This window comes from Streptomyces sp. NPDC041068, assembly GCF_040647455.1.
Lineage (GTDB): Bacteria > Actinomycetota > Actinomycetes > Streptomycetales > Streptomycetaceae > Streptomyces.
In genome coordinates, this window is record NZ_JBEZCG010000033.1 from 1 (window position 1) to 55,198 (window position 55,198).

Consider the following 55,198-nt stretch of genomic DNA (forward strand, 5'->3'; position numbering starts at 1 on the left):
TGCGGCTGGGGTTGGCGTTGTGCTCGGTGCTCCGTGCGCACATACCCCCGCGTCCCCTCGCGTCGGCTTGGCGCCTGCGGGTGGGTGGGGGTGCGACCTCCACCGGTCGCGGGTGGGTGGGGGTGCGCCTTCCACCGGTCGCGGGTGGGTGGGGGTGCGACCTCCACCGGCTGCGGGTGGGTGGGGGCGCGCCTTCCACCGGTCGCGGGTGGGTGGGGGTGCGACCTCCACCGGCTGCGGGTGGGTGGGGGTGCGCCTTCCACCGGTTGCGGGTGGGTGGGCGACCTCCACCGGTTGCGGGGCGGCTTCCAGCGGCTGCGGGGGAGGGGATCCCCCCGGGGCGGCGATGAGTCCCCGTCACGCCCCCAGCAGGCTTTGGCCGCACACTCGGATCGTTTGGGCGTTCATGCCGCCCTGGGCCAGCCAGGACGTCGCCTCCGCCACGTCCACGGGGAGGCCTCCCTGGGCGAGGGAGTTCATGCGGCGGCCCGCCTCGCGGATGAGGGGCGGGACCGCTGCCGTCATCCTCGTCTCGATGAAGCCCGGCGCCACCGCGTTCACCGTCACGCCGTGCTCCGCGAGGGCGCGCGGGGCGAGGGAGTGGACCATGCCGATGATGCCCGCCTTGCCGGCCGCGTAGTTCGTCTGGCCCGCGTTGCCCGCGATCCCGGCGATCGAGGCCGTGGCGACGATGCGGCCGCCGGGGCGGATCGTGCCGGTCTTGAGCAGCGTGTCCGTGGTGGTCAGGACCGCCGCGAGGTTGACGTCGAGGACCGAACTCCAGCGCGCCGCATCCATGTTGGCCAGCTTGCGGTCACGTGTGATGCCCGCGTTGTGGACGAGGATGTCCAGGCCGTGCTCGGGCAGCGCCGCCGTGATGCGTTCACCGGCGTCGGGCGCCGTGATGTCGAGGGGGAGTGCCGTGCCGCCGAGGCGGGCCGCCACGCGGGCCAAGTCCTGTTGGGCGGACGGGATGTCGAGGACCGTCACCTTGGCTCCGTCCCGGGTCAGGATTTCCGCGACCGCCTCGCCTATGCCCCGTGCCGCGCCCGTCACCAGGGCCGTGCGGCCGGCCAGGGGGCGGCTCCAGTCGGTGGGTGCCGCCACCGCCTCCGCGGGGCCCGTCTCGATCACCTGGCCTGTCACGTAGGCCGACTTGGGGGAGAGGAGGAAGCGGAGAGTCGACTCGGCCGTGCCGATCGGGCCGGGGACGCGGACCAGGCACGCGGTGCGGCCCCGGCCCAGCTCCTTCGCGAGGGAACGTACGAAGCCTTCGAGCGCCTGCTGCACCGCCGACTGATGGTGGTCCGCCGGGTTCAAGGGGGCGCCGAGGACGACGATCCGGCCGTTGTCCTTCACCTTTCGTACCACCGGGTGCAGCTTCGCGTGCACCTCGGCGAGGGCGTCCGTGGTGGCGACTGTCGTTGCGTCCAGGACAACTGCCGTGGGAGCGAGGGGTGTTGTTGTGGTGGGCTTGTTGCCCATTGATTCGAGGAGTGTCAGGAGGTCCTGCGCGTACGGGGAATCCGACGTCGTCAGCAGCAGCGACTCGCCGCCCAGCCCTGGGCTGTCGGGCGACCAGCGGCGTAGTCGCGTCGGCTGCGGCAGGCCCAGGCGGCGGGTCAGGAAGCGGCCGGGGGCTGTCGCGGTGAGGGTCAGGTAGCGGTCGGCCATTGTCCAACTCCCGGCTCGGTCGTAAATTTACTTCTGAGTAAGGTTACTCAAGGGTCAGGAGATGGTCGAGGCATGAGTCTTCCCTCTTTGCGCCGGGTCGCCGTCATCGGTGGCACTCGCATTCCGTTTGCGCGTTCTGACGGGCCCTACGCCACCGCGTCGAATCAGGACATGCTGACTGCCGCTGTCGATGGGCTTGTTGAGCGGTACGGGTTGGAAGGGGGCGCGAGCGTGGGGGAGTTCGTCGCCGGTGCCGTGCTCAAGCACAGCCGCGACTTCAACCTCGCCCGTGAGGTCGTCCTTGGGTCGCGGATCGATTCCCGTACGCCTGCCTATGACCTTCAGCAGGCCTGCGGCACCGGACTCCAGGCCGTCGTCGCCGTCGCCAACAAAGTCATGCTCGGGCAGATCGAGTCCGGCGTCGCGGGCGGCTCCGACACCGCGAGCGACGCACCGCTCGGCGTCAACGACGAGCTGCGCAAGACGCTGCTCGCCGCCCGGCGCGCCAAGAGCGTCGGCGGGCGGCTGCGGGCCCTCGCGCGGGTGCGGCCGGGGCATCTCGTGCCGGACGTCCCGCGCAACGCCGAGCCGCGGACCGGGCTCTCCATGGGTGAGCACGCCGCCGTGACCGCGTGCGAGTGGGGCATCACGCGCGCCGCCCAGGACGAGCTCGCCGCGCTCAGCCATCAGCGGCTCGCGGCCGCGTACGAACGAGGGTTTCTCGATGATCTCGTCGTGCCGTTCAGGGGACTTGAGCGGGACCAGAATCTTCGGCCGGGGACGAGTGTCGGGCAACTCGCCCGCCTCAAGCCGGTTTTCGGGGTTGCGGCCGGCGGGGCGACCATGACCGCCGGGAATTCCACCCCGTTGACCGACGGCGCCGCCGTCGCCCTGCTCGGCAGCGACGAGTGGGCCGCCGAGCGCGGCCTGGAGCCGCTCGCCCATCTCGTCGCCTGCGAGAGTGCCGCGGTCGACTTCGTCCACGGCGATGTCGCCGGAGGTGAGGACGGGTTGCTGATGGCGCCCGCGTACGCCGTGCCGAGGATGCTGGAGCGGGCCGGGCTCGGGCTCGGGGACTTCGACTTCGTGGAGGTGCACGAGGCCTTCGCCTCGCAGGTGCTCGCCACGCTCGCCGCCTGGGAGAAGCGGGGGCTCGGGGCGGTGGACCGCGAGCGGCTCAACGTCGCCGGGTCCTCGCTCGCCACCGGTCATCCCTTCGCCGCCACCGGGGCGAGGATCGTGGCCACCCTCGCCAAGCTCCTCGCCGAGCGGGGGCGTCCCGGACGCGGGCTGATCTCCATCTGCGCGGCGGGCGGGCAGGGCGTCACCGCGATCCTGGAGAGGGAGTGAGCGCGGAGAGTGACGTGCGTGTGCGGAGAGTGACCTGGTGTGAACGGGCGCGGGGTGTGGCCCGCGCTTAGGGTGAGCGGGGGGCACACCCTGGGAGGTTGCCGTGCGCGGAGCCTGTGCAGTCGCCGGCGTCACCGTACTGGTCGTCGTGGGAGCGGGCGCGCCGGGTCTTGCCTCGGCCGCCGCCGCTGACGGCGAGGGAAGCCGACGGCCCGATCTGTCGCGGTTCTACACGCAGAAGATCAAGTGGTCCGCCTGCAGGGGCGACACCGAGGCCGCGGCGGAGGCCACAGGCCACGCCAAGGACGTCCGCTGCGGTCACGTGACCGTCCCCCTCGACTACGCGAAGCCCGCGGCGGGGACCGTCGACGTCGCGATGATCCGGATGAAGTCCAGCGCGAGCGGCAAACCGCGAGGGTCCTTGCTGTTGAACTTCGGCGGGCCCGGCGGCGCCGGTGTCTCCGCGCTCGCCGGGTCCCAGAAGGAGTTCGGCTTCCTCAGCAAGGGCTACGACGTCGTCTCCTTCGACCCGCGCGGCGTCGGCCTGAGCGAACCGGTCAGCTGCGGCGACGCCGAGGAGGACGCCGACCCCACGGCCGAGGGAGGGGAAGCGGACGACGCGGCCGCCGTCCTGGAGCAGTTGCGCAAGGTCGCCGAGGAGTGCGCGGCCAAGTCCGGGCCCGTCCTTCCGTACGTGGGGACCGTCAACGTCTCCCGGGACATGGACGTCATGCGGCAGGCACTCGGCGACAAGAAGCTGAATTACCTCGGCTTCTCCTACGGGACGCGGCTCGGCGCCGTCTACGCCGCCCAGTTCCCCAAGAAGGTCGGGCGGATGGTGCTCGACGGCGTGGACACCCTGACCGAGCCCGTCGCCGAGCAGTCCCTCGCGACCGCCGAGGGACGCCAGACCGCCCTCGACAACTTCCTCGCCTGGTGCACCGGGAACGCCGGGTGCGTCTTCGGCACGGACGCGCGAGCCGCGCGGCACGGCATGGTCAAACTCATCCAGGACATGGACGAGATGCCTCTGCGGTCCATGGACGGCCAGGAGTTCACCGGGCAGGACGTCGTCGGCGTACTCAGTCAGGCCCTCTACAGCCGCCAGGCCTGGCCCGCGCTCTCGCAGGCCCTGGGGGCGCTGCTCGCCGACGGTGATCCCCGCGCGCTGATCCGGATGAGCGGTGGGCTCGCGAACGGGGTGCGGGGCGCTGGTGCCGACGACGTGCCCGCCGACAACATGGCCGCCGCCCTCATGGCCGTCAACTGCGCCGACGACCCCGACCGGCCCGACGCCGCCCGCATCGAGAAGGAAGTCGGCAGACTCCAGGAGGAGTTCGAGGAGGCGTCGCCCGTCTTCGGCAGGTCGATGCTGATGCCGGTGCTGCTCTGCTTCGGACGGCCCGCGGGCACCAGCTACATCCGTGACGACGTACGTGATGTGAAGACGCCGAAGCTGCTGCTCGTCGGCACGCGCGGCGACCCCGCCACGCCCTACCGGTGGACCGAGGAGACCGCGCGGCGGCTCGGGTCGCAGGCCGTCGTCCTGGACAACAAGGGCGACGGGCACACCGGGTACCTCGGGTCCAAGTGCGTGCAGGACAAGGTGGACGGGTTCCTGCTGTACGGGGAGACGCCCAGGAGCGGGAGTTCCTGCGCCGCCGAGTGAGCCGTGGCCCCGCCGGTCAGTCCGTCAGGTTCAGCATCGCCTTCTCGTCCGGGGTGTCCTGCGGGGCCTGGTAGACCACCATGCGCTGGCCGCCCGTCCTCGCCAGCTTCATCACCTCGTACGTGAGGGTCATCGCGCCCACCTTCGGGTGGTCGAAGGACTTGACACCGCCGCCGCGCTCGCACACGTCGTACTGCTCCCAGATGCGGGCGAAGTCCGGGGATTTCAGGAGGAGTTCGCCGACCAGGGTCGTCAGCTGGGGCGAGTCCGTGTCGGTGCCGGATATCGCGCGCAGGTGTGACACCGACTTGGCGACCGTCTCCTCCCAGGGGCGGTACAGCACGCGGCCCACGGGGTGCAGGAAGAGGTAGCGCAGGACGTTGCGCTTCTCGGCCGGCCAGTCCCACAGGCCCGGGAGCAGTGCCTTGCCGGGGGCGTTGGCGGCCAGCATGTGGCTGTGCCTGCTCACCACGTACGCGGGCAGCGGGGCCAGCGCGTCCAGCATCCGCAGGGTGGAGTCGCGGACCGTGTGGTCGGCGGTGGGGTGCGGCTCGGTGAGGCGGCCCGATGCCAGCTCGGCGAGCTCGTGCAGGCGGTCGTGGGCATCGCCCGTGAGGCGCAGGGCGCGGGCCAGGGCGTCGATGACACCGGGCGACGGGTTGGTCTCGCGGCCGCGCTCCAGGCGCGTGTAGTAGTCGACGCTCACCCCGGCGAGGGTCGCGAGCTCCTCGCGGCGCAGGCCCGGCGTGCGGCGGAACCCGGTACCCGCGGGGAGGCCCGCGTCGGCGGGGGTGACGCGGGCCCGGCGGGCGCGGAGGTAGCGGCCGAGTTCCGTGCCGTGGGCGGCGGCCTTGGGGGCCGGGCTCGTCGTGCGTTCCGTCATGGGGGCATTGTCCCTGGTCGGAGGTGGATGTGGGGGGCCGTGTCAGGGCCAGGAACGGGGCGGTCTCCCACTGGGGAGGGCTTCGGCGGATCGTGAGCGAGGCGTTGATCTTGCGCTGCCCGGCCTTGCCGCCCCGCGGCGCTTTCCCCGCCACCCGCCCGTCACCCCGCGATCCCTCCCACCGTAGGAGCCCTCTTGTCCGCCGTCCTCGCCCCGAGCCGTGAGCAGCGTCCCCTCGCCTCACCTCCCTCCCGGTCCTCCGCCACCCTCGCCCTCCTCGCCGCCCTCCTCGGCTTCACCGTCATCACCATCGACGTCACCGCCGTGAACATCGCCCTGCCCGACATCCGCGCCTCCCTGCACGGCGGCATGGCGGGGCTGCAGTGGGTCGTGGACGCGTACACGTTGATGTTCGCCGCGCTGATGCTGTCCGCCGGCGCGCTCGCCGACCGGGCGGGGGCGAGACGGGCGTACGCCTGGGGCGTGGGGCTCTTCACCGCCGCCTCGCTGGCCTGCGCCCTCGCGCCCGGCATCGGCACCCTGATCGCGGCCCGCGTCGCCCAGGGCGCGGGCGCCGCCGTCGTGATGCCCGCCTCGCTCGCGCTGATCCGGCAGGCCTACGACGACCCGCGCCGCCGCGCCCGCGCCATCGCGCTGTGGACGGTGGGCGGTTCGGCGGCCGTCGCGGTCGGCCCCGTGCTCGGCGGCGTCCTCACGGAGACTGCGGGGTGGCGCTCCGTCTTCCTTCTCAACCTCCCCGTGGGCGCGCTGATCCTCGCCCTCCTCTCCCGCGCCGACCGCTCGCCCCGCCGCCCCGCGCCGCTGGACCTCGCGGGCCAGGCGACGGCCGTACTGACCCTCGCGGGCCTCGCCTTCGCCGTCATCGAGGGCGGGCACCTGGGGTGGCTGAGCGCACCCGTCCTCGCGGCCTTCGCCGTGGCTCTCGCCTCCGGATACGCCTTCTACGCCGCCGAGAAGCGGCACCGCGCGCCCATGGTCCCGCTGTCCCTGCTGCGGCAGCGCCAGGTCGGCGTCGCCCTCGCGGTCGGCTTCGCGGTGAACGCCGGGTTCTACGGCGTGACCTTCCTCCTCGGCCTCTACTACCAGCAGTTGCGCGGCATGTCGGGCATCGAGGCGGGCCTCATGTTCGTGCCGCTCGCCGCGTTCATCACCGGCACCAACCTCGTCTCGCCGCGCGCCGCCGAGCGGTTCGGGCGGCGCAAGGTCATCGTCATCGGGCAGGCGATCCTCGCCCTCGCCATGTTCGCGCTCGTCCCGCTGACCGCCGACACGCCGCTGTGGCTCGTCCTTCTGCTGCTCGTACCGACCGGGCTCGGCGGCGCGTTCGCCGTGCCCGCGCTCACCGCGCAGCTCATGGACAGCGTGCCCGGCGAGCGCGCGGGCACGGCCTCCGGTCTCCTCAACTCCCTTCGCCAGACGGGCGGTGCGATGTCCGTGGCGTTGTTCGGGGCGTTGCTCGCGGGCGGTGGCAGCGGCGGGGGCGGTGGCACGGGCTCCGGCTTCTCGGTGCCGGGGATGCACACGGGGCTGGTGGTCGTGGGGCTGACGCTGTGCGCGACGACCGCGCTGGCGGCTCGGCTGCTGCCGAGGGACTGAAACCGCCTTCCAACACGGTCCTCACAGGTCCCTGACATGCGGCTGCCAGCGTGGTTCCGGTACGGGATGCGACGGCGGGAGCGGGACTGCACATGGCGGCACGGAGTCACAGGAGAGGGGCCTTCGGCGGACGGGGCCGCAGGGCGGGGCTCGCGGCGGGGGCCGCCACGGTCGCGCTGGGGACGGCGGCGGCCGTCCCCACCCTCGCTTCGGGCAGCGAGCCGGTGCCGGTGTCCCTCGCGCAGCCGGTCGGCCGGGTCACGTACGACCTGGGCGACCAGGCCTTCGTGCCCGGGGCGCCGTACGAGGGGAAGTCCGAACTCGCCGCGGTGGTGCACTATCCCACGGCCTCCGGTACTCAGAAGATCGCGCCCGGCAGGCACCCGCTGATCGTCGTGCAGCACGGGCTGTGGGCGACCTGCGCGGACCGCCCCGCCCAGAGCGGACTGAAGAAGGCGGAGAAGGCGCGGGCCGCCGCGGAGAAGGCCGGTGACAAGGCCGAGGAAGCCCGGCAGCAGAAGATCGTCGAGAAGATGAACGCCCGCCTGTGGGCCTGGCCCTGCCGCCCCGGTGTCGCCCCGCTGCCCAGCGCCTCCGGCTACGACTACCTCGCGAAGAAGCTGGCCCGGCAGGGCTTCGTCGTGGTCTCCATGGGCGCCAACGGAATCAACGCGACCAGCGGCGGCCAGGCCCCGGCGGTGTACGAGGCGCGCGCCCGCCTCATCGACAGGCACCTGGGCATGTGGAGCCAACTGGCGGCGGACAAGGGCCCCTTGAAGAGCAAGCTCAAGGACGCGCGCACGGGCAGGCCGAGCAACGTCTCGTTCGCGGGCCGCGTGGACCTCGACCGCGTCGGCACCCTCGGTCACTCCATGGGCGGCGGAGGCGTGATGCAGCACGTCTCCGACAAGCGCCACGGCCACTGGCCCAAGGGCGTGCGAGTGAGGGCGGCCCTCGGCCTCGCGCCCACCGCCACCTGGGACAACGAGCCGGTCACCAAGGTCCCGCTGGCGGTCCTGTGGGGGACGTGCGACCAGGTCAACACCGGTGAGTACGTCAAGTGGAACAAGGGCAGGAACAAGGCGCCGCTCCATGGCATCACCCTCACCGGCGGCAACCACAACTACTTCAACACCCAGTGGTCGCCCAGCAGTCGGCAGGTGGCCGGTGCGGACGACGCGGTCTCCGGCAAGCGGCGCGGGCACTGCGTCTCGCAGGACGGCAGGAACGAGGAGCACCGCGCCCTGGACGAGACCGCCGAGCGGCGGATCGCCGCCGGGTACACGGTCGCCTTCTTCCGCCGCTATGTGAGGGGGGACGCGTCGCAGGACGCGCTCCTGCGCGGCGAGAAGGAGCTGCCTGGGGTGGAACGGGGCGTGGTGGACGTGGAGTTCGTCAAGCCGCAGTGATGGGGGCGCCGGTCGCGCTACGTTCGGAGCGTCGGCTGTAGGCGTACGTGCGGAATCGGGGTGGCGGTCATGTCCGGGACCCGGCGGGCCGTGATGTGGACCGTCGCCGTGGTGGGCGCGTTGGTCGCGGTCGGGCTGACGCTGGTGGCGGTCCTGGTGGACCTGGACACCGCCGACCGGGCGGCGAGCGTCGTGGGGGCGGTCACGGGTCTGGTCGCACTGGGCTTCTCCGCCTATGCGTTGGCGAAGCCAGGTGGTGGCCATGAGGTTCATGTCGTACGGGCCCGGGGGCGGGGCGCGGTGGCGGCGCGCGGGGACGTGTCGGGGAACGCGTTCGGGGAGAGGAGCAGGGCGGTCGGCGGCCCGCAGCCGCCGTCGGGCCGACGCTCACCCGGTGGCACCGTCTCCGCCCGCGGCGACGGAGCCGTGGCGTCCGACGGCAGCGTACGCGGGAACGCGTTCGGTGACGGAAGCGAGGCCGAGACGCGGTGAGTTCGGCGGCAGATGGTGACGGCGCGGGGGACGCTCGTCAGGCCCGACGGCAGCGAGTCGACGTACGCGGTGACGGGGCGATCGGCGCCGGAGGTGCCGTCACCGGCAACGCCATCGGCCCGTACAGCAGCGTCACGCACACGCACATGCACACGCACGTCGAGCGGCAATTCATCGTGCAGCAGGCCGAGCCGCCACCCGCCCGACCGCCCCAGGCCTCCCCCGAAGAGGTCGACGCCGCGCTGGCGCAGTACGCCACCCGTGTCCGCGAGTGCTACGGCCGCCTCGACCTGGAGGTCCTGATCCCCACGGAGGAGGGCGATCACCCGCCGGTTGAGCTGAGCGCGGTGTTCGTGCCGCCGCTCGTGCGGGCCGACCCGCCGCCGGTCGAGCTGCCGCGCGACATCGTCAACCGCCTCATGGAGTCGGGGGAATGGCCCGCGGATCTGCTGCCACCTGGCCTTGAGCTCGACCCGCAGACGCTGGAGCGCGCCCGGCGGGCCTACATGGAACGCCCCGTGCGGGAGGTCCTCGACGTCCTCGCCGCCCCCGACGCGGACCGGACGGTCCTGCTCGGCGACCCCGGCGCGGGCAAGTCGACGCTGGCGCACCACGTGGCGCTGGCGCTCACGGGAGGCGTACCGCCGGGGCCTCTCGGCCTGCTGGAGGGCCGCGTCCCACTGGTGGTGGCGCTGCGGGAGTACGCCGCGGAGCCCTGGCGCGACCGTACCTTCGAGGACTTCTTCGACCACCTGCACACGACCAAGGGGCTCGCGCCGCCCCGCGCGGTGCTCGGCCAACTCCTTGCCGAGGGGCGGGTGGTGGCCGTCTTCGACGGGCTCGACGAGCTCTTCGACCCCGCCGCGCGCGAGCAGGTCAGCCACCGCATCGCCGACTTCGCGAGCCGCCACCGGACGGCCGGGGTGCGGGTGATCGTGACCTCGCGCGTCATCGGCTACCGGCGCGGCGTCCTGGAGCGCGCCGACTTCGCGCACCACATGATCCAGGACCTGAGCGTCGCGCAGATCGGCCGCTTCGCCCGCCAGTGGTACGCGACCGCGTGCCCGCACGACGTCGAGCGCGCCGAGCGGCTGTGCCGACGACTCAGGGAGGCGGTCGACCACTCGCGCCCCGTACGCGAACTCGCCGGCAACCCCCTCCTGTTGACGATCCTGGCCATCATCGGCCGCCGCAGGGAGCTGCCCCGCGACCGGCAGGGCGTCTACCGGCACGCGGTCGCCGTCCTCGTCGCCCACTGGGACGAGCACGCCAAGCACCTGCGGGTGCCGGCCGACGCCGAGGCCCTGTCGTACCTCGGCGACGAGGACCGGCACGAGCTGCTCCGCCTCGTCGCGCGCCGCATGCAGGACGGCAGGGGCGGCATCGCGGGCAACCACATCCACACGGACGAACTCCTCGTCGCGTTCAAGGAGTACCTGTGCCAGCAGTACGAACTGCCCGTACCGCAGGCGGTGTCGGCGGCGCGGACCATGGTCCGGCAGTTCAGGGAGCGGAACTTCATCCTGAGCCACTACGGGGGCGGGGTGTACGGGTTCGTGCACCGGGCGTTCCTGGAGTACCTGGCGGCGGAGGACATCGACCGGCGGTACACGCGCTACCGCGAGTGGGGGCAGGGGGAGTTCGTCGAGGAGATCTTCGCGCGGCACGCCGACGACCCGGCATGGCACGAGGTGCTGCTGCTCCTGGTCGGGCAGATCGGGGAGCCGGAGGCCGCGGCGGCGATCGACAGGCTCCTTGACCTGCACCGGCACCGGAGCGGCTGGCACGACATGCGGTGCCTCGTCCTTGCCGTCCGGGCACTGGCGGAGGTGCGGCGGATCGGGCCGCTCGCGGCGCAGAGCCGGGCGGTCGTCGACACGGTGATCGCGGAGCTGGAGGCGGTGGAGCCCGACAGCCACCGCCTGCCCGAACTGGCCGATGCCATCGCCGCGTTCGGTTCCTTCGCGCCCCACTGGAGCGGGCGGCCGCGTCTCCTGCGGTGGTTCCATCTGCGGGGGCAGTACGCGCGCGCAGCGGAGCTGTCCGTACGCATCGCCTGCGCGCTGTACGCGGGAGACGCGCCGCACCGGGTCATGGCAGTGCACGGCCACACCCCGGAGGTGCAGGTCGAGGCCATGGAGCAGTTGGCGAGGCGGTGGGGCGGCGAGGCCACCACCTGGGAGATGATCCGCGGGCGGGCCGTCGCCGACCGAGCCTCAGAGAGCCGGAAGTCCGCTCTGCAGCTCCTGATCAAGCACCGCTGGGACGAGGCCGCCACGCGCGATCTTGTGAGGGAGCGGGCGGTCGCCGACCCGAGCGAGTGGGTGCGCGAGGCCACGCTGTCGGCGCTCGCGGCCGACCTGTCGTACGACGAGGCCGAGACGGTCGCCCTGATCCGGGACCGCGCGACGGGCGACCCCCATCGGCTGGTCCGCGCGGATGCGCTGCGGTCACTGGCCCGGTTGCGGGCCGAGGGCGAGGAGACCCTGCGGCTGGTCCGCTACGAGGCCGCGTCCGCGTCGGAGCCGGGGGTGCGGTCCGCCGCTCTGGAGGCGCTGTATCTGCAGTGGGAGTCGGATCCTGCCACGCGCGCGCTGATCGCCGACGCGGCCGTCCACGACTCCGCGTCCCACGTCCGGCGCACCGCGCTGCTCCTGCTGCACCGGGGCTGGGGCGAGGAGCCCGCCACCGTGGCGATGCTGTACGACCGTGCCGTCTCCGACCCCGCCGAGTTCGTCCGGGGAGGGGTGCTGGACTTCATGCTGGCCGACTGGCGCAGCGACTCCCGGGCCCGCGAGTTGGCGTACGACCGCTTGCGCCACGACTCTTCCGTGTACGTACGCCTGAGTGTGCTGCGGGTGTGGAGCACGGGCTTCGGCGAGGGCGACCCCGCGTGGGAAGAGCTGCGCCATTGCGCGCTTCACGACGAGGACGCGGGGCTGCGCAGACTCGCGCTGCTCGTCGTGGGCCATCAGGCCGGGTTCGACGCCGCCGCGCGGGAACTGTTGCGCGACCGCGTGCTCAACGAACCCGACGACAGCCCCCGGGCCCTCGCCCTGCGCATGTTCACGCGGCTCTGCCACGCCGAGGAGAGCACCTGGGAGTTGACCCGGGAACTCGCGGTCGAGGCGCCCGACTGTGCCACCCGCGAGGAGGCCTTGGACCAGCTGGCCCGGTTCCGGGTCGCGGACCCCGCCACGTGGCGGCTGATCAAGGAGCGCGCCGTCGAGGACCCGGACCAGGTGGTCCGGGCGGAAGCCGCGTGGCTGCTGGCCGGTCGGGACGATGCGGGGGAGTTCCTCCGCACCCGCGCCGTCGAGGACCCGGCCGCCCCGGTCCGGCGCGCGGCTCTGGAGGCGTTCGGCTGCCTCCCCGAGTCGGCGGTCGGCGGATGGGAGACCATCGCCGGTCTCGCGACCGCGGATCCCGACGAGGGCGTACGCCGTCTCGCCCTCACCCTGCTCGGTGCCCGGCGCGGTGCGGACCCCGGCACACGCGACCTCCTGCGCGACCGCGCCCTCACCGACGCCGAGCCCAAGATCCGCCGCTCGGCGCTGCGTTGGCTGGCGGTGGTCGACCCGGACGACACCACCGCCGAAGCGGCACGCGACCGGGCCGTGGCCGACCCCTCGGCCGACGTCCGTATCGCCGGGCTCCGTGTGCTGGCCTTCGGCTGGCCCACGCACCCGGCGACGCTGCCCCTGCTCCACGAGCGGACCGGGGCCGACGCCGACCCGGAGGTCCGCGAAGAGGCCGTCCGCGCCCTCGCCGCGGCGGAGGCGATGGTGCCGCTTCAGGGTCGGCTCACGTGAGGATCTGTGGCTCAGCCCGAGGTGTTGGTCGCCCAGATCGGCTTTCCGGTGGAGTCGTAGATGACGATGTTGCCGTCGTCCTGCACGGAGAGCGTCGCGCCGAAGTTCCCTGCGGTGTCGGAGTTCCAGATCCGCTTGCCGGTGGCGTTGTAGACGGCGAGCACGCCGTCCGTCTCGAAGGCGGCGGTGTCGCCGTTCGGGTAGACGCCCTCGGCCTGCCAGGCCGCCTTGCCGTTGCGGTAGACGACGAAGTTGCCGTCCTCCTGAAGCCGCAGCAGGGTGTCGCCGTCACCGGAAGTCCAGGCCTGGTTGCGCCTGATCGCCGTCCTGGGCTGGAAGTCCGCGTTCGCCATGTCGTACCCCCTCGCTACGGCCTCGGGGCGGCTCCCCGGGCCACCAGCCACGTTAGTTCTGCGGGCCTCGGGGCCCGCAGGGCCGATAACGCCGACTGATTCGCTCTCGCTGCGAGGTGGCGGGGGTACGGGGGAGGCTGCGGTGCCGAAGTGGTGGTGCGAACGAGCCCGGAGGGACCGCGCGACCGTCTCGCCTCGGTCAGCAACTCCCTTGCTGTGCAGGTGAATCTGGCGCGTGCGGGGTGTTGTGGGCGTACGTGAGGAAGTGCGTCCAGGAGGTGGGCGTGACGGAGAAGGTGGGGCCGTCGGGGTTCTTGGAGTCGCGGATGTGGATGGCGTGGGGGCGGGTCGATAGCTCTATGCATGTGCCGCCCTCGCCGCCGCTGTGGCTGGACTTCCGCCAGGGGTACGCGACTTCGAGGCACTCGCCTCCCTCGCCCGTGCTGTAGCTGCTCTTGAACCAGCCGAGTTCCGTGTTGTTCATGGTTCTCCCAGCATCTTCTCGATCAGTGCCAGCGACTCGTAAGGCGTGAGAGCCTGAGCCCGGATGATCCCATAGCGTTCGCTGAAGATGCGGACTTCCTCTGGATCAGTGATCAGCCGGGGGTGCCCATAGATTTCTGTGTACGCCACCTGCTGCCGCCCCTTGGGGTTCATCAAGGTGAACGTACCGTCCAAGGCCGGGTGTTCTGGTCGGTCAGTCGGCATTACCTGGATCTCTACGTTCCTCATGCGGCCCACGCTGAGCAGCCTCCGCAACTGTTCTTGCTGGACTGGCCATCCACCAGTGGGGCGTTGCAGCACGGTCTCTTCCAGAACGTAGCTGAAGGTCGGTGCTGGCCACCGATCGAAGATCTGCTGGCGTGCCAGACGATCGGCGAGCCGTTTCTCGATCGTCTCCTCGTCCAACAGGGGGCGCCGCTGAGTGAAGGTAGCTCGAGCGTAGGCCTCGGTCTGGAGGAGCCCATGCACCGCTTGGGCGCCGTAGTTGTGCAGTGCGACGGCTTCCGCTTCAGCCCGCGCGTAATCCCTGAACCAATCCGGATGCCGAGTCCGCGCCTTGGCCTGCGCCTCCCGAACATCATCAGCCGCAGCCGCCAGCACCCCCCTCGCGTCCAGCAACTTGTCCACCCTGACCAGAAACTCCGGCTGCGGCGTCCGCACCCCCCGCTCCATGGACGAGATCAGCGCCTCCCCGCAGTGCGCCACCTTGCCCAGCTCCCGTTGGCTCATCCCTGTGTGTTCGCGCAGGACCTTGATCTGCTTGCCCAGCGCACTGAAGAGATGGGCCGTGCCGTCCGTCTGGGAAGGCCGTTCCGGTCGTTCCTCGTGGTTGCTGATCGCCATGCCCGTACCGTCCTTGCGTGGTCACGGTGGACGCCTCATACAGCCAAGCCGCCGTACTCATACACGTACCCGGCGTCGCGGCGTCGTACCTGGTCAGCGTAGAACCGACCGACCACGCTCAGTGACATGAAAACGCAAATCTCCACCCCCCAGAACGAGTTGAAGGAGCCAGGCGGCGCCCCCCGCACCTTCCGCCAACTCCTCAGCCCCACCCCCAGAGGCGCCCGCCTCGCCCGCCGCCTCACCGCCCACCAGCTGGAAACCTGGGGCATCCCGTACGGCAGTGCGCTCTCCGAAGCCGCAACGCACATCGTCGCCGAGCTCGCGGCGAACGCCGTCACGCACGGCCACGTACCCGGCCGCGACTTCGAGCTGAGGCTGGCCCGCCGAGGGCCGAACACGCTCCGTATCGAGGTCGCCGACGCCCGGGGCGACCGTCGGCCGAAGCGCCAACAGGTTGCCCCCGACGCCGAGTCGGGCCGAGGCCTCCGCCTCGTCGACGCGCTCGCCGACACCTGGGGCGTCACCGACCGCACCGTAGGCAAGACCGTCTGGGCAGAACTGCGTGACGAGCCCAGGGGCTGAGCAGGGGCTGAGCCGGGGCTCCCGCAGAAGACGACCTACCGCACATCAGAAGACGCAAGCTTCACGAAGTGCTCCACGGCGTCCCGCGCCTGCGCGCCCAGCGCATCCAGTTCGGTCTCGCCGGAGGCCGTATGCACCCGGGCCGTCACATGGTGGGCGTGCCGCGCGGCGTCGATCATCGCCTGGCTGCTTGCCACGAGCTGGACGCGGAACAGGGCGTGGAGGGCGCGTGAGCGAAGGCGGTACGCCTCCATGCGGGCTTCGAAGCAGGCGGGGCTGTCCGGGTCCTCGAACGCGCGGTACCAGCGGTCGTGTTGGCCCCGCCTGAACTCGGTCTCCGCCCCGGCGAAGTCGCTGTACACGGCCATGCGCTCCACGCGGAGTTGCTGCTGGGCCGCGAAGACCTGGTCGCGAGCGGCGGCTCTGCGTTGGAAGAGATGGGTCATGGCAGCGCCGAGCAGAGTCCCCAGGACTGCGATCAAGGTCGCGAGAACACCGTCCACGGGGGTAGAAGACCATAGGGCTACCGCCGGCGCACCGTGAACCGGACCTCGTGGACGGAGTTCCGTGCACCCGGCGGCGGCTGCACCCGCCCCGCCGCATCGGTCGCGCGGGAGCGGACGCTGTGCGGGCCCGGCGGGAGCGAGCGCCGCAGGGAGAAGCCCTGCCAGGTCGGGTCGGCGCCGAGGACGTCGAGCGCTGCCGGTTCCCACGGGCCGCCGTCGATGGAGAGGTCGAGCCGGACGACCTCCGTCGTGCTCCAGGCGCGGCCCCTGAACACCGTGGAACCGCCCGTGAGTTCCGCGTCCGGCGACGGCGACAGGATCTTGCTGCTGACATCCACTTCGCGTACCGGCTGCGGGCCTTCGGCGCCCGGCACCGTCCGCGTATAGAACGTCGTCGTGAACATGTGCTCCGGCCGCTCGTCCGTCAGGACGATCCGGGTCAGCCATTTCACCGAGTTCGTGCCGAACATGCGCGGCACCACCGCCCGCAGCGGATACCCGTGCCGGGTGCGGAGCCGCGCGCCGTTCATGCCGTGGGCCAGGAACACCGAGCGGTGGGCCGTCTCCAGCGGCAGGTCCTTGACGTACGAGAGGTCGTCCTCGCCCTGGAAGGAGCCCCTGTCCGCGCCCTCGAAGACGACGTGCCGGGCCGACGGCAGCGGGCCCGCGCGGTCCAGGAGGGCGGCGAGGGGGAAGCCCGTCCACTCCACGTTCGCCACCGCGCGGGTCGGGGTGTCCGGGCGGAACGGGCTGCCGAAGCACTCGTGGACGGCCGTCAGCTGCTCGGCGGGCAGGTCCAGGAGCGTGGGCAGGTCCAGGCGCAGGGGGCGTTCCACCAGGCCTTCCACCGTCAGCGTCCAGGTGGCGGTGTCGATCTCCGGGACGCCCAAGTGTGTGCGTACGAAGAGGTTGTCCACCGGCGTGACGAAGTCGGGGCCGGGTGCCGGATCCGCGCGGGAGGGGTCGTTCGGGGGCGGCGTCAGCGGTGCGGTGGGATCCGGTGGCGTGGACGGTGCGGTGGGATCGGGCGGCGTGGACGGTGCGGTCGGTATGGACGGTGAGGTCATCGTTGCTCCCCCTGCGCCGGTTCTCCGAGTCCTGCGGGACCCCGAGATCCTATGAAGGCCGGGCGGAGCCGACCACTCCCTTTCGGGGCGCAAGGGACGGGAGGCGGCAGGCGCAGGCAGGTGAATCCGCCCCCGGCCCCCGCGCGCCGCGGTTCCCTTCCTCGCCCCCGCCGCCCCATGTGGAGGGGGACACCTGACCGAATCGGCCCCCGAGGAGGCCCCACCAGATGCCCCGCCCCGTACCGCGGATCCTCTGCTCCGCCGCCACCGCCCTGCTCGTCACCGCCACCCTCGCCGCCCCCACCGCCGCCGCGCGCCCCCGCGGGCCCGAGCCGCAGCCCGACCCCTGGGTCGTCCGCTCCGCCAGTGTCGACCTGCGGCGCGCGCACTTCTCGTACCTCTGCGACCGGCCCGAGGCGGGTCCGCCCCAGGCGTCGACGCTGACCTTCTTCCCGTACGACGTGACCGCCCGCGTCGTCGAGGACCACTCCATGGACGACGGCGAGGGCACGATCTCCTGGGAGGGGCACGAGGTCGGGCACCCGGACCACCAGGTGCGCGTCCAGGTGTCCAACGCCTGCGCCGGGGACGACAGCGGCAAGCCCATCGCCCTGGAGGGCTTCGCCGACCTCGGGCCCCGCGGCGCCTACGCCGTGCATCCCGCCGAGGGGCGGCCGAGCACCGCCGTCTTCGAGGAGTGGGACCTCTCGAAGCTGCCGAGGGACAGCGAGGACGACACGGTCGAGTCCGACGCACAGCGGAGCGAGCCCTCCGGCGGCCGCTCCGAGCCCGACCGCGCCAAGCCCGACCGCTCCAAGCCCGCCGTCGTCGACGTCCTGCTCCTGTTCACGCCCAAGGAGGCCGCGAAGGCCCGCGGCGACCGCACGTTCCGGAGCCTTCGGGCGACCGCCTCCACCATCGAGACCCGGATGAACCGCGCCCTGTCGGACAGCGGGGTGCGGGCGAGCATCGACGTCGTCCACGTCGAGGAGGTCACCGGCTTCAAGAACGCCGCCGCCGAGAAGGACGCGGGCGCCATGCTCGACCTGGTCTCCGAGCCGAAGGACCGCACCATCGGCGCCAAGGCCGCGGCGCTGCGCAAGCAGCACGCCGCGGACACCGTGATGGTCCTCGCCGACAACGGCGGCAGCGGCATCGCCAACCGGCCCGACGCCCCGGGCCCCGGCACCGAGGGCCAGGGCTTCGCCGTCGAGGGCATGGAGGCCATCTTCACGGACGGCGTCAGTCATGAGATCGGGCACAACCTCGGCCTCGACCACGACCGTTGGACGCTCGCGAACGACAAGTACGGCCGCGGGACGCCCAGTACGACGTACCCGTACAACACCGGCTGGATCACGCCCGACCAGAACTACTCCACGATCATGGCCTACGAGTGGAACTGCGCCGCGGGCAAGCGGTATTGCACCCAGGTCAACCAGTACGCCAACCGCACCAACAAGTACGCGGGCCAGCCGCTCGGCGACAAGAACAACGACCAGACGCGGGTCCTGAAGGAGACCACCTACCTGGTGGGCGACTACCGCACCCCGGCCAAGCCCAGGCCCCGCCACACCCTCACGCTCGCCTCGTCGCCCGCGAAGGGCGGCACCACGCGGGCGTTCGTCTGGGGGCCCTACAAGACCGGGACGCGTGTGGTGGTGCGGGCGTATCCGGCGGCCGGCCACACCTTCGCCGGATGGACCCTGGACGGCAAGCCGCACGCCAACACGTCACGGGACATGTCGCTCGCCATGAACGCGGGGCACCGCCTCGTCGCCCGCTTCACGCCGTCGAAGGCGCCGTGCGCCAAGATGCCGACCGGCGGGTTCCGTAAGAAGTGGGACCAACTGGGCGGCTCCAAGGGGCGGTTGAAGTGCCCGTCGGGTGCTGCGCGTGCCCTGCCGAAGGGCGGCGGCTTCCAGCACTTCCAGGGCGGTTCGCTGTACTACTCGCCCAGGACCGGCATGCACCCCGTGTGGGGCGCCTTCCGCACCGCCTGGCAGAAGGGCGGCTGGGAGCGCGGCAGGCTCGGCTACCCGAGGTCCGGCGAGAAGAGGATCAACGCCGCCGGTGATGTGCGGCAGTGGTTCCAGGGCGGCACGCTGACCTGGAACGCCAAGACCAGGAAGGTCACGGCCTGGTACGCGAAGTAGGGCCGGTGGAAGAAGGTCGGGGCGCCGTCGACTCGACCGCGCCCCAACCCGCTTGCACGCGCTAGCAGTTGCTCTTCGCCGCCTTGCCCGCGAAACGGTCCGCGAGCCACTGCGCCGCAAGCGGCGACTGCGTGATCACTCCGCTGACGTGCTCGCCGACCGGCACCGTGTGCCACTCCACGTTCGCGCCGCGCGCGCACCAGTCGGTGCGGACCTGCTTGCCCACGCCGTACGGGATGAGCTCGTCGGCGAGCGCGTGGTACAGGTACACCGGGGCGTCCGGCTCGACCGTTCCGACCTGCGACTCGCGCAGGCGCTGCTGCCAATCCGGCTGCTCCAGAGGGTTCTTCGAGGTCATCGAGTCGATCGACTTGAAGGAGCCGAGCACCGCGCCGTCCGCGACGCAGGTGTTCTTCATCGCGCCGAGCAGCGTCCTGCCCGCCGGGTTGAGGTAGGAGTCGAGCTTCAGCTCGGGGAAGGCCGCGTTCTGACCGATCGCGGCCATGAAGATCAGGCCCGAGCCGTAGCCGCCGTCGTTGAACTTCGCGACCTTCTGCAGGTCGCCGGGGACGCCGCCGGTCGCCGTGCCCTTGACGTCGAGGTCGGGTGCGTACGACGCGTGCAGCTCGGCGGCCCAGGAGGAGGCCTGGCCGCCCTGGGAGTAGCCCATGATGCCGACCGGGGTGTCCTTGCCCAGGCCCGCGTCGGGGAGGCGGATCGCGGCGCGGGCCGCGTCCAGCATGGCGTGGCCCGCGGCGCGGCCGACCGTGTAGGTGTGGTCGCCCGGGGTGCCGAGGCCCTCGTAGTCGGTGACGGCCACCGCCCAGCCCCGCAGGGTGAGTTGCTGGATGAGGTTGGCCTCCAGGGTGGTGCCTCTGGGGAAGCCCGCGCTGGGCGCGCAGTGGTCGCCGACGCCGACCGTGCCGACGGCGTACGTGATCAGGGGGCGCGGTCCCTTCCTGCCGTCCTGGGGCACGATGACCGTGCCGGAGACGGTGTTCGGTTCGCCCTTGGCGGTGGTCGAGCGGTAGTGGATCTTCCAGGCCTTGGTGTTCGTCGGCTGGCCCGGCAGCGGATGGAAGCTGCTCGGCTCGGAGCTCACGATGTCGCCGGGCGACGTGGAGGCGGCGGCTCCGCCCGGCTCCCCGGCGTGCGCCGCGGCGAGCGGGGTGACGGCCGACAGGCCGAGCGCGGCGGCCACGGCCCACGCTCCGAGGCTGGTGCGAGTGTGCATGCGGCTCTCCCAACTGTCCTCAGGGGCTGGGGTGTTCCGGCTTCGACCGTAGTGACCGGTGAGTAAGCAGAGGGCTGACCGGGACGCTCACCTTCGTTGACCTCGGCTCGCAGGTTCTCCGCTCGCAGGTGTTCAGGGGGCCGACCCGGCGCTACGTTCACAGAGGGGGGAGCCGCGGGCTCCGGACGACTGGGGGGTGTGGCGATGCTCGACGACGCCATGACAGCGCTGGCGGTCGCGGGCTCCACCGCCGTGGTGCAGGCCGCGGGCACGGACGCGTGGGCGGGGGTGCGCCGGGCCGTGGCCCACTGGTTCGGGCGGGGGGACGAGGGCCGCGAACGGGCCGAGCTGGCGCGGCTCGACCGCACGGAGGCGCATCTCGTGGGGTCAGTGGGGGAGTTGGGGAGGCGGCTGCGGGACGTCGAGGGCGACTGCCGGCGCAACCGCTTCGAGATCGCTCTGGAGGACCCGGACGAGGGAGTGCGCCTGGAGCTGGGCGCCGAACTGGAGAGTCTGGTGACGGAGTTGCGAGAGCTTCTCGCCCGATGCGCGCCGCCCGCCCGGCAGGCGAACGCCTACGGGGCCGGTGCGGCGGCCGTGGGCAAAGACGCGAGGGAATACCGCGACCGCTTCTTCGTCGGTGGTGATGCGCCGTCCCACCGGACGATCGATCGCCCTTTTCCGGCGAATCCGGCCGAAGGCTGAGCCGACCGGCGGCTGAGCGGACCGGCGGCTGAGCGGACCGGCGGGCAGCAGGCCGCCGAGGCCTCCAGCGGCTCGTCGACGACACGACCCCACCATCCGACCCCGAACGGAGGCCCACCATGCCGGAAGAGACAAGTCCGCGGCGCCCCGCCCGGTTCGAGCAGGCGCTCGCGTGCTTCCACGAGGCCCGCGACCTGACCGATCCGCAGGACTCGCCGGGTGTGTACGGCGTCATCCTGCACGACATCGCCGACACCTATCGCGACGCCCACGACTTCAAGGAGGCCGTCGAACACTTCCGGCAGGCCGTCTCGTACAAGAAGCGGGCCGACAACCCGAGCGACCTCGCCACCACGATGACCGCGCTCGCCAACACCCTGGTCGCGATGCGGGAGGGGGCCGAGGCATGGGAGGTCCTCGACGACCTCGCCCACGAAGTCCCGAAGATCACGGATGTGGAGCGGCGGGCCGCGGTCCTGCACAACATGGCGCTCACCTACGAGGAGTTGGGCAACCTGGGGCTGGAGGGCGCGTACGCCGAAGGGGTCGCCGTCTGTCAGGCCGTGCTCGCGCTCGTCGACGGCGAGTCCGATCCCGGCTGGTACGCCACCGTGCTCAAGGACCTGGGCGACGCGTACGAGGCGCAGGAGATGCTGCCGCAGGCGCACGCCGCGTACGAGGAGGCCGTGCGGTACACGCGGCGCATCGAGGGGAAGTCCACCTCCCTGATCACCGTGCTGATCGCGCTCGGCCGTACCAGCCGGCGGCTCGGCAAGTCGGAGGGGGAGACCGCGGTCAACGGCGGGGGCCCGGTGCTCAACGGCGCGGTGCTCGGCGGGATGGGGCTGGATGGGGCGGGGCCGCCTCAGCCGCCGGGAGCGGTCCCCGACGCCCCGTCCGACGTGCCGCCGTCCGACGCCGCCGCGGGGGAGGACGAGGAGCCGTAGGGGGACGGGCCGCAAGGGCGCTCCGTCAGCTCCGTCTCCGTCCGGTACGCCCCCGGCGTCGTGCCGGTCCACCGACGGAACGCCCGGTGGAAGGCGGTGTCCTCGGAGAAGCCGAGCCGGGCCGCGAGCCCCGCGATGGGCTCGCGGCCCTCCACGAGACCCGCGATCGCGGCGTCACGGCGTACCGCGTCCTTCAGCTGCTGGTACGACGTGGACTCCTGGGCCAGGCGGCGCCGCAGCGTCGCCGGGCTCACCGCGAGCCGCGCCGCGATCTCGCCGAGCGAGGGCAGCCGCGGCGAGGAGCGCAGGGCACGGGCGAGGGCGCGGCGGACCTGCTCGGCGACCGTCGTGCCGTACTCGCGCCGGGTCAGCAGCTCGAAGGGCGCCCCGCGCAGCATCTCGTCCAGCGCCTCCTCGTCCCTGATCAGCGGGGCGTCCAGCCAGTGCGGGTCGAAGCCGGCGCCGGTGCGCTCGGCGCCGAACCGCACCGCGCAGCCGAAGAGCAGCTCGTACTCGTCCTTGTGCGGGGGCGGCGGGTGCCCGAACTCGGCCCAGCGCAAGGGGATGCGGCGGCCGATCAGCCAGCTGCACAGGCGGTGCCAGATGATGACGAGGCACTCGGCGAGGAAGTAGTCCTGTTCGAGGTCGTTGCGTACGCCGAAGACCGCCTCGTCGCCGTGGCGTTCGAGGACGAGGTCGGGACCGCCGGGAAAGAGGCCGTAGAAGGTGACGCCGCGCTCGACGGCGGCGCCGAGGTCGCGGCAGCCGAGCGAGGCCTGGCACATCATCGCGAAGGTGCCGGGTCTGCTGACGGCGGAGCCGAGGCCGAGGAACTCGTCCTGCGTGGCGCGGTACAGCTCCCGGAAGAGCCGGGCGAACTGCGGGGCCGTGACGCGGGCCCGGTCGTCGCCGAGGAGCAGCGGCGGGATCTCCGCGCCCCGCAGCAGCGGAACGGTGTCCACACCGCGCCGCTCGGCGCCGCGCAGCACGGCCCGCACATGGTGCACGGTGATCGTCCGCCTGGCCATGAACACGACGTTAGCGCCGGGCTGAGCGCGCAGGCCAGCGGTGGTGACGCTTCCCGTCATCCCGTGGCCGTGCGGCGCTCCCTAGCGTCGTAGGAATGCAGCAGACGAGCGAGAAAGATGCCGAGCTCCCCGAACTCCCCGCGTCCCTTGCCCTGTTGGCGGAATGGACGGCGGCCCGTCACGGCGACCTGCCCGCTCTGCGGTTCCGGCGCGACGGGACGTGGAAGGAGCTGTCGTACACCGCCCTCAGGGACGAGGCCCGCCGCGTGGGCCGGGCCCTGCTCGCGCTCGGCGTCCGCCCCGACGACCGCGTGGCGATCCTGGCCGAGACCCGCCCCGAGTGGACCTGCACCCACTTCGGCACGCTGGCGACGGGCGCGGTGGTCGTCCCGATCTACCCGACGGCGGGCGACGAGGAACTCGCGTGGGTGGTCTCGGACTCGGGCGCGACGGTGGTGATCTGCGAGAACACCCACCAGGCTGAGAAGGTGGAGAGGCTGAGGGGCAGCCTGCCGGGGGTGCGGCACGTGGTCCTGATGACGGAGGAGTGGGGCGAACCGGCACCGCTCGACGACCTGTTGGCCGGCGCCCACGCGCGCGGCCCGCAGGATCTCGCCACCATCATCTACACCTCCGGCACCACCGGGCTCCCCAAGGGCTGTCTCCTCACCCACGGGAATCTGCTCGCCGTGCAGGCCGCCACCGTGCCGCTCATCGATGGAGGGCCAGGGGACTCCACGTATCTCTATCTGCCGCTCGCCCATCTCCTCGCCCAGCTCATCGAGTTCACCAGCCTCATCGAGGGCGGCACGCTCACCTTCTTCGGCGGGCGCGTCGAGGACATCGTCGCCGAGCTCGCCGAGGCGCGGCCCACCCATCTGCCGTCCGTGCCGCGGCTGTTCGAGAAGGTGCGGTCCGTGGTGCTGTCCCTGGCCGAGGCGCAGGAAGGCGGTCGCGAGCGGTTCGAGGAGGCGGTGCGCATCGGGGTCCTCGCCGCCGACGGCGTGCTGCCGCCCGAGCTCCAGGACGCGTACGAGGCTGCCGACAAGGCCCTCTACGGCCTGGTCCGGCAGGCGCTCGGCGGGCGGGTGAGGTGGGCGCTGACCGGCGGCGCGCCCATCGCGCCGGACACCGTCGACTTCCTGCGGGCCTGTGGCATCGCCGTCTACGAGGGGTACGGGATGACGGAGTCCGCCGGTGTCCTCACCCTCAACCACCCGGGATCCGTGCGGTACGGGACCGTCGGCCGCCCCGTCGCAGGCGTCGAGCTCCGCATCGCCGACGACGGCGAGATCCTCGCCCGCGGCCCCATGGTCTTCCCCGGCTATCACAACAATCCACAGGCCACCCGGGACTCCGTGGACGGCGAAGGGTGGCTGCACACCGGGGACTTGGGGGTGCTCGACGAGGACGGGTTCCTCTCCGTCACCGGCCGCAAGAAGGACCTCATCATCACCTCCGGTGGCAAGAACCTCACCCCGTCCCTCAGTGAACTCGCCGTCCAGAACTCACGGTTCGTCTCGCGCGCGGTGATGGTGGGGGACCGGCGGCCCTACCCGGTCGCCCTCGTCACGCTGGACGCGGAGGAGGTCACCGGGTGGGCGGCGAGGGAGAACGTGACATTGACCGAGCCGCTCTCCCGTGACCCCCGCGTCCGCGCCCTCGTCAAGCAGGCCGTGACCGCCGCCAATGCCACCGTCTCGCGCCCGGCCCGCATCCGCGAATTCGCCGTACTGGACGAGGACTTCACGGTGGAGGGCGGCCTGCTCACGCCGAGCCTGAAGGTCCGCAGGAAAGCCGTGACGGAGCGGTACGCGGAGGTCGTGGAGGCGCTCTACGCCACGCGACCCGCGCACGCCGCCCCGGGCGCTACGGAACCGCACGCCGCCCCGGGCGCTACGGAACCGCACGCCGCCCCGGGCGCTACGGAACCCCCGCAAGCCTCAGCAGCGCCGTAGCCGCCGCCGCGCCCACCACGACCACGGCGAACGGCGCCCTGCGCCAGGCGAGCGCCCCGCCGACGAGCACCCCGGCGGGCCTGGCCCACCCGGCGAACTCCTGGCCGTCGGTGAGCGCACCGGTGGCGAGCAGCGCGACGAGCAGCACCGTGGCGCCGACCGTCAGCAACTCCTGGACGCGGGCCGGGAGTTCGACGCGCCCGTGCAGCACGGGCCCGGCGAGGCGGAAGACGTACGTCCCCGCGGCGAGGACCAGGACGCAGGCGAGCGTGGCGTTCACGAGGCACTCCTCGAAGCGGTGGTACGGGGGCGGGGCCGGGGCCGGCGGGGCCCGCGGCGCGCGGCGAGCAGCCCCAGCAGGGCGAGCAGCACCGGCACCCCAGCGGGCAGCAGGGGCGAGGCGAGCACCGCGATGACGGCACCGGCCGCCGAGGCCCGCCGCGCCCCGCTGTCGCTGCGCAGCGCGGGCAGCACCAGCGCGAGCAGCACCGCGGGGAACGCGGCGTCGAGGCCGAACCGGTCGGTGTCGCCGAGCGCGGACCCGGCGACGGCGCCCACGAGCACGCTGAGGTTCCAGGCGACGAAAAGCCCGACGCCGGATATCCAGAAGGCGGCCTTGCGCTGTGCCCTGCCCTTCTGGGCGAGCACGAACGCGGCGGTCTCGTCCGTGACGAGGTGCGCGCCGATCAGCCGCGCCGCCCAGGACCGGCCGAGGTCGTTGGCGAGGGCCAGACTGAACGCGGCGGTACGGGAGTTGAGCAGCAGTCCGGTCGCCGCCGCGGCCACGGGCCCGCCGCCCGCGGTCAGGATGCCGACCGCGCTGAACTGGGCGGAGCCCGCGTACACGAGCAGCGACATGACGACAGGGACCCAGACGGGAAGCCCGCCCGCGACGGCGATGGCGCCGAAGGAGATGCCGACGACGGCGTCGGCGAGCCAGACGAGCGCGATGTCGCGCAGGACGCCGGGCGGCAGGTCGGAGAGGCGGACGAGGCCGGTGGATGCCCCGTCCGTTCGCTCTGGAAGGTCGTCTGTTCGGTGTGGCGAACGCATGCGTCGTAGGATGGGGTCCGTGGGGAGCGTTCGTCAAGCCGAACGATCGGTCCCCTGTAGTGAACGCACGGGGAGAATCAGGAGAGCGAAAGCCGTGACGACCGACGAGTCCCGCATGCCCCGCGAATGGGTCGCCGCCGCCCTGCGCCGTGAGCGCGCGAAGGCCGGGCTCTCCCTCTCCGAGCTGGCCAAGCGTGCCGGCATCGCGAAGTCCACGCTGTCCCAGCTGGAGGCGGCCACCGGCAACCCCGGCATCGAGACGCTCTGGGCGCTGGCCGTCGCGCTCGGCGTGCCGTTCAGCGTGCTCGTGGAGTCACCGGCGCCCGCGGTGACGGTGATCCGCGCGGGCGAGGGCCCGTCCATGCGCGCGGAGAACTCGTCGTACGTGGGCACGCTGCTGTCCGGCGGCCCGACCGGCGTGCGGCGCGACCTCTACCACGGGGCCATGGAGCCGGGGCCCGCGCGCGAGTCGGACCCGCACATCCCCGGCTCGGTGGAGCACCTGGTCATCAGCACGGGCCGCCTGCTCGCGGGCCCGCGCGACGAGCCGGTGGAGCTGGGCCCCGGGGACTACATGTCGTACCGGGGCGACGTCCCGCACGCATACGAGGCCTTGGAGCCGAACACGACGTTCGTGATGATCATGCAGCACATTTGAGTCGTGCCGTAAGGGCGGCGCCCCTTTAGGGGCGCGGGGAACTGCGCGACAAGCCACACACGACCCGCACCCAACAACAGGCCCCCTCACCCCTTCCGGGGCTTGACCTCCAGCAACTGCTCCCTCAACGCAGTCAGTTGATGCGAGGTATCCACCGCCCGAGCCTCGTCCAACGTAGTCAGCGCCAGCAGAACCGCATCGGCGACCACCAACGCCGTCAAAGCCTCCGCCGTGATCCCCGTAGGCGTATGCGGCGCCGTCAGAACCGCATCCACCCGCCCCCCGTACCGCTCCGCCAACTCGTCCGTCACCAGAACGACCCGCGCCCCGACCGCCCGCGCCCGCTCGATCAGCACCGTCAGTTCGGTCAGCGCGCGGCCCGGCTGGAAGATCACCACCGCGTCGCCCTGGCGGATGCCGAGCAGCGCGTCGGCGAGCGCGAAGCCCGTCGCGCCCGTGTACCGGGAGCGGCGCCCGATGCGGCCGAGCGCCAACGCCAGGTGCCGGGCGGCCAGTTCGGAGGCGGCCACGCCGTAGCAGTGGATCTCGGCGGCCTCCGCGAGCGCCTCGACCGCCGTGCGCAGCGCGTCGTCCGAGGTGAGCCTGCGGGTGTGCTCGATGCGCTCCTGTGCCTCGTCGAAGACGTCGCCCCAGATGTCGCCGAGGTCCCGGCCGACATGCGCGATGCGCTGCTTGAGGCGGACCTCCGGCGCCACCGCGGAGGTGAGGTCCGAGGCCAACTCCCGCTTGAGCGCGGGCAGTCCGGCGTATCCGAGGCGCTGCAGGGCGCGCACGGCCGTGGCGTTGCTGGTGCCGCTCGCCGTGCCGAGCTCCTGCGCGCTGGCGAAGAGCAGCGACTCGGGCGGTGCGCTCGCGAGGTACCGGGCGACCGCGCGCTCCGAGGTGGACAGGGTCTCCCACTGGTCGCGCACGGCGGCGCGCAGCCGCTCCACACCCTCTGAAATTTCCATTACGGCTATTGACTCTCGTGTGACGGCGGTTACTCTCCTGGGCAATGCATTCCAAGGGGAGAGAATCTCGTAACCGACGTTACAGCACGTCGGTTGCCGGACCTCTCCGTCGCTAGGAGAACCATGGCACCCCGCACGCTCCCCGTGATCGAGATCTCCGGTACACCGACCGACCGCGGCCGCCAGTACGGCGAGGCCGTCCGCCCCCGACTCCACGCCGCGCTCGCCTACTACGAGGAGGCGTTCGGCAAGGCGGCCGGGCTGACCTGGGACCGCGTCACCGCACGGGCCGCCCGCTGGCTGGAGCCTGTACGCGACTACGCCCCCGACCTCGTCGAGGAGATGCGAGGCATCGCCGACGGCGCCGGGGTGACCCTGCTCGACGTGCTCGCCCTGAACGCCCGCGGGGAGGTCATCTACGACAAGTCGTTCGCCGAGATGGCAGCCGGTGAGGAGCCGGCCGAGGAGGAGCCCGCCGAAGGCTGCACCTCCTTCGCCGCCTTCGGGGAAGCCAGCGGCGACGGCCACGTCTACGCAGGCCAGAACTGGGACTGGCGCGCGGGCGTCGCCGACACCGTCGTCATGCTCCGCGTCGTGCAGCCCCCGAAGCCCACCCTGATCATGCAGGTCGAGGCGGGACAGATAGGCCGCCAGGGCGCCAACTCCGCGGGCATCGCCCTCAACGCCAACGGCCTCGGCGGCCGCTTCAGCGACGCCGTCGGCCTGCCGCAGACCGTCGTACGCCGCAGCGTCCTCGACCGGGCCACCGTCACCGACGCCCTCGACGTGCTGTGCCGCACCCGCGCCCACATCGCCAGCAACGCCCTGCTGACCTGCCGCGAGGGCTTCGCGATCGACCTGGAGACGACGCCCGCCGGGCACGGCTGGATGTACCCCACCGACGGCCTCCTGGTCCACGGCAACCACTACCAGGCGGGTATCCCCGCAGCCCTCGCCGGCGACTACCGCCCCATGTCCTCCGACTCCCTCGTCCGCGTCCCGCGCGCCGAGCAGGGGCTGCGGGCGCTGCGCTCCTCCACCGGGCCCGACGAGTCCCTGAAGCTGATCAAGCAGGCCATGTCCGACCACCTCGGCCTGCCCGAGTCGCTGTGCACCCACCCCGACCCGCGCCGCCCCGACGGCTTGCACTGGGCCACGCTCGTCTCCTCCTGCGTGGACCTGACCAGCGGCGACTACCACGTGACCGCGGGCACCCCGTGCGACCGCGACTACCAGCACATGCCCTGGAACCTCTACGACGGCCCGTACGGAGACGCCTCATGAGTAACCCCGGACCACGGCGGCGCTCCGCCGCGGCGTGCCTCGTCGCCACCACCCTGCTCGCCACCGCCGCGTGCAGCGGCGCCGACACCACGGCGCTCGGCGGCGACCCCGCCGACGCCGCCAAGCTGAAGCTGACCGCCACGACGCCCGCCGCCAAGGGGCGGCAGGACAAGGTCAATTGGCTGCTGGAGGACGAACCCGACTCGCTCGACCTCGACACCCAGGGCTCCAGCGCGGGACGCGTCGTCCTGACCAACGTCTGCGAGCGCCTCTACCAGCTCCAGCCGGACATGAGCATCAAGCCGCTGCTCGCCGCCAAGGCCCGCACGCCCGACGACAGGACCCTCGTCCTGACCGTCCGCGACGGCGTCACCTTCCACGACGGCTCGAAGCTCACCGCCGACGACGTCCTGTGGAGCCTGAAGCGGCATGCCGACCCCGACATGGAACAGGCCGACGAGTTCGGCAACGTCCGTTCCATGAGGAAGACGGGCGCCCGCGAGATCACCATCCGCTTCAAGGCCCCCGACGCCCTCTTCACCAAGGCGCTCGCCGGAGACGCCGGCATCGTCTGGAACAAGGAGCAAGTCACCGCCGCAGGAAAGGAGTTCGGTACCCCGGGCCAGGGCGACGCCTGCTCGGGGCCGTACGAACTGTCCGGCTGGAAGTCCGGTGACTCCCTCACCATCAAGGCGTACGACGGGTACTGGGGCAAGAAGCCGCTGACCCGCCAGGTGACCTTCCGGTGGGCCTCCGACAGCGCCCTGGTGAACGCCCTCAGGACGGGTGCCGCCGACGGAACGTACGCGGAATCGCCGAACACCGCGTCCGCCCTGCGCACCGCCAAGGGCATCGACCGGCACTACGGTCCCTCCACGGCCTCGCTCGTCCTCATCCCGACCGCGCGCGGCGGCCTGAAGGACCCGCAGATCCGCCGCGCCCTGTCCCTCGCCGTCGACCGCGAAGGCATCGCCAGATCCGGCTACGGCGGCCTCGTCCAGCCCTGGGCCACGCCCGTCGGCTCCGGCGCGTGGGGCTACGAGAAGCCCCGATTCGCCGCGGCCCAGCGGAAGTTGGCGTCCTCCGCACCCGCATCGCCCACCGCCGACGACCTCGCCGAGGCCAAGAAGCTGGTGAAGTCCGCGGGCGCGCCGGCCGACCCCGTCGTCATCGGCACCGACAGCAGCCAGGGCCGCACCGTCGTCGCCAACGCCGTGCGCGCCGCCCTCCAGCGGATCGGCCTCAAGGGCCAGATCAAGACCGTGCCGACCGCCCAGTTCGAGGAGTTCTACAGCGACCCGCAGGCCCGCGCCGACATCGACGTCCTGGTCGGCGACTGGTACATCTCCAAGGCCGACCCCATGGGCTTCTACGACAACGGCCTCTCCGACTCCTCCAACAACTGGGTCGGCTTCAAGGACGCCACGTACGACAAGCTGGTCCACCGGGCTCTCGGCACCCTCGACGACGCGCGGCGCGCCGCCCTCGCCGTCGACGTGCAGCGCCGCTTCGTGGACGCAGCCGTGTGGATCCCGCTCGCGCAGGTGCCCTCCGCGCTCGTCCTGGACGACCGCATGACGGGCCCGCCCGCGTCGCAGTCCTACCTCTACTACCCCTGGGCCGCCGAACTCGGCCTGAAGAAGGGCTAGATGAGCGTCATGACGTCACTCGCCCCCCGGGCGCTGCGCCGCGTCCTCGGCCTGCTCGCCACCCTCTTCGCCGCGTCGTTCGTCATTTTCGCCGCCGTGTACGCGGCGCCCGGCGACCCCGCGGTGTTCCTCGCGGGCGGCCGCGACAAGCTGACCCCCGAGCGCCTGGCCGCCGTCCGCGCCCAGTACCACCTGGACGAGCCGCTGGTCGTCCAGTACGGCCGCTGGCTGTGGGACTGCGTCCACCTCGACCTCGGCCGCTCCTTCAAGTACGGCGACCAGGTGTCCGACCTCGTCGCCGCCCGCTTCCCGACCACCCTCCAACTCGTCGCGTACGCCACCGTGTTGTTCGTCGTCCTGGGCGTCGGCGCGGGCATCCTCGCCGCCGTGAAGCGCTCCACCTGGGTCGACTCGCTGGTCGTGGGCGGCACGACGCTCGCCGCGTCCGTCCCCTCCTTCGTCGCCGCCATCGCGCTCGTCTCGCTCTTCGGTGTACAGCTGGGCTGGTTCCCGGTCACCGGCAGCGGCGAGGGATTCACCGGCACCCTGCGCCATCTCACCCTGCCCGCCCTGTCGTTGGCGCTCGGCTCCCTCGCGATCATCAGCAGGGTCACGCGCCAGGCCATGGCCGACGCGGCGGCCTCCGACCACGTGGAGGCGGCCCGCGCGTCGGGCGTCCCGGAGCACGACATCATCCGGCGCCACGTCCTGCGCAACGCGCTGGGCCCGATCGTCACCATGTGCGGCCTGGTCATGGCCGGGATGCTCGCGGGCACGGTCGTCGTCGAGACGGCCTTCGGCATCAGCGGCATCGGCTCGCTCCTCGTCGGGGCCATCAACACCCACGACTTCCCGGTCGCCCAGGCGGTGCTCCTCCTGATGGTCACCGGCTACATCGTCGTGACCACCCTGGTCGACCTGGTGCATCCGCTCCTCGACCCCCGAGTGAAGGGAGCCACGTCATGACGACCACCGCCGTCGCCCCGGCCCCACCGACCACTCGCGGCAGACGCCCGCTCGGCGTCATGGCCGCCGGAGTCTTCCTCTCCCTGGTGGTCGTCGCCGCGGTGTTCGCACCGCTGCTCGCGCCCTACGCCCCCGACGCCATCGACCTGTCGGCCTCGCTGGTCGGCACGGGCGGCGACCACCTCCTCGGCACCGACTCCTCCGGCCAGGACCTGCTCTCCCGGGCCCTGTACGGAGCCCGCACCAGCCTGATCGCGCCGGTGCTCCTGCTCGCGGTGGCGTCCGTCCTCGGCGTGACGCTCGGGGTCCTCGCCGCCTGGCGCGGCGGCTGGGTGGACGCTCTGGTCTCCCGCCTGACGGACGTCATGTACGCCTTCCCCGGCCTCCTCTTCACGGTCCTGATCATCGCGGTCTTCGGCGCGGGCATGACCACCTCCGTCCTTGCGCTCGGCCTCGCCTTCACCCCGACGATCGCCAAGTACACGCGCTCCCTGGCCCTTTCGGAGGCCCGCAAGCCGTACGTCGACGCCTATCGGGTCCTCGGCATGGGAGGTGCCCGCATCTGTGCCGCGCACGTCGTCCCGAACCTGGCGCGGGCCGTCCTCGGCTACCTGGTGGTCCTCTTCGGCGAGGCCCTGATGTCCCTGGCGACCCTCTCGTACCTGGGCTTCGGCGCCCAACCCCCGTCATCGGACTGGGGATTGATGGTGCAGGAGGGCCAGGCCGCCATCGTCCAGGGCGCGCTTCTGCCCGCCATGGTGCCGGGCACCGCCATCGCGCTCGTCGTCGTGTCCTTCAACGTGGTCGGGGTCTGGGCCGCCGACCGGCTAGGGGGTGAGTGAGCATGACGCTCCTCTCCATCACCGACCTCACCGTCCACCTCCCCGGCGCGGCCCGCCCGGTCCTCGACTCGGTCTCGCTCCACGTCGGCCCCGGTGAAGTCGTGGGCCTGGTCGGCGAGTCGGGCTCGGGCAAGTCGACGACGGCGAAGGCGGCACTGGGCCTGCTGCCGCCGGGCGCGACGGCGACGGGCTCGGTCCACGTCGCGGACACCGACGTCCTCGCCCTCACCGGCGAACGGCTCCGCGCCCACCGTGCGGGACCCGTCGCCATGGTCCACCAGGACCCACGGGCCGCCCTCAACCCGGTGCGCCGGATCGGCGACTTCCTCACCGAACGCGGCGCGACGCGGTCCCGCGCGGTGGAACTCCTGGAAGCGGTAGGCCTGTCATCCCCCGAACGCCGCCTGCGCCAACACCCCCACGAACTCTCCGGCGGCATGCTCCAACGCGTCGTCATCGCGGGCGCCCTGGCCGCCGAGCCCCGCCTGCTCCTGGCCGACGAGGCGACCAGCGCCCTGGACGTGACGACCCAGGCGGAGATCCTCGCCCTCCTGCGCACCCTGCGCGCCACCCGGGACCTGGGCCTGCTCCTGATCACCCACGATCTGCACCTGGCAGCGGCGTACTGCGACCGCGTCTACGTGATGTACGCAGGAGGAGTCGTCGAACAGCGCACAGCGGAGGCCCTGTTCACGACCCCGGCACACCCCTACACCCGAGGCTTGCTGGCCTGCTCCCCAACCCTGGGCGAATCCCACCCCCTGACCCCCATCCCGGGCCGCCCCCCGTCCCTGTCGGACTCCTTCAAGGGCTGCCCGTTCGTGTCGAGGTGCGGGGAGGCGGAGGAGAGCTGCGAGACAGCGCCACCGGTGGAGCAGCCACTGGAGGACGGCGGCGGGGTCAACTGCCCGGTCGCCCCCGTTGTGGGCAGGCGTTCCGCATGGCGGAACGGGTGGGCACAACCCAAGATGCCGAGCACCGAGACCACCAAGGCGAGCCAAGGATGACAACAGACGCCCTATTGACGGCAAACAACCTCACCAAGACATACCGGCTCCCCGGCAGCACCCACCACAAGGCCGCAGAGAACGTGACGTTCACCCTCAAAACCGGCGGATCCCTCGGCATCGTAGGAGAGTCGGGCTCAGGAAAGACCACCGTGGCCCGCATGCTCGTAGGCCTGGTCACCCCGGACAAGGGAGAGATACGAATAGCGGGCCGCGCCCGTGAACCCCGTACTCCCAGGGGAAAGAGGGCCCGCCTGGCCAGGGCCCGCGAGATCCAGATGGTCTTCCAGGACCCCTACATCTCCCTGGACCCACGGCTCACGGCAAGCGACTGCATCCGCACGGCCCTGCGCCTGCACGGCAGGGACGAGAGCCGGGTGAAAGACCTCCTGGACCAGGTGGGCCTGGGCGCGAGAGAGGCCGGCGCCCGCCCGCGGGAGCTGTCCGGCGGCCAACGCCAACGCCTCGCCATCGCCCGCTCACTCGCGGTGAACCCCCAGGTCCTCGTCCTGGACGAGGCCGTCGCCGCGCTCGACGTATCGATCCAGGCCCAGATCCTGAAGCTGCTGGACGAGATCCGCGAGGAAACGGGCGTCGCCCTGGTCTTCGTCAGCCACGACCTCGCCGTGGTGCAGCACGTCACGGACGAGGTCCTGGTGATGCGCCGCGGCCGGGTCGTGGAGCAGGGCCCGACGGACGGCGTCCTGACCGCCCCCGAGGACCCCTACACGAAACTGCTGCTCGCCTCGGTCCCCGGCAAGGACTGGGACCCGGCGGACGCGGTCCGGGCGAGGGCGGCCCTGTGACCCCCGAGTAACCCCCGAAGCCGCAGAGGCACCGAAAAGGCAGGAGCCCCGCTTCCCCCGCTCGCGCGGAGGAGCAGGGCTCCTTGGGTACTGCTATCCATGTCCGGATCAAGTCACCGGAGGAATCAACACGCCCCACTCACGTGAGGCGTCCGATTACATCGGGGTGACGTTCTCCGCCTGCGGACCCTTCGGGCCCTGCGTCACGTCGAAGGAAACGGCCTGGTTCTCCTCGAGGGAGCGGAAGCCGTTCGCGTTGATCGCGGAGTAGTGGACGAAGACGTCCGGGCCGCCGCCTTCCTGGGCAATGAAGCCAAAGCCCTTTTCAGCGTTGAACCACTTCACGGTTCCGGTAGCCATAAGCCCTCCTTGGGCCAAAGGGTTGCCCTGCTCCAGAACCAGCGATTGTTTAAACAACTGCATAAGTCTGAAAACGACGAGAGCCCGCGGGGTCACATGCTCCGCAGGCTCTGTACTGCAAGGGAAACCAAACTGCAACTTGCGGCGAGCTTAGCACGCAGGCAGCCGAAAGCAATAGGGGGCAAGATCACGTCACCCGGAGGTTTGACGGGGCTTCCGGTGGGGTTGACGGGGCACGCCGGGGCCCCAGCGCCGGCGCCGTACCGCAAGGGGGCTAGCCTCGCCGATGTGGACAATTCTCCCCTTGACGCCTCCGAGGGGGTGGGCGCCGGACAGCTGCCCGACTCCCGCCGCATTCCCCGGCCCCGCGTCGGACACATCCAGTTCCTGAACTGCATGCCCCTGTACTGGGGCCTCGCGCGGACCGGGACGCTCCTCGACTTCGAGCTGACGAAGGACACCCCTGAGAAGCTCAGCGAGCAGCTGGTCAGGGGCGAACTCGACATCGCGCCCGTCACGCTCGTCGAGTTCCTCAAGAACGCGGACGACCTCGTCGCCTTCCCCGACCTGGCGGTCGGCTGCGACGGCCCCGTCATGTCCTGCGTGATCGTCTCGCAGGTGCCGCTCGGCGAGCTGGACGGCGCCAGGGTCGCGCTCGGCTCGACCTCGCGGACCTCCGTGCGGCTCGCGCAGCTGCTGCTCGCCGAGCGGTACGGCGTGCGGCCCGACTACTACACGTGCCCGCCGGACCTGGGCCTGATGATGCGGGAGGCGGACGCCGCCGTCCTCATCGGCGACGCGGCGCTGCGCGCGAACCTGATCGACGCGCCGCGGCTCGGCCTGGAGGTCCACGACCTGGGGCAGATGTGGAAGGAGTGGACGGGCCTGCCGTTCGTCTTCGCCGTCTGGGCGGCACGGCGCGACTACGCGGCGCGCGAGCCGGCCGTCGTGCGCGAGGTGCACAAGGCCTTCCTGTCCTCCCGTGACCTCTCCCTCGCGGAGGTCACGAAGGTCGCCGAGCAGGCCGCGCGGTGGGAGTCCTTCGACGCCGGGGTCCTGGAGCGGTACTTCACGACGCTCGACTTCCGCTTCGGCGGGGAGCAGCTGGCGGGCGTGACCGAGTTCGCCCGCCGGGTCGGCCCGACGACGGGCTTCCCGGCGGACGTACGGGTGGAGCTCCTGGAGTCCTGACCCCGCGTGGCCAGCGCTCCGGCCGAGCCGGGTCAGTCGTTGGGGATCGGCGCCTGCATGTGCTTGCTGATCCACTGGATGGGGCCGTCGGCCATGGCGGGGACGTAGGACCGTGCGTTGTGGCCGCCGCCCTGGATGACGTTGAGCCGCGTCTTCACGGGGCCCTTCCCGTACGTCTGGATGAAGCGGCGCAGGTTCGCCTGACCGGACTCCTCCGTGCCGATCTGGAAGGCGAGGTCGACCTCGGGGCCCTTGCGGTTGATGAGGTGGCGGGCCAGCTTCTCCGGGTTGTTGGCCTGGCGCTCCTTCTCGTGCCCCGCCCAGAGCGGCGAGTCGGGGACGGTGTCGGGGCCGCTGGCGATCACCGCGCGGAACTTCTCCGGGTGCTTCAGGACCGACTTCAGGCCGACGAAGCCGCCGGACGAGGAGCCCATGAAGGCCCAGCCGTCACGGGACTTGAAGGTTCGGAAATTCGCCTTGACGAAATCGGGGACGTCATCGGTCATCCACGTCCCCATTTTCGGCTGGCCCGGAATATCACTGCCGTCGTAATAGTTCTTGGCGTCCGGATTGAGGACGGGCATCACCACGATGAACGGCAGGCTCTTGCCTTCCTGGGACCACTTGGTGATGCTGCTCTGCAGCTTCAGGTCGGTCCCCATCCAGTAATTGTTGGGGTAGCCGTTGCCGCCCGGCAGGGCTATCAACACGGGGAAGCCGCTGTTCGCGTACTTCGGGTCGAAGTACTGCTTGGGCGCCCAGACCCACACCTTGCCGGTGAATCCGGACTTCTTTCCCTTCAGCGTCGTCACGCCGATCTTGGTGCCGTCGTCCAGGGTGTTCTCGGTGGTGAAGTCCGCCTTGGGGCCCGTGGGGAGCAGCGTCTTGGCCGCCGCCGCGCTCTGCGGCTGACCGGTGCTGTCCGACGCCTTGGGGTTGTCGAAGCTCATCGGCTTGCCCTTGTCGGAGGAGCAGGCCGACAGGGCCAGGGCCGAGGCCAGGGCCGCCGCGGTCGCGGCGAGGGCGGTGGTGGACGGGCGGCGGCGGTTCATGGGGACCTCGGAGCGGGGACGTAGGCGAGCAATACGGTCATTACTCACATGTAGAGGGGAATGCGGGCGGGGGCGTTCCCCCGAGGACCCCCGCACTACGCTGATGCGCAGTGACGCGGCGCACGAGATGTCCGGCGGCGCGCGTCTGGGGGAGGCCCGTCCGGGGGAGGCCAAGGACATGCATCCGCTCGAAGTCGACGAACCCACCGCGATCGGTCCCTACCGTCTGCTCGGCCGGCTGGGTTCGGGCGGCATGGGCCGGGTCTATCTGGGGCGCAGCGCGGGCGGCCGCACCGTCGCGGTCAAGGTCGTCCATCCGCACTTCGCGCTCGACGAGGAGTTCCGCGCCCGCTTCCGCCGCGAGGTCGACGCGGCGCGACGGGTCGGCGGCGACTGGACGGCGCCCGTCCTGGACGCGGACCCGGAGGCTCCGGTGCCGTGGGTCGCCACGGGGTACGCGGCCGGGCCCTCGCTCACCGAAGCGGTGCGGGAGGGCGCGCCCCTGCCCGAGCACTCCGTACGCGTCCTCGGGGCGGGGCTCGCCGAGGCGCTGGCGCACGTGCACGGCCTCGGGCTCGTCCACCGCGACGTGAAGCCCTCGAACGTGCTGCTCACGCTCGACGGCCCGCGTCTGATCGACTTCGGCATCGCGCGGGCCACGGACGGCACGGCCTCGCTCACCTCCACCGGCGTCTCCATCGGCTCGCCCGGCTACATGGCACCCGAGCAGATCCTCGGCAAGGGCGTCACCGGCGCGGCGGACGTCTTCTCGCTGGGCGCCGTCCTGGTCTACGCCGCGACGGGGGAGTCGCCCTTCCCCGGCGAATCCACGGCGGCGCTGCTCTACAAGGTCGTCCATGAGGAGCCCGAACTGGGCGTGCTGAGCGGCGAGTTGCGGGACCTCGCCGCGGCCTGCCTGGTCAAGGACGCGGCGGCGCGGCCCCGTCCCGAGGAGGTCGCCCGCCGCCTCGCCCCGCAGGGCGCGGCGGCGCTGGTGGCCGCGGGCTGGCTGCCGGGGCCCGTCGTGGAGCGGGTGAGCCGGAGCGCGGTGCGGCTCCTGGATCTGGACACGGGGGCGGGTGGCGGGGCGGGTGCGGTCCCGCAGAACGCGCCCTCCGGGCCCGTGGCGTTCAACTCCCCTTCCGTGGAGGGGACTTTCGGGCCGCCCGACCCTTCGTACGTGTCTTCTCCCGCGTACGTCGATGCGGCACCGTCCGATGCTGCGGTGCCCTCGGCGCCCGCGGTGCCGGAGCCCCGCTCCCAGGGGAAGGCGGCGTCCCCCGGGAAGCTCTCGGTCTCGGTGGCCGCGACCTCCGTACCCGAGGGGCCGAACGGGCGTGGCCGCAAGGTGAGTTGCACGGTCGCGCTCGCCGTGGCCGGGGCGATGGCCGCCGTCACGGTCGGCTCGGTGTTCGTCTTCGGGATGCTGCCGAACGGGGACAAGAACTCCGCGGGGGACCAGGACCAGGACCGGCCCCCGGCGGCGACAGCGACGAGCACGCCCAGCGACCCCTCCGGCGACGCCACCGAGTCCGCCGAGGGCAAGGTCCCCGAGGCCTACCTCGGCAAGTGGCGCGGCAAGGCCGACGCGAGCGGCGGCACGATCCCGCTCGGCACGTTCACGGTCACCCTGCGTCAGGCGAAGCCGGGGGAGCGGGTCGGCACGGTCCTGCAGGACGACCCGATCGGCAACACCTGCACGGACGTCCTCACCCTCACGTCGGTCACGGAGAAGGAACTGGTGGCGACGGGCAAGGGGGCGAAGGGCAACGGCAGTCAGTGCGCGCAGACGAGCCACACGGTGTATCTCCGCCCGGACGGCAAGAACCTCACGTACACGTCGGACGATCCGGACGCGGGCGATCCCAGGGCTCGGTTGTCGCGGGTGGAGTGAGGCGGGCGTCGCGGCGATCGGCGTAGCGGTCGTAGAGCCCCAGGAGGGCCGCCGCGGCGAGGAGGGGCGCCGCGAGGCCCACGAGCCATACGTAGGGGTAGTTGCTGCTGATCCAGCAGTACTCGCCCGTCGTGGAGCACGTCCCGTGCCGGTGGCTGCGCTTCGGCTTGATCGTCTGCATCGCGATGGATGCGATCAGGAGTGCCGCGCCCGCGCCCGGCAGTGCGGCAGCGGTCCAGAGCGCCGAACGCACCTTGTCCTTGCGCCAGTTGGCGCGGGTGAGCGGTGCGATGGCGAGGGCGCCCGCGACCGGCAGGAGGAGCCCCGCCGTGGCGGCGAAGCCGTAGCCCTCGCCGGGCCAGTCCGGCGCGAGGGCGTGCCACATCTCGCCGGCCCAGCGCAGGGGGCCGAGGAAGAGCGCTGCCGACCCCACGGTCAGACAGGCCACCACCATGCAGGCGAAGCCCACCGAGCGCAGGCGGATGCGCAGCCTTCCGCTCCGCTTCGACGACCGCTTCCCCGACCGGCCCGAGGTCCTCGCCCCCGGCACGTGCTCGTACCGCAGCGCGGGCCCGGCGGCGCGCCGCCGGGTCCTCTTCGCCGAACCCCCCATGTCGTACGTCCCCCTACAACGGAGTTGTCACCGTGGCGAGTTCGCCGTTGCCGAGATGCAGCATGCCCTTGCCCGGGGCGATCGGGCCGCCGACCAGGCTGCGGGAGATCCTGAGGCCGATGAGGTCGCCGCTGGAGCTCTCCTGCGGGGAGAGCAGGATGCCGCGGCGGCCCTTCTTCGCGTCGACCTGCCAGCCGGAGAAGCCGCTGCAGACGTCCTCCTCGTCACCGGCGAGGACCAGTGCGAGGCCCTTCTCGGTGCCGCGCTGGATGATCCGCTTGAACTGGCTCGCCGCGTCGGCGTCCTCCAGCATCTCCGCGTCGTCGATCAGGACGACGACCGGGTCCTCGATCGACGCCTCCGCGTCGTCGATGAGCTCCTCGAACTCGTCCTCGTCGATGTCGTCGCCGGTGAAGACCTTCAACACGCCTTCGGTGCCCTCCAGTTCACGCAGCGGCGACTGGCGCGGTGCGGCGACGACCAGACGTACGCCTTGGGCGCGGAACGAACGCGCCATGTTCATCAGGACCGTCGAGCGGCCGGACTTGGCCGGGCCCGCGATGACGAACGCCGGCACGCCCTGGGCGAGATCGGGACCCCAGCCCATGACCTCGTCGCCGCCGATGCCCACGAGCGCCCACAGCTTGGAGCGCGGGGCGTCCGGGTCGCGCAGCTCCCACGCCTCGTCGAAGGAGATGCGGCTCGGCAGCGTGTCGACGCGGAACGGGCGGCGGTGGCGCGGCACTTCGGCGTCGCGGGCCGCGGCCTGCTCGCCGATCGCGGAGATCGCCGCGGCCTGCCCCTGACCCGTGGAGTCCTCGGAGAGCAGCGCGAACTGCGTCTCGGTGCCGCTCTCGTTCTTGAACGCGCGGCCCGGCGCGATCTCCTCGGGGACCTTGCGGGCCGGGATGCCGAGCGTCGAGAAGTCGGAGCGGTCCGCGAGGCGCAGGCCGTACTTGTCCTCGGTGAGGGAGGAGATGCGGCCCACCAGGATCTGCCGGTCACCCGTCATCACCATGTGCAGGCCGACGCTCGCGCCCTCACGCATGATCGTGGTGATCTCGTCCGTCAGCGAGCCGTGGTCGACCTCGCCGAGCGTGGGCAGCCAGCCCTCCCAGCGGTCGAGCAGCACGACGATGTGCGGCAGGCGCTCGTCCTCGGTGACGTCGGCCCGCTGCTCGCCGATGTCCGCGTACCCCTTGTCCGCCAACAGGTCCTGGCGGCGCGTGAGTTCGCCCTTGAGTCGGTTGATGAGGCGTACCACGCGCTCGGTCTGGTTACGGCCGACGACGGCGCCGCAGTGCGGCAGCCGGGTCAGGGCGTTGAGCGCGCCGTTGCCGCAGTCGATGCCGTACAGATGGACGTCGGCGCACGAGTGGGTGCGGGCCAGGGAGCCCGCGATCGTCCGCAGTACCTGCGAGCGGCCGGAGCGCGGGGCACCGCCGATCATCAGATGGCCGAAGGTCTTGAAGTCCACGACGACCGGGCGGCGGGCCTGGTCGGCGGGCAGGTCCTCGATGCCGTACGCGGCAGGCGCGAGCGTGCCGGGGGCCGTGAGGGCCGCGGGGACCGGGATCTCGTCGAGCAGCAGGGTCTCGCCGAGCGCGGGCAGCCACGGGCTGTGCTGGGCGGGGATGCCGAGGACCCTGTTGGCCTCGATGATCTCGTCGACCAGGACCTTCAGGTCGGTGATCTCCTCCTCCTCGCGGGCCTCGGCCTTCGGCTTCACCAGCGAGGCACGGCCGAGCGCCGACCAGTCGAGGGTGTCGACCCAGGGCGCGAGCAGGGTCGGATCGGCGGCACCGGGGCGCCGGCCACCGACACGACCCGACTGGAAGGGCACCAGCGAGGCGTGCCCGAGACGTACGTACGCACGTCCGGGGGTGTTCTTGGAGATGTGCCCGGCCTCGGGGGAGTCGATGACGTCGCTGGACTCGCCGCCGTCGGTGACGCGCAGCGCGATGCGGAGGTTGGTGTTGGCGCGGATCTCAGGAGACACGACACCACTCGGCCGCTGCGTGGCGAGCAGCAGGTGAATGCCGAGCGAACGGCCACGCTGAGCGATGTTCACGAGCCCCGTCACGAAGTCGGGCAGGTCGCGCACCATGGAGGCGAACTCGTCGATGACGATGAGGAGTCGGGGCACGGGCGCGTGCGAGGGATCGCGGCGCACCAGGTCCTGGTAGTCCTCGATGTCCTTGGCGTCGGCGTCGGCGAGGATGTGCTCGCGCCGCTTCAGCTCGGCGCCGAGGGACTCCAGGGCCCTCTCCACGAGGTGCGCGTCGAGGTCGGTGACCATGCCGACGGTGTGCGGCAGCTTCACACAGTCCTTGAAGGCCGATCCACCCTTGTAGTCGACGAGTACGAAGGTCATGTTCTCGGGCGTATTGGCCACGGCGAGCGCGGCCACGATCGTCTGCAGCAGCTCCGACTTACCGGAACCGGTCGTACCCGCGATCAGACCGTGCGGGCCGTCCTTGCGCATGTCGATGCCGAACGGGCCGTCGTACGACTCACCGATGACGGCCATCGTCGACTGTCCGCCCGCCTGCCAACGGGCAGTGATCGCCCCCGAGGTCGGCGGCTCCAACTGCAGCACGTCGAGGAGCCGGCTGGCCCCCGGCAGTGCGGAGTCCTCGGTCTCCCCGCTGATGTCGCGCAGCGGCGACACGGAGCGCGCGAGGCGCAGGCACCAGGCGGGCGTCACGAAGTCGGGTCGTACGTCCTTGAGGCGCTCGGCGCCGGTCATTTCGACGCGCAGCCTCAACTCCTGGGGAGCATTGGATTGTTGCGGGTCGGGCGCGGTGGTGTGCCAGGCCTGGAAGGAGGGGAAGCCGCCGGGGGCCTGCTGGGGCGGGGCGGGAGCGTTCGGCACGGCGGGCGTGCCCGCGAGTTCCTGGGCCTTGGGCTCGGCGACGACGAAGGCCAGGCACTCGCCGGGCAGGAACCGTTCTTCGGAGTCGAGGCACAGCGCGTACATCCCGACGGCTGGGCCCTCGCGCAGGATCCGCACCACACCCGGCAGGGACCGCAGCCGCCGCGACCCGTCCCACACCACGACGATGTCCGGGTCGCTGAAGTTGGCGCCCTGGCCCTTGTTCTCCTCCGCGGCCTTCACGCGCGCGTCGAGGATCTGCGTCAGTTCACCGATGCGGGCGCCGACGGTCTCGGCGTCCGTGCCGATGAGTACGTTGATGTCCTGACCGCCGGACGGCCTGGCATGCGGCAGCCACCGCACCCAGTCCCAACTGTCCTTGGACGTGTTCTCGGTCAGCACATAGAACTGCACGTCCATCGGGCTGTGCAGCGTCGCGGTCTGCGCCACGGCCCAGCGGCCGAGCGCGGTGGCGGAGTCGCCGGGCCCGGCGATGCCGATGACGCCCAGCCCCTTCAGCGGCAGCGCGACGGGGGCGTCCTCGATCTTCCAGGTCACCTGGCGCCGGTGGTCGTCCTTCTCGGGGTCGTCCAGCACGACCTCGGAGGGCAGCTGCCCGGTCCCGAACCGCAGCAGCAGATGATCGGCGTCGGTGCGCCGCCGCTCCCACAGCCGCGTACGGGGCCCGGTGCCGAGGGCGAGCACGGCGGCGGGATCGGGCACGGCATTGCGCCGATCGATCCGCTCGGCCACCAGCGCGTCCTGAGCGTCCTTCTCGATCCGGGCCTTGGTCTCCTTGTACTCCTTGACCTGCTTCGCATGGGACTTGCGCCCGTGCTTCTTGTCCATGAAGTAGTTGCCGAAGAGCATGATGGGGCTCAGCCCCGCCATGATCAGGTAGTACCAGCGATTGAAGATCATCGCCGCGACGACGGCACCGACCAGCGGGAACAGCGCCATCAGCCACGGCAGCGGACGCGCCTCGAACTCGCGGGGCGGGGAGGGCAGCCGGAAGGTGGTCTGCCGCTCGGGCGGGCGCAGGCGAGGGGGCCGGTTGTAGTCGAGCCCCGCGCCGTCCTCGGACCACTTGAGGGCGGCGTTCGGCGGCGCGTACCGGACGAGTTCGAGAAGGGTGTTGCCGAGGGCGACCTGGGCGCCGAGGGGCCAGTCGACGGTGTCGCGCGGCCCGGCGGCCCGCGCCTTGGCCCGGGCCTCCTTCCGCTCCTTCCACTCCTTGCGCTCCTGCTTCTCCCGCGCCTCCCGGGCCTTCCTCTCCTTCTTGGACTCCCCTTCGAGCGGGACGGCCGTGGTCGGCTCGGGCTCGTCCTTCTCCTCGTCGTAGGGGGCGCCGTCGAGGGTCACGCCCTGCTTGTCCTTGTCGCTCCCGTGCACGGTGACCTGGCAGGTGCCATCGGTTGCAACTGACAACGTCAGGGCGCGGGCGGGCATCTCCGGATCGTCGACGCGGATGTACGAGGCGGGGCCGCTGCCGATGTCGTACCGCCCGATGCCGAGCCGGTGCACGGCGCCGGCGGCGGTCCCACTGGCGATGCGGAGCTCGACGAGCCCGGAGGGCTCACCGGGCAGGCACCCCGCGGGATCGTTCAGACTCACGACGGCGCCTTCGCGCAGGGGCGAGGTGACGACGGTGGCGGAGGGGTCGACGGCGTACCCGTCGACGTAGACCATGGGCGCGTTCCCCGTAGGGGAGTGCTGGCCCTGCCCGATCGGAATGACCTGCGCACCGCTGTGGCCGACCTGCCGGGCCAGTTCCACCGCGATGTCCTGCACGGTGGACTCGGGATCGGCGTCGAGAACCACGTCGGCGGTGCCCCCGCCGAACGGATCGACGACGGTCAGAGTCAGGCGCACGATCGTCCTCCCCGGAGCTGAACAATGGGCCTGACGATATCCGCTCCCCCCTTCCCGCAGGCAACGGCCTGTGCACAGGCTCATAGCGGAAGGGCACGCGCCGCGGCCGGGGCCTTGCGTGCCGCGGCGGGTGCCGCTTCGCACTTGCTCATAGCAGAGCTGTGACTGAACCGGGCTGTGATCCCATCCGCCCCACCCGTAAGCTGCTGGCGCGAGAGCGGAAGATCGCACCAATCGCATCATCCGTTCGAGCGTTCAAGGGTTGCCACGGGGGTTGGCCCTGCGGCGAGTTGATCAATTGCGATTAGGAGTGAGCCTCATGGCCAAGGACCTTGATGTCACATATCAGGACATGCGAGACGCGGCCAAGCACGTGGTCAAGGAGAAGGACAAGCTCAACGAGAAGCTGGACGGCCTGAAGAAGTACATCAAGAACCTCGTCGAGACGGGCTTCGTCACGAAGAGCGCCTCGAAGGCGTTCGACGAGAACTTCGACGAGTTCGTCGAGGGCGCGAAGAAGACCCTCGAGGGCCTGGACGGCATGGGCGACTACCTGACCAACGCCGCGGACAAGTACGAGCAGATCGACGACGAGCTGGGCAAGGCTGCGCGGAAGTAGCGGACGGACGCTGCGCCGTGTGGCTTGCCAGGGGCGGGGTGACGAGGTGAGCGCCTTGTCACCCCGTTCTTGCTGTCCTTGACAGTGGCCGGGTACGACGACGTACAGAGGGGGCGCCCCCCATGGGCGAGTACTCGAAGATCGACGACCTGGAGGTCATCCGGGAGATGGGCGTCGGTCTCGCGAGGATCAAAGACGCATTCGACGGTCTTGGGAAGCTGAAGGGCCAGTACGAGGACGACTTCGGTGAGCACGACCTCGCCTGGCAGTTCGGGGACTTCGTGGAGAACTGGGAGAGCCACCGCGAGGAACTCGGTGACGAGATCAAGCGATTGGGTGAGATCGCGAAGGCCGCCGCGAAGACGTACGAGAGTATCGACAGCGAACTGGCAAGGGTTCTGCGGGAGTCCGACAAGAAGAAGAAGTCCTGATGGCCGGCGCACGCACGAAGGACTGGCAGCCGCTCGCCGACCACGACCCTATCCCGGGGGATCCCGATCGCTTGGAGCAGCTGGGCCGCAAGCTCCGAAAGACGGCCGACGAGCTCGAGCGACAGGTGCGTCACCTCAAGGCGGCGTCCGAAGTGGAGTCCTGGGACAGCGACGCCGGCAAGGAATTCCGCGAGAAGGCGAAGAAGTGCCGTGGGCGGCTGGAGGCCGCGCACAAGCGCTACAAGACAGTGGCCGATGAGGTCGGCGACCGGATCGTGGACCACGGGCCCGACTACGAGTCGAATGCCGCGGCCAAGCCCGGCAACTACGCCACCGAACTCCACCGGGCTCAGCGGATCGCCGAGATCGCCCGACAGGACGCCCAGGACGCCGAGGCCGACAAGAGCGCCGCCCAGAAGGGGCTGGACGGTCTTTCCGGTGACTCCGGTAAGGGACGTGAGGGCGGCAAGGGAGACGGCAAGGGGCGCAAGGAGAAGCTGGAGGACCGGGCGGAGGCTGCCGGAAAAGCTCTGGAGGCGGCCCGGGAGAAGTTGCGGCGAGCACAGGAAATCCGCGACACGGCTGCGAAGAAGGCACGCGAGGCCATCGACGACGTAATCTCTGACGATGCCCTCAAGGATGGCTTCTGGGACGACTTCGCAGGCCTTGTGGACTGGGCGGCGGAGTGGACGGAGCGCATCTCCAAGTGGGCTGGAATCGCAGCTCTGGCCGTCGGGTGGATCCCCGTCATTGGGCAAGGACTGGCAGGGTTCCTGGGCGCCGTCTCCATGCTGGCCACGCTGGTGAACATCGCCTGCACGGCGATCCAAGTCGCAATGGGCGACGAGTCCTGGACAGCACTTGCCGAGGCGGCTGTGGGGCTACTCCTGATGGGGGCGGGCAAGGCAATGACCAAAGTCAGCGGCCGCTACGCCAAGAATCTGGTGGACCGTATGCAGTTCGCCAAGGGAGGTAAGGCGACTCCTCGGCAACTCAAACGTAATCGCCACAAACTCAACCGTGAAGCGGGAGTTGTCAAGGGGCTCGAGAAGGGCGACATCTCGAAGTCGATCCGGGAGCCTGTCACTGAACTCTTCAAGGGATCCACTTGGAAGGATGCTTTCAAGGGCGGCTTCCGTGAGTCGGTACGTGTAGCGAAAGACCGCGGGAACGGTAGCTACATCAAGGGAATGGGGAAATCGATGACCTTGGCGGACCCTTCCGCGGCGGCAGCACTCAGTGAAGCAAAATACTTGGGCAAGAGCTTGGGTGAGGGGTATGCGGTCAACAAAATCTCGCGCAGGGCAACACAGTTGAGTGTGGCCGGTAGTGGAGTCACGGCTGGTGGCCTATTTTTTGACGAGGTGTCGTAATGAATCAAGATCAACAGGAATCGGCTGAGAACTCTCCTGGGCCAGAGGAAGATTATCTTGTCGATTTCGACCTCAACGGTGACTGGCTCGATCTGACGCTCCACAAGGGCACGCAGGCGGAGGCTCGACAACTGGCCATGAACCTTGTGGAGCAGTTCAATCCGCTGAGCCTCGACGGCGGCAAGGCCGCGCTCCAGCAGGAACTGGAGAGACGAGCCTTGACGGCATACGAGTCCGGGCCGTTGTTGGCAGTGGCGGCTTACACGACGGGTGGCGCGTTTCTGGCAGACCTGTCAGTCCTCGCCTACGGGGAGGACGACGTTCCGCGGCCGTCGCCCGAAGAGTATCGGCACATGTTGCTGAAGTGGTCCTATGCCGAAGTCAAGGGTGAAGCAAAGGTCACTGACGTCGAATTGCCCATCGGTCCAGCTGTCCGGGTGCAGGCGGTCCTGGCCGAGAAGCGGCGCTTCGGCTGGGGCAAAAAGCTCAGTGAGTGCCTCCGGTACTGGGTCTGGCCGGATGGAATGGAGGAGATCGTGTTGGTCGAGGCGAGGTGGCTCAACTTCGAGCGTGCCGACGAATTGACAGAGCTTGTGGACCGCCTCATGCCCACGATGCGTTTTCTGCCCGTCCCTGCGGAGTCCGGCACGGACCACGCCCCCGAAAGCCCTAGCGAGCCCTGATATGCCCTTCCGAACCGAATGGGACAACCCGCCCAGCGACTACACGATCCTCGTCCCTGACGGCTGGTTCCAACTGCATCTCGATCCCGATGAACGCGACCGCGGTATCGCCGCTCTCGCCGACAGGCAGTTCGCGGGCATCGACAATGCGCCCGTACTCAAGGAACGGCTGATGCGAGACCTGCAGAAGCAGGCCAAGGCGGCCCACCGCGAGGGTGGTGTCGAGCTGTACATCTCGCTGCTGACCGTCGAGGGCGTGCCGCTGGCGTCATCGCTGCTCGTGAGCCTGCTTCCCGACGGCTGGCCCGGCTGCCGCACGGCACATGACCTGGCCAGCCGCCTGGCGGAGACGGGACGCCCCGCTGAGGTGCGAAAGCTGGACGCCGCGGGCGACGCCGTACGGACGGAGAAGACCGAAGCGCCTGACCCTGAGCGCCAGATGGGCAACACTCTTGCGACGACGACCGTGAGTTACCACGTCCCCGTCCCCGCGAGCAGGCAGTGGCTGACTCTTACCTTCTCCACCCCGATGGAGGGCCTGGCGTCGAAGATGGTGGAACTCTTCGACACCGTGGCCGGGACGTTGCACTGGGAGTAGCCGACGACTGCGTGTGGTGCGGCACCTCAGCGGTCACCGGTTGATGGACTGGATCTCCTTGACTGCGACGTCCTGCTCGAAGGTGGACAGACCGTCGGGGAGCCCAGGCTGTTGAGGAGGGCCGTCCGGGTTCGCGGAGTTGGTCCACGTCACCTTCCAGGTGACGCGGGCCTGGAGTGGGTACGACCTGTCACCTGAGGACTTTCGGTAGGTGATGTTGCAGTCGGCCTTGGACGTGTCCAGCTGGTAGCCGGACTTGGCCTTGGTGAGGTCGTACGTGCAGGACTGCGGATCGGCGAACTCGGTGCCCGACTCCACGCGCAGAGCGACAGGCTTGGCCACCGTGGTGGCGGCGATGTCGATGCCGAGGTGGTTGAAGCTCGCCGTAACCCAGACAGGGTCGATCGGAGCGTCGAACTTCACGCGCGTGGCCAGGTTCACGATCTGACCGTCCGCGGCCGGGCGAAGGGTGACCGGGGGTGCGGGAAGCTTGGTCTCTGCGTAGGCGAGGCCTGCGAGTGCGAGTGGGGAGATGGCGTCCTTGGGCGGGTCTCCGGGTTCGACCCACTGGATGCCCGGGATGGAAGTGCACTTCTCCATGTCCCCGAAATCGATCTTCCCCGACTTCAGCTGATCCACGGCGTACGTCCGGTACCACCAGGCGCCCTTGTCGCCCTCGTGGAATTCCTTCCCCTTGTCCCAACCGGGCAGGGTCTTGCCGGTGTTCGGGTCGATAGGGGCGGTCTTCTCCTGCTCTTCCTTGTACTGCTTCGCCGTGAACTTCGGCTGGGTCCAGCACAGCGGCGGTTCCCATGAGCCGTCGCCCTGGGCGATGGGGCTCGCCCCGGCCTTCCCCTTGAAGTTGGTCTTGTACTGGACCTGTGCCCCGATGGAGCCGCTCCCGGAAGAGCCTTCACCTCCGCCTTCGCCGACGGGTGGTTTCCCGGAACTACCGGTACCGTCGCCCGCTATCGCCGATCCCACAGGACCCAGAACCAGGAGAACCGCGAGACCTGAACCGGCCGCAGTGCGCGTCAGGTTCCTCACTGGCACTCCTGCGCCGAGGTCTCACCACGGAAGGACTGCACCAGCCAGGTTCCGTGTTCGGTCTTCCTGAGCGTGGCGGTGTTCTTGATGAAGTCCTCGGGGCTCGGCTTCGTCTTGCGAGCCTTGCCCGACTTGATGTCCTTGGCGAATGCCTTGGAGCGGTCCTCGCAATAGGTGACGATCGCACGGTCGTCGGTGTTCTCCTCGACCTTTCGGTCGTAATACCGGTAGAGCCCGGTGATGGTGCGTCCTTCAGCCTTCGCCCTCTTGACTTCCGAGGCGTAGAAAGCGCGGGCCTCGCCGTCGTAATAACGAGTAAGATAGCGCGAATTGGGGTCCAGATCCACATAGATCCGTTGCCGGGCCATCAGCCCTTCGGCTTGTTCCTTGAGGATCTGGTCCTTCGTCTTGTCGCCTGTCGTGACCGACTCGATTTCTACCTTCACGTCGTCGGGCAGACCGAAGTCCGAGACTTTGGCGGACGAGGTGGGCGAGGCCTTGGGGCTCTTCGAGCTCGAGCTCGTGTTCTGATCCGCTCCCTTGATCTTGTCGCTCGAGTCGGAACTGCTGCTACAGGCCGTCAGGAGCAGGGCCGTGGTCGCGGCGAGCGCGGCAACGATGGGCATGGTGCGGCGATTCACGGTCGGCTCCTGGTGGGGCGAGGGATGTCTCCAACGGACCGACGTTATCTGTGGGGTTGTTGATTCCGCCAGAGGGCATAGCGGAACAAAACATCCTATTTCGGCTGGCCGTCATCGTGTCGTGATGCGAAGGGCGGGACGAGGAAAGGCCCCGGCGGCCTTGGGGCTGCCGGGGATATTGAATTCGGCGTGGGTTTGCCAGTGCTACATGGGGCGGCACCTCGGGCAGGCGCACGTCGGGCACACCGCGTTGCTCGGCGGCGGGTCGATGCTGCTGCCGGTCCAGGTGCGGGTCTCGCCCCGGTCCTCGATCGCCGTGCCTTCGGCGGTGACCCGATAGACGCGGATCGTCATCCGGGAGGGGCGGGGGCGGGGCGTGGTGTCGAGGAACTCCAGCGCGTCGGTGGGCGGCGGGTAGAGCGTGGCGCAGGCCTGGCACGCGTAGACGTTGAAGCCGGGGCCCGTGGCCGCGTGGACTTCGTGGATCAGGACCGGGGCGTCGGTGGTCCGGCGGCAGCGGGCGCACATCCGCACCGGCATGCGCGGCGTCACCGGGTGGCCACCCGTACGCCGTGGATGCAGTCCGGTCCCACGTCGATGCCGAGGGTGGCCAGGTACAGGGCGCGGCGGCGGGCGCGTTGACGGTGCTGTTCGCGGATCTCGGTGAAGTGGGGCGGCACGGCGGGGAGTTGGCGCAGCAGGGTGGCGCCGGCTCGGTGGCGGCCGCGGGGGTGCGGGGTGCAGAGAGCGAGGGCCCACCTGAGGAAGCGGGCGATAGAGTCGACCATGTCGGCGCTCCTTTGAAGCGTTCGGCCATGCCCCGGGGCGGCTCCATCCGTCGCCGGGGTCTCTTGCGTTCACCGTAGAGTCATCTGCAGACCCCTGTCTACCCATATCCAGCAAGGGGGCTCTCTATGAGCGGATGCACGGGGGTACGCACAGTTCCCTTGTGTTCGAATTCAATCCGACCAGGCCGAAGTGGGAGCAGATCGCCGAGGTGGTCCGGGAGCGCATCGCGAGCGGTGAGTACCCGGAGCGCGCACTGATCTCCGAAGTGAAGCTGGAGCAGGAGTTCGGCGTCGCCCGCGACACCGTCCGCAAAGCCACCGCCGCCCTCCGCGAGGAAGGCCTCATCGTCACCACCCGCGGGATGGGCTCGTTCGTCGCCGACAAGTGATCTCGGCGGTCAGCGTGCGCGGCCCTCCGTACGCTCCCTGTTCTTCGCGACGAGCCACGACCCGACGACGAGCAGAGGCGTGAGGAACGCGGCGAAGACGCCCGGCCAGAACGCCGTTGCCAGCGCCGCGAGGAAGAGGGCGACGGAGATGCCCAGGGGGAGCGTGAGCTCGCGAGGGCGTTCCGAGTGTCGTGGGTTCTTGGTGAACAGGAGCAGCAGGACGAGGATCGCCGCGGACACGATGCCGCGCTGCAGCCACACCAGGATCTCCTCGGCGGGGCTGCTCAGCCGGGCTGCCACCGCGGTGAGGAAGAGGGAGCCGAACCCGATGGCGAAACACAGCCAGGCCGCGGCGATCTGGCCGCCGCCGAAGGGGCGGGCCACGCGGGCGACCGTACGGCCGAACAGATCGTTGGGCATGGCGGAGTCAGGCCCTCGCCTCAGGCGTCCAGGTTCACGAAGAGGCTCCGGGCGAACTCGTCGAACTCGTCGATGTTCGACGTGATCCACCCGATGTCCTCGCCCACCGTCCGCACGATCACATCGATGCCGAGGGACTCCAGGCGCCAGGCGTAGTTCACCGAGCAGCACATGGCGCCCGCCTTGGACGCGACGAAGTAGCGGATGGAGCGCTTGCCGCGGCCCAGGCGTTCGGTGTCGAAGTCGATGACCTCGGGGTCCTGGGCGGCGCCGGGTTCGTTCTTCTGCACGAGCTCGTCCAGCGTCGCGTCGACGTCGCCCTCGCTCGGGCCCGCGTGGACGAGGAAGGTGAGGAACTCCCGGCGGGGGTCCGGTACGTAGAGGAAGACCTGGTGGACCGGGACGGTCCGGGGGAGCTGCTCCGCCACGGAGTCCAGCTCGAAGGCCAGCATCTTGACCTGCTTCTTGTCGACCGGTTCGTCGTCGACGAGCGCCCAGAGCAGCTCCGAGGTGCGGCGGGCCCACTTCTTGCGCTCCCGCGCTGCCCCCCACCCGTCGCCCAGGATGGGCATGGCGGGCCAGACGGTGGCATCGCTGTCCGAGTCGAGGGAGAAGGTGACGGTCACTCGGTCCTCCAGCGGAACGTAGTCATCACGGCGTCGAAGAGCTCGACGAGGATCTCGGTGAAGTCGCCCTCGGGGTTGCCGTCGCCGAGCGTGGTGAAGCTGACGACGACCCACCCGGCGTCCCCGCCGGACGACGCAGACGACGCGGACGACGCGGGTGACGCAGGTGACTCGGACGACGACGGTACCGGCACGACGTATTCGACATGCTTCGACGGTGCGTCCGCGCCCTTCTCCGGATCCGCAGGCATCGTGCGCTCCTTGCGCAGCCCCGCCGCCCCGTCCACCTCCACCGGTTCGGAGTCGTCGGAGTCGGCCAGCAACTGCCGCAGCACGTCCTGCCTGCCGACCCCGTCGCGCAGCCCGGTGTCGAGCTTCGCGACGACGATGGAGGCGGCGACGAGATACCCGTGCATGGGTTCCACGGGAAGGTAGAGGTCCACGCCGTCCCGCCGCTGCGCCTCCTTCACCGAGGAGTTCAGCCGCCGGTACAGCTCCATGCGGGCATCTGCCACCTTGTCCTTGGGCAGATCCGCGGAGACCCGCTCGGCGGCCTCGTCGACGATCCTCTTGACCGCGTCCTGGGTCCCTTCCCGCAGGGGGATCCTCGCCCACCCGGGGGGAATGATCAGGGTGTAGCCGAACGCGTTCTTGGTGTCAGCCGGCGGCATCGCGGCGGCTCCTTCGATCGAGCGCCCCGTACGCGAGTGTGATCGCGCCGGGCAGCAGAGGGGCGATGAGCACCGCGGGGTAGTGGTGCATCAGCAGGAACAGCGGGGCGAACTGGGCGAGCCCGCCTCCCGCGAAGTAGAGGGTGAACTCCCCGCGCCAACTGCGCTGGTTGTTCAGGACGACGACGCCGACGGCCAGGGCGGCCACCGCCAGCAACGGCAGCACCTGACCGGGAACGCGGAAGACACCGCTGAGCGACTTCGGAAGGGCCCCGGAATTGATGAGCACTCCGCCGATGATGGCGATCACGAGGAAGGCCAGCGGAGTCAGGATGGCGACCCGCGCGTTCCTGATCACCTTTCGGTCATCGGGGGAGAGGCCGGCGGCCGCGCCGACTGTTCTGTTGTCCACCATGTCCGTGACTCCTGGTTCCGTACGTCGTGACGCCATGACGTCGTGCCGTCGTGGCGTGCCGTTGCGGGCGCTTCACCAAGCGGATTGGGCCTGCGTCACGCCGTGGCTTCCCTTGAAGTCGTTGTACGCGTCCCAGCTGGGCTTGTGGGGGATGTCGAGCCCGTCGCTCACGGCGTTCAGGGTGTCATTGTCGCCCAGCAGCTTGTCTCCCCAGTCGACGGCCGTGCCGGCGTAGGCGGAGCCCATGGCAAGACCGTAGGCCGCGTTGCCGCCCGCCTTGGTGCCCTGCGAGATCCCTTCGCCGAAGAGCTGCTTGTTCGTGCTGATCCCCTGGCGCAGGGCGGCGAGCTCGCTGTCGCCGAGGTGGGCCGCCGTGGACCACTTGCTGGGCGGCGGCATCTCGTCGGCCACGCGCCCGGCGCGTCCGGCGATGCCCTTGCGCAGCGCGGTCATCTCCTGGCGGATGGCGGCCTTGGACGCGTCGTCGGTCGCACCGGCCAGCCGGTTGGCCAGCTGGTTGCGCATCGACTTGGTGGCTGCGAGGCCGTCCTTGAGCTTGGTGACCCGGTGCACGGTGGATGCGGCGCGCGTCGACTTGCTCGCTGCCTTGAGGCCGATCATGGCGCCCCGGCCGAGGCCCATGGTGAGCAGACCGAAGGCGTCGAAGGCGACGTCCATCCACGTGGCCTTCCCGGCCGCGACCAGCAGCATGCGGCCCAGCACCACCGCGATGCCGATCCCGATGACGAGGAGGTTGAGTCCCGGTACGAAGATCGCGGCAATGGCGAGGGCTGTCCCGACCCAGCTGAGGATGTCGAGGAACAGCTTGAAACCTTCCGCGTGTTCCTTGGCCCAGCCGACCAGGTTGTCCCAGGTGCTGTCCTCCACCGCGTCGTCGATGGCCTCCAGGATGTTCCTGCGTGCCGTCATCGCGTGACCGTTGTAGTGGGAGGTGGCCTTGAAGAGGTCCTTCTTGGCCTCCTTGACGGCGTCCTCGTCCTTCTTGTCGGCCTGCGCCTTGTCGCGCGCCTTCTTGGCGAGCTCCTGGGCGTGCTCCAACTCGTCGGCCCAGGTGTTCAGATGGCCCGATACCTTCTCGTACCGCCCCTTGGTCTTGTCGAAGCGGCTCGCGAGTTCGTCGGACTCCTCCTTGAGGCTCTTCGCGTACTTGCCCTTGATGTTGTCGTCGTCACCGAGCTGACGGAGCTTCTTGACCTGCCGGGACAGTGTCTCCGCGATGTTCGAGAGCCGCTTCGCCTCCGCGCGGACGGCGACGGGGTCGCCCGGTGTCGGGTCCGATTCGGCAATGGGGGACCAGTCGACGGGACGGCCAGCCACGCGATTTCTCCCTTACGTCTTACGTCTTACGTCTTACGTCTACTTCTTCGTGCGCTACTTCTTTTTGCGTTTGTTCGCGTCGGCCAGTTCCTTGTCGAGCTTTTCAAAGTTCTCGATGGACTGCTCGACGAGCTTCCCGACCTTCTCGATGTTGTCGAGGAGCTCTTTGCGGTGGTCGTCCCAGTTGGTGGTGAAATCGTCCATGGCGCCTGAGACGTACGGCGATCCGTACTCGTCCCGCATGTCCTCCTGGTGCCCGGTGCACCCCTTGAACTCCCTGCGGACCGTCCCCAAGTCCTTCTTGATTGTGTAGAGATAGTCGTAATCCACACCGAGGTCGGTCATGGGCTGCTCCTGTCTCCATCCGTCCAGCTGGGACGAGGGTGTCTTAGAGCGGCCGACGTTATCCGTGGGGTTAAGGATCCGCTAGGGGCGATAGCGGGGCAAGGTGGTGCATCTCGGAGGACTGTCACCGTGTCGTGACGCGAAGAGGTGGCCCGGTGAGGCTCCGTCTGCCTCGGTGTTTCCGGGAATCAGGTGTTCGATGCCTGTTTGCCAGTGCTACTGGCGGTCTGGGCGAGGTGGCCCGACCTGCGCGCCGGGTGCGTATGCGATCCGTCAATTCCTCTTCGGGTGGCCTGAACCGCCCATGTGCGGCTGATAGCTTCACCGAGCTTCACCGAGCGTTGAGAAATTGAGGAGAAAGTGGCCCTGCCTTTTGTGGGGTCTTTTTCATGGGTGTGCGAATTGCTCTGGTGTTGACGGGTGATTGGCGCGGCTTCCGTGACGGGTGGTCGCGTGGTGCGGTGCGGCAGGAGAGGGGTGTGCGGGCGATGATAGCTTCCTCTACAGGGGTGTAGTAGCACGGGCGGACGGGGTGCGCATGAGTGGTGGCGGTGACTGTGGCTGTGGCAGTGACAGCGGCTGCGGCCGCGGTCACGTTTGCGGCAGTGGCAGCGTCAACAGCCCCTTGGTCGAGGGGCGTTCGCGCCGCGGTCCCCGGCCCCTGGCGGCGTTCGGCGTCGGCTGCTACGCGCTGGTCGCGATCGCGGGGATGTTCCTTCTGGGGGACGGCTTCGGGCTGCTCGTCCAGATTCCCCTCTGGATCGCGCACTGCGTGCTTCTCGCCGTGCTCATCCACAAGTTGGGGGCCAAGGAGTCCAGTGTCTACGCGGCTCTGTTCATCGTGGCGGTCTCCGTGATGTCCGTCGGGGTCGCCGGCATGGCGCGGGACGACATCACTCTGCAGAGGCGGGGCGAGGAGATCACCGCGA

The 55,198-nt window shown here is 70.6% G+C and carries 53 protein-coding genes (1 of these 53 cut by a window edge); 27 read left to right on the plus strand and 26 right to left on the minus strand.

Going from position 1 to position 55,198, the window contains the following annotated elements; all coding sequences use genetic code 11:
- Positions 1-357: 357 nt before the first annotated feature.
- Positions 358-1,674: a 3-oxoacyl-ACP reductase gene (locus AB0B50_RS42900; RefSeq protein ID WP_362342969.1), complete on the minus strand. Its 1,317-nt coding sequence runs from the start codon at positions 1,672-1,674 to the stop codon at positions 358-360.
- A gap of 72 nt (positions 1,675-1,746) precedes the next feature.
- Between AB0B50_RS42900 and AB0B50_RS42905 the strand changes: the two genes are divergently transcribed.
- A complete protein-coding gene (locus AB0B50_RS42905; RefSeq protein ID WP_362342972.1) occupies positions 1,747-3,024 on the plus strand; it encodes an acetyl-CoA C-acetyltransferase in 1,278 nt (425 codons plus the stop codon).
- Between the two features lie 103 nt (positions 3,025-3,127).
- A complete protein-coding gene (locus tag AB0B50_RS42910) occupies positions 3,128-4,693 on the plus strand; it encodes an alpha/beta hydrolase (RefSeq protein ID WP_362342975.1) in 1,566 nt (521 codons plus the stop codon).
- 16 nt (positions 4,694-4,709) lie between these two features.
- On the opposite strand, the gene AB0B50_RS42915 is transcribed toward AB0B50_RS42910, so the two are convergent.
- Positions 4,710-5,576, minus strand: a complete 867-nt coding sequence (locus AB0B50_RS42915) for a helix-turn-helix transcriptional regulator (RefSeq protein ID WP_362342978.1) — start codon at positions 5,574-5,576, stop codon at positions 4,710-4,712.
- Positions 5,577-5,771: 195 nt separating this feature from the next.
- Between AB0B50_RS42915 and AB0B50_RS42920 the strand changes: the two genes are divergently transcribed.
- From AB0B50_RS42920 to AB0B50_RS42935, 4 genes are all read left to right on the plus strand, one after another.
- A complete protein-coding gene (locus tag AB0B50_RS42920) occupies positions 5,772-7,193 on the plus strand; it encodes an MFS transporter (protein WP_362342980.1) in 1,422 nt (473 codons plus the stop codon).
- A 92-nt stretch (positions 7,194-7,285) separates the two neighbouring features.
- Positions 7,286-8,602, plus strand: coding sequence for an alpha/beta hydrolase (locus AB0B50_RS42925; protein ID WP_362342983.1), 1,317 nt, complete (start codon positions 7,286-7,288; stop codon positions 8,600-8,602).
- Between the two features lie 69 nt (positions 8,603-8,671).
- A complete protein-coding gene (locus tag AB0B50_RS42930) occupies positions 8,672-9,094 on the plus strand; it encodes a hypothetical protein (protein ID WP_362342985.1) in 423 nt (140 codons plus the stop codon).
- Positions 9,091-12,906: an NACHT domain-containing protein gene (locus AB0B50_RS42935; protein ID WP_362342988.1), complete on the plus strand. Its 3,816-nt coding sequence runs from the start codon at positions 9,091-9,093 to the stop codon at positions 12,904-12,906. The genes AB0B50_RS42930 and AB0B50_RS42935 overlap by 4 nt, the downstream gene beginning before the upstream one ends.
- 11 nt (positions 12,907-12,917) lie before the next feature.
- Here the strand turns inward: AB0B50_RS42935 and AB0B50_RS42940 are convergent, their stop codons facing one another.
- The 3 genes from AB0B50_RS42940 to AB0B50_RS42950 form a co-directional block, all read right to left on the minus strand.
- A complete protein-coding gene (locus AB0B50_RS42940; protein ID WP_362342991.1) occupies positions 12,918-13,259 on the minus strand; it encodes a hypothetical protein in 342 nt (113 codons plus the stop codon).
- 199 nt (positions 13,260-13,458) lie between these two features.
- Positions 13,459-13,743 (minus strand): DUF397 domain-containing protein, encoded by a 285-nt coding sequence (locus AB0B50_RS42945; protein WP_362342994.1) that lies wholly within the window; start codon positions 13,741-13,743, stop codon positions 13,459-13,461.
- Positions 13,740-14,606, minus strand: coding sequence for a helix-turn-helix transcriptional regulator (locus AB0B50_RS42950; protein WP_362342997.1), 867 nt, complete (start codon positions 14,604-14,606; stop codon positions 13,740-13,742). Before AB0B50_RS42950 ends, AB0B50_RS42945 begins: the two co-directional genes overlap by 4 nt.
- A 126-nt stretch (positions 14,607-14,732) precedes the next feature.
- Between AB0B50_RS42950 and AB0B50_RS42955 the strand changes: the two genes are divergently transcribed.
- Positions 14,733-15,191 carry an ATP-binding protein gene (locus AB0B50_RS42955; protein WP_362343000.1) on the plus strand — a complete coding sequence of 153 codons (459 nt, stop codon included), beginning with the start codon at positions 14,733-14,735 and terminating at the stop codon, positions 15,189-15,191.
- Positions 15,192-15,226: 35 nt separating this feature from the next.
- Here the strand turns inward: AB0B50_RS42955 and AB0B50_RS42960 are convergent, their stop codons facing one another.
- On the minus strand, positions 15,227-15,637 hold the full coding sequence (locus AB0B50_RS42960) for a hypothetical protein (protein WP_362343003.1): 411 nt from the start codon (positions 15,635-15,637) through the stop codon (positions 15,227-15,229).
- A gap of 77 nt (positions 15,638-15,714) precedes the next feature.
- The gene (locus tag AB0B50_RS42965; RefSeq protein WP_362343006.1) at positions 15,715-16,764 is read right to left on the minus strand and encodes a molybdopterin-dependent oxidoreductase; all 1,050 of its coding nucleotides are present in this window, start codon (positions 16,762-16,764) and stop codon (positions 15,715-15,717) included.
- Positions 16,765-16,991: 227 nt separating this feature from the next.
- Between AB0B50_RS42965 and AB0B50_RS42970 the strand changes: the two genes are divergently transcribed.
- Complete coding sequence (locus AB0B50_RS42970) at positions 16,992-18,920, plus strand: M12 family metallo-peptidase (RefSeq protein ID WP_362343009.1); 1,929 nt, start codon at positions 16,992-16,994, stop codon at positions 18,918-18,920.
- 61 nt (positions 18,921-18,981) lie between these two features.
- Here the strand turns inward: AB0B50_RS42970 and AB0B50_RS42975 are convergent, their stop codons facing one another.
- Positions 18,982-20,154 carry a lipase family protein gene (locus AB0B50_RS42975; protein WP_362343012.1) on the minus strand — a complete coding sequence of 391 codons (1,173 nt, stop codon included), beginning with the start codon at positions 20,152-20,154 and terminating at the stop codon, positions 18,982-18,984.
- Positions 20,155-20,358: 204 nt separating this feature from the next.
- On the opposite strand from AB0B50_RS42975, the gene AB0B50_RS42980 reads away from it, so the two are divergent.
- On the plus strand, positions 20,359-20,859 hold the full coding sequence (locus AB0B50_RS42980) for a hypothetical protein (protein WP_362343015.1): 501 nt from the start codon (positions 20,359-20,361) through the stop codon (positions 20,857-20,859).
- Positions 20,860-20,978: 119 nt separating this feature from the next.
- Positions 20,979-21,806 (plus strand): tetratricopeptide repeat protein, encoded by an 828-nt coding sequence (locus AB0B50_RS42985; RefSeq protein WP_362343017.1) that lies wholly within the window; start codon positions 20,979-20,981, stop codon positions 21,804-21,806.
- On the opposite strand, the gene AB0B50_RS42990 is transcribed toward AB0B50_RS42985, so the two are convergent.
- Positions 21,725-22,834, minus strand: coding sequence for an AraC family transcriptional regulator (locus AB0B50_RS42990; protein WP_362343020.1), 1,110 nt, complete (start codon positions 22,832-22,834; stop codon positions 21,725-21,727). The two genes, AB0B50_RS42985 and AB0B50_RS42990, sit on opposite strands and share 82 nt — an antisense overlap.
- A gap of 95 nt (positions 22,835-22,929) precedes the next feature.
- On the opposite strand from AB0B50_RS42990, the gene AB0B50_RS42995 reads away from it, so the two are divergent.
- On the plus strand, positions 22,930-24,792 hold the full coding sequence (locus AB0B50_RS42995; RefSeq protein WP_362343023.1) for a long-chain fatty acid--CoA ligase: 1,863 nt from the start codon (positions 22,930-22,932) through the stop codon (positions 24,790-24,792).
- Here the strand turns inward: AB0B50_RS42995 and AB0B50_RS43000 are convergent.
- Both AB0B50_RS43000 and AB0B50_RS43005 read right to left on the minus strand, forming a co-directional pair.
- Positions 24,758-25,072 carry an AzlD domain-containing protein gene (locus tag AB0B50_RS43000; RefSeq protein ID WP_362343026.1) on the minus strand — a complete coding sequence of 105 codons (315 nt, stop codon included), beginning with the start codon at positions 25,070-25,072 and terminating at the stop codon, positions 24,758-24,760. The genes AB0B50_RS42995 and AB0B50_RS43000 overlap by 35 nt on opposite strands.
- Complete coding sequence (locus AB0B50_RS43005) at positions 25,069-25,845, minus strand: AzlC family ABC transporter permease (protein ID WP_362343028.1); 777 nt, start codon at positions 25,843-25,845, stop codon at positions 25,069-25,071. The genes AB0B50_RS43000 and AB0B50_RS43005 overlap by 4 nt, the downstream gene beginning before the upstream one ends.
- Before the next feature lie 115 nt (positions 25,846-25,960).
- Between AB0B50_RS43005 and AB0B50_RS43010 the strand changes: the two genes are divergently transcribed.
- Positions 25,961-26,503 carry an XRE family transcriptional regulator gene (locus AB0B50_RS43010; protein WP_362343103.1) on the plus strand — a complete coding sequence of 181 codons (543 nt, stop codon included), beginning with the start codon at positions 25,961-25,963 and terminating at the stop codon, positions 26,501-26,503.
- An 86-nt stretch (positions 26,504-26,589) separates the two neighbouring features.
- Here the strand turns inward: AB0B50_RS43010 and AB0B50_RS43015 are convergent, their stop codons facing one another.
- The gene (locus tag AB0B50_RS43015; protein WP_362343031.1) at positions 26,590-27,474 is read right to left on the minus strand and encodes a MurR/RpiR family transcriptional regulator; all 885 of its coding nucleotides are present in this window, start codon (positions 27,472-27,474) and stop codon (positions 26,590-26,592) included.
- A gap of 123 nt (positions 27,475-27,597) precedes the next feature.
- On the opposite strand from AB0B50_RS43015, the gene AB0B50_RS43020 reads away from it, so the two are divergent.
- The 6 genes from AB0B50_RS43020 to AB0B50_RS43045 are packed head-to-tail and all read left to right on the plus strand — an operon-like array spanning position 27,598 to position 34,028.
- Positions 27,598-28,758 (plus strand): C45 family peptidase, encoded by a 1,161-nt coding sequence (locus tag AB0B50_RS43020; protein WP_362343033.1) that lies wholly within the window; start codon positions 27,598-27,600, stop codon positions 28,756-28,758.
- Complete coding sequence (locus AB0B50_RS43025) at positions 28,755-30,407, plus strand: ABC transporter substrate-binding protein (protein WP_362343035.1); 1,653 nt, start codon at positions 28,755-28,757, stop codon at positions 30,405-30,407. Before AB0B50_RS43020 ends, AB0B50_RS43025 begins: the two co-directional genes overlap by 4 nt.
- Positions 30,408-31,373: an ABC transporter permease gene (locus AB0B50_RS43030; protein WP_362343038.1), complete on the plus strand. Its 966-nt coding sequence runs from the start codon at positions 30,408-30,410 to the stop codon at positions 31,371-31,373.
- Positions 31,370-32,215 carry an ABC transporter permease gene (locus AB0B50_RS43035; protein WP_362343041.1) on the plus strand — a complete coding sequence of 282 codons (846 nt, stop codon included), beginning with the start codon at positions 31,370-31,372 and terminating at the stop codon, positions 32,213-32,215. Before AB0B50_RS43030 ends, AB0B50_RS43035 begins: the two co-directional genes overlap by 4 nt.
- 2 nt (positions 32,216-32,217) lie before the next feature.
- A complete protein-coding gene (locus tag AB0B50_RS43040) occupies positions 32,218-33,222 on the plus strand; it encodes an ABC transporter ATP-binding protein (protein WP_362343044.1) in 1,005 nt (334 codons plus the stop codon).
- Positions 33,219-34,028, plus strand: a complete 810-nt coding sequence (locus AB0B50_RS43045) for an ATP-binding cassette domain-containing protein (RefSeq protein ID WP_362343047.1) — start codon at positions 33,219-33,221, stop codon at positions 34,026-34,028. The genes AB0B50_RS43040 and AB0B50_RS43045 overlap by 4 nt, the downstream gene beginning before the upstream one ends.
- Before the next feature lie 156 nt (positions 34,029-34,184).
- On the opposite strand, the gene AB0B50_RS43050 is transcribed toward AB0B50_RS43045, so the two are convergent.
- Complete coding sequence (locus AB0B50_RS43050) at positions 34,185-34,388, minus strand: cold-shock protein (protein WP_006138897.1); 204 nt, start codon at positions 34,386-34,388, stop codon at positions 34,185-34,187.
- A 336-nt stretch (positions 34,389-34,724) separates the two neighbouring features.
- Between AB0B50_RS43050 and AB0B50_RS43055 the strand changes: the two genes are divergently transcribed.
- On the plus strand, positions 34,725-35,579 hold the full coding sequence (locus AB0B50_RS43055; protein WP_362343106.1) for a menaquinone biosynthesis protein: 855 nt from the start codon (positions 34,725-34,727) through the stop codon (positions 35,577-35,579).
- A gap of 32 nt (positions 35,580-35,611) precedes the next feature.
- On the opposite strand, the gene AB0B50_RS43060 is transcribed toward AB0B50_RS43055, so the two are convergent.
- A complete protein-coding gene (locus AB0B50_RS43060; protein ID WP_362343050.1) occupies positions 35,612-36,631 on the minus strand; it encodes an alpha/beta fold hydrolase in 1,020 nt (339 codons plus the stop codon).
- Between the two features lie 178 nt (positions 36,632-36,809).
- Here AB0B50_RS43060 and AB0B50_RS43065 point away from each other — a divergent pair, with 178 nt between their 5' ends.
- On the plus strand, positions 36,810-38,525 hold the full coding sequence (locus tag AB0B50_RS43065) for a protein kinase (RefSeq protein WP_362343108.1): 1,716 nt from the start codon (positions 36,810-36,812) through the stop codon (positions 38,523-38,525).
- Here AB0B50_RS43065 and AB0B50_RS43070 read toward each other — a convergent pair.
- Both AB0B50_RS43070 and AB0B50_RS43075 read right to left on the minus strand, forming a co-directional pair.
- Complete coding sequence (locus AB0B50_RS43070) at positions 38,461-39,138, minus strand: hypothetical protein (RefSeq protein WP_362343053.1); 678 nt, start codon at positions 39,136-39,138, stop codon at positions 38,461-38,463. The two genes, AB0B50_RS43065 and AB0B50_RS43070, sit on opposite strands and share 65 nt — an antisense overlap.
- 13 nt (positions 39,139-39,151) lie before the next feature.
- On the minus strand, positions 39,152-43,885 hold the full coding sequence (locus AB0B50_RS43075; protein WP_362343056.1) for an FtsK/SpoIIIE domain-containing protein: 4,734 nt from the start codon (positions 43,883-43,885) through the stop codon (positions 39,152-39,154).
- A 319-nt stretch (positions 43,886-44,204) separates the two neighbouring features.
- Between AB0B50_RS43075 and AB0B50_RS43080 the strand changes: the two genes are divergently transcribed.
- The 5 genes from AB0B50_RS43080 to AB0B50_RS43100 all read left to right on the plus strand — a co-directional run bounded on the left by AB0B50_RS43080 (position 44,205) and on the right by AB0B50_RS43100 (position 47,589).
- Entirely contained in the window at positions 44,205-44,504 is a 300-nt protein-coding gene (locus tag AB0B50_RS43080; RefSeq protein ID WP_320590242.1) for a WXG100 family type VII secretion target, read from the plus strand.
- A gap of 122 nt (positions 44,505-44,626) precedes the next feature.
- Complete coding sequence (locus tag AB0B50_RS43085; protein ID WP_362343059.1) at positions 44,627-44,935, plus strand: hypothetical protein; 309 nt, start codon at positions 44,627-44,629, stop codon at positions 44,933-44,935.
- On the plus strand, positions 44,935-46,308 hold the full coding sequence (locus AB0B50_RS43090; protein WP_362343062.1) for a hypothetical protein: 1,374 nt from the start codon (positions 44,935-44,937) through the stop codon (positions 46,306-46,308). The genes AB0B50_RS43085 and AB0B50_RS43090 overlap by 1 nt, the downstream gene beginning before the upstream one ends.
- Positions 46,308-46,991 (plus strand): hypothetical protein, encoded by a 684-nt coding sequence (locus AB0B50_RS43095; protein ID WP_362343065.1) that lies wholly within the window; start codon positions 46,308-46,310, stop codon positions 46,989-46,991. Before AB0B50_RS43090 ends, AB0B50_RS43095 begins: the two co-directional genes overlap by 1 nt.
- Position 46,992: 1 nt before the next feature.
- Positions 46,993-47,589: a hypothetical protein gene (locus AB0B50_RS43100; RefSeq protein WP_362343068.1), complete on the plus strand. Its 597-nt coding sequence runs from the start codon at positions 46,993-46,995 to the stop codon at positions 47,587-47,589.
- 33 nt (positions 47,590-47,622) lie between these two features.
- Here AB0B50_RS43100 and AB0B50_RS43105 read toward each other — a convergent pair whose 3' ends face one another.
- The 4 genes from AB0B50_RS43105 to AB0B50_RS43120 all read right to left on the minus strand — a co-directional run bounded on the left by AB0B50_RS43105 (position 47,623) and on the right by AB0B50_RS43120 (position 50,065).
- The gene (locus tag AB0B50_RS43105) at positions 47,623-48,636 is read right to left on the minus strand and encodes a hypothetical protein (RefSeq protein ID WP_362343070.1); all 1,014 of its coding nucleotides are present in this window, start codon (positions 48,634-48,636) and stop codon (positions 47,623-47,625) included.
- Positions 48,633-49,277 (minus strand): hypothetical protein, encoded by a 645-nt coding sequence (locus AB0B50_RS43110; RefSeq protein WP_362343073.1) that lies wholly within the window; start codon positions 49,275-49,277, stop codon positions 48,633-48,635. Before AB0B50_RS43110 ends, AB0B50_RS43105 begins: the two co-directional genes overlap by 4 nt.
- Before the next feature lie 204 nt (positions 49,278-49,481).
- On the minus strand, positions 49,482-49,829 hold the full coding sequence (locus AB0B50_RS43115; protein ID WP_362343076.1) for a hypothetical protein: 348 nt from the start codon (positions 49,827-49,829) through the stop codon (positions 49,482-49,484).
- The gene (locus AB0B50_RS43120) at positions 49,826-50,065 is read right to left on the minus strand and encodes a hypothetical protein (protein WP_362343079.1); all 240 of its coding nucleotides are present in this window, start codon (positions 50,063-50,065) and stop codon (positions 49,826-49,828) included. Before AB0B50_RS43120 ends, AB0B50_RS43115 begins: the two co-directional genes overlap by 4 nt.
- A 161-nt stretch (positions 50,066-50,226) precedes the next feature.
- Here AB0B50_RS43120 and AB0B50_RS43125 point away from each other — a divergent pair, with 161 nt between their 5' ends.
- Entirely contained in the window at positions 50,227-50,454 is a 228-nt protein-coding gene (locus AB0B50_RS43125) for a GntR family transcriptional regulator (RefSeq protein WP_362343081.1), read from the plus strand.
- A 9-nt stretch (positions 50,455-50,463) separates the two neighbouring features.
- Here the strand turns inward: AB0B50_RS43125 and AB0B50_RS43130 are convergent, their stop codons facing one another.
- The 6 genes from AB0B50_RS43130 to AB0B50_RS43155 form a co-directional block, all read right to left on the minus strand.
- On the minus strand, positions 50,464-50,874 hold the full coding sequence (locus AB0B50_RS43130) for a hypothetical protein (RefSeq protein ID WP_362343084.1): 411 nt from the start codon (positions 50,872-50,874) through the stop codon (positions 50,464-50,466).
- Between the two features lie 20 nt (positions 50,875-50,894).
- Positions 50,895-51,500 (minus strand): hypothetical protein, encoded by a 606-nt coding sequence (locus AB0B50_RS43135; protein ID WP_362343087.1) that lies wholly within the window; start codon positions 51,498-51,500, stop codon positions 50,895-50,897.
- The gene (locus tag AB0B50_RS43140) at positions 51,497-52,171 is read right to left on the minus strand and encodes a hypothetical protein (protein ID WP_362343089.1); all 675 of its coding nucleotides are present in this window, start codon (positions 52,169-52,171) and stop codon (positions 51,497-51,499) included. The genes AB0B50_RS43135 and AB0B50_RS43140 overlap by 4 nt, the downstream gene beginning before the upstream one ends.
- Complete coding sequence (locus AB0B50_RS43145; RefSeq protein ID WP_362343092.1) at positions 52,158-52,586, minus strand: hypothetical protein; 429 nt, start codon at positions 52,584-52,586, stop codon at positions 52,158-52,160. Before AB0B50_RS43145 ends, AB0B50_RS43140 begins: the two co-directional genes overlap by 14 nt.
- Before the next feature lie 72 nt (positions 52,587-52,658).
- Complete coding sequence (locus AB0B50_RS43150; protein ID WP_362343095.1) at positions 52,659-53,924, minus strand: putative T7SS-secreted protein; 1,266 nt, start codon at positions 53,922-53,924, stop codon at positions 52,659-52,661.
- A 54-nt stretch (positions 53,925-53,978) separates the two neighbouring features.
- Positions 53,979-54,269 (minus strand): hypothetical protein, encoded by a 291-nt coding sequence (locus tag AB0B50_RS43155; RefSeq protein WP_362343097.1) that lies wholly within the window; start codon positions 54,267-54,269, stop codon positions 53,979-53,981.
- 625 nt (positions 54,270-54,894) lie between these two features.
- Here AB0B50_RS43155 and AB0B50_RS43160 point away from each other — a divergent pair.
- Positions 54,895-55,198 carry part of the coding region annotated (locus AB0B50_RS43160; RefSeq protein WP_362343100.1) for a hypothetical protein on the plus strand (this coding region is incomplete at its 3' end). 502 nt of the annotated region lie beyond the right edge of the window, so 304 of the 806 annotated nt are shown.

What these genes read in the sequence shown, in the direction of transcription:
- AB0B50_RS42900 (WP_362342969.1), bottom strand. Translation starts at nt 1,674, where the DNA reads ATGGCCGACCGCTACCTGACCCTCACCGCGACAGCCCCCGGCCGCTTC.
- AB0B50_RS43060 (WP_362343050.1), bottom strand. Translation starts at nt 36,631, where the DNA reads ATGAACCGCCGCCGCCCGTCCACCACCGCCCTCGCCGCGACCGCGGCG.
- AB0B50_RS43145 (WP_362343092.1), bottom strand. Translation starts at nt 52,586, where the DNA reads ATGGTGGACAACAGAACAGTCGGCGCGGCCGCCGGCCTCTCCCCCGAT.
- AB0B50_RS43085 (WP_362343059.1), top strand. Translation starts at nt 44,627, where the DNA reads ATGGGCGAGTACTCGAAGATCGACGACCTGGAGGTCATCCGGGAGATG.
- AB0B50_RS42970 (WP_362343009.1), top strand. Translation starts at nt 16,992, where the DNA reads ATGCCCCGCCCCGTACCGCGGATCCTCTGCTCCGCCGCCACCGCCCTG.
- AB0B50_RS42985 (WP_362343017.1), top strand. Translation starts at nt 20,979, where the DNA reads ATGCCGGAAGAGACAAGTCCGCGGCGCCCCGCCCGGTTCGAGCAGGCG.
- AB0B50_RS43120 (WP_362343079.1), bottom strand. Translation starts at nt 50,065, where the DNA reads ATGGTCGACTCTATCGCCCGCTTCCTCAGGTGGGCCCTCGCTCTCTGC.
- AB0B50_RS43030 (WP_362343038.1), top strand. Translation starts at nt 30,408, where the DNA reads ATGAGCGTCATGACGTCACTCGCCCCCCGGGCGCTGCGCCGCGTCCTC.
- AB0B50_RS42915 (WP_362342978.1), bottom strand. Translation starts at nt 5,576, where the DNA reads ATGACGGAACGCACGACGAGCCCGGCCCCCAAGGCCGCCGCCCACGGC.
- AB0B50_RS43065 (WP_362343108.1), top strand. Translation starts at nt 36,810, where the DNA reads ATGCATCCGCTCGAAGTCGACGAACCCACCGCGATCGGTCCCTACCGT.
- AB0B50_RS43050 (WP_006138897.1), bottom strand. Translation starts at nt 34,388, where the DNA reads ATGGCTACCGGAACCGTGAAGTGGTTCAACGCTGAAAAGGGCTTTGGC.
- AB0B50_RS43155 (WP_362343097.1), bottom strand. Translation starts at nt 54,269, where the DNA reads ATGACCGACCTCGGTGTGGATTACGACTATCTCTACACAATCAAGAAG.
- AB0B50_RS42995 (WP_362343023.1), top strand. Translation starts at nt 22,930, where the DNA reads ATGCAGCAGACGAGCGAGAAAGATGCCGAGCTCCCCGAACTCCCCGCG.
- AB0B50_RS43140 (WP_362343089.1), bottom strand. Translation starts at nt 52,171, where the DNA reads ATGCCGCCGGCTGACACCAAGAACGCGTTCGGCTACACCCTGATCATT.
- AB0B50_RS43070 (WP_362343053.1), bottom strand. Translation starts at nt 39,138, where the DNA reads ATGGGGGGTTCGGCGAAGAGGACCCGGCGGCGCGCCGCCGGGCCCGCG.
- AB0B50_RS42925 (WP_362342983.1), top strand. Translation starts at nt 7,286, where the DNA reads ATGGCGGCACGGAGTCACAGGAGAGGGGCCTTCGGCGGACGGGGCCGC.
- AB0B50_RS42975 (WP_362343012.1), bottom strand. Translation starts at nt 20,154, where the DNA reads ATGCACACTCGCACCAGCCTCGGAGCGTGGGCCGTGGCCGCCGCGCTC.
- AB0B50_RS43090 (WP_362343062.1), top strand. Translation starts at nt 44,935, where the DNA reads ATGGCCGGCGCACGCACGAAGGACTGGCAGCCGCTCGCCGACCACGAC.
- AB0B50_RS43040 (WP_362343044.1), top strand. Translation starts at nt 32,218, where the DNA reads ATGACGCTCCTCTCCATCACCGACCTCACCGTCCACCTCCCCGGCGCG.
- AB0B50_RS43100 (WP_362343068.1), top strand. Translation starts at nt 46,993, where the DNA reads ATGCCCTTCCGAACCGAATGGGACAACCCGCCCAGCGACTACACGATC.
- AB0B50_RS43010 (WP_362343103.1), top strand. Translation starts at nt 25,961, where the DNA reads ATGCCCCGCGAATGGGTCGCCGCCGCCCTGCGCCGTGAGCGCGCGAAG.
- AB0B50_RS43025 (WP_362343035.1), top strand. Translation starts at nt 28,755, where the DNA reads ATGAGTAACCCCGGACCACGGCGGCGCTCCGCCGCGGCGTGCCTCGTC.
- AB0B50_RS43080 (WP_320590242.1), top strand. Translation starts at nt 44,205, where the DNA reads ATGGCCAAGGACCTTGATGTCACATATCAGGACATGCGAGACGCGGCC.
- AB0B50_RS43095 (WP_362343065.1), top strand. Translation starts at nt 46,308, where the DNA reads ATGAATCAAGATCAACAGGAATCGGCTGAGAACTCTCCTGGGCCAGAG.
- AB0B50_RS43005 (WP_362343028.1), bottom strand. Translation starts at nt 25,845, where the DNA reads ATGCGTTCGCCACACCGAACAGACGACCTTCCAGAGCGAACGGACGGG.
- AB0B50_RS42960 (WP_362343003.1), bottom strand. Translation starts at nt 15,637, where the DNA reads ATGACCCATCTCTTCCAACGCAGAGCCGCCGCTCGCGACCAGGTCTTC.
- AB0B50_RS42955 (WP_362343000.1), top strand. Translation starts at nt 14,733, where the DNA reads ATGAAAACGCAAATCTCCACCCCCCAGAACGAGTTGAAGGAGCCAGGC.
- AB0B50_RS42940 (WP_362342991.1), bottom strand. Translation starts at nt 13,259, where the DNA reads ATGGCGAACGCGGACTTCCAGCCCAGGACGGCGATCAGGCGCAACCAG.
- AB0B50_RS42905 (WP_362342972.1), top strand. Translation starts at nt 1,747, where the DNA reads ATGAGTCTTCCCTCTTTGCGCCGGGTCGCCGTCATCGGTGGCACTCGC.
- AB0B50_RS43045 (WP_362343047.1), top strand. Translation starts at nt 33,219, where the DNA reads ATGACAACAGACGCCCTATTGACGGCAAACAACCTCACCAAGACATAC.
- AB0B50_RS43020 (WP_362343033.1), top strand. Translation starts at nt 27,598, where the DNA reads ATGGCACCCCGCACGCTCCCCGTGATCGAGATCTCCGGTACACCGACC.
- AB0B50_RS43130 (WP_362343084.1), bottom strand. Translation starts at nt 50,874, where the DNA reads ATGCCCAACGATCTGTTCGGCCGTACGGTCGCCCGCGTGGCCCGCCCC.
- AB0B50_RS42980 (WP_362343015.1), top strand. Translation starts at nt 20,359, where the DNA reads ATGCTCGACGACGCCATGACAGCGCTGGCGGTCGCGGGCTCCACCGCC.
- AB0B50_RS42990 (WP_362343020.1), bottom strand. Translation starts at nt 22,834, where the DNA reads ATGGCCAGGCGGACGATCACCGTGCACCATGTGCGGGCCGTGCTGCGC.
- AB0B50_RS42950 (WP_362342997.1), bottom strand. Translation starts at nt 14,606, where the DNA reads ATGGCGATCAGCAACCACGAGGAACGACCGGAACGGCCTTCCCAGACG.
- AB0B50_RS42945 (WP_362342994.1), bottom strand. Translation starts at nt 13,743, where the DNA reads ATGAACAACACGGAACTCGGCTGGTTCAAGAGCAGCTACAGCACGGGC.
- AB0B50_RS42930 (WP_362342985.1), top strand. Translation starts at nt 8,672, where the DNA reads ATGTCCGGGACCCGGCGGGCCGTGATGTGGACCGTCGCCGTGGTGGGC.
- AB0B50_RS43015 (WP_362343031.1), bottom strand. Translation starts at nt 27,474, where the DNA reads ATGGAAATTTCAGAGGGTGTGGAGCGGCTGCGCGCCGCCGTGCGCGAC.
- AB0B50_RS42965 (WP_362343006.1), bottom strand. Translation starts at nt 16,764, where the DNA reads ATGACCTCACCGTCCATACCGACCGCACCGTCCACGCCGCCCGATCCC.
- AB0B50_RS43035 (WP_362343041.1), top strand. Translation starts at nt 31,370, where the DNA reads ATGACGACCACCGCCGTCGCCCCGGCCCCACCGACCACTCGCGGCAGA.